General features: G+C 63.6%; 56 protein-coding genes and 1 riboswitch (2 of these 57 cut by a window edge). Of the genes, 27 read left to right on the top strand and 29 right to left on the bottom strand.

What is annotated here, in order from left to right:
- Together ACFPQ5_RS19445 and ACFPQ5_RS19450 are read left to right on the top strand one after the other, a co-directional pair.
- A protein-coding gene (locus ACFPQ5_RS19445) for a S9 family peptidase (protein ID WP_379759597.1) crosses the window boundary here: on the top strand, positions 1-1,892 show its 3' portion. The gene continues 166 nt to the left of window position 1, outside the view; 1,892 of the gene's 2,058 nt are visible here — the last part of the coding sequence; the start codon falls outside the window, past its left edge; it ends in the stop codon at positions 1,890-1,892.
- Positions 1,893-2,036: 144 nt separating this feature from the next.
- Complete coding sequence (locus tag ACFPQ5_RS19450) at positions 2,037-2,747, top strand: flagellar brake protein (RefSeq protein WP_379759600.1); 711 nt, start codon at positions 2,037-2,039, stop codon at positions 2,745-2,747.
- 54 nt (positions 2,748-2,801) lie between these two features.
- Here ACFPQ5_RS19450 and ACFPQ5_RS19455 read toward each other — a convergent pair whose 3' ends face one another.
- From ACFPQ5_RS19455 to recA, 9 genes are all read right to left on the bottom strand, one after another.
- Positions 2,802-3,257 (bottom strand): pilin, encoded by a 456-nt coding sequence (locus tag ACFPQ5_RS19455; RefSeq protein WP_379759603.1) that lies wholly within the window; start codon positions 3,255-3,257, stop codon positions 2,802-2,804.
- Positions 3,258-3,381: 124 nt separating this feature from the next.
- Positions 3,382-3,816 carry a pilin gene (locus tag ACFPQ5_RS19460; protein ID WP_379759606.1) on the bottom strand — a complete coding sequence of 145 codons (435 nt, stop codon included), beginning with the start codon at positions 3,814-3,816 and terminating at the stop codon, positions 3,382-3,384.
- A gap of 291 nt (positions 3,817-4,107) precedes the next feature.
- Positions 4,108-4,563 (bottom strand): pilin, encoded by a 456-nt coding sequence (locus ACFPQ5_RS19465; RefSeq protein WP_379759609.1) that lies wholly within the window; start codon positions 4,561-4,563, stop codon positions 4,108-4,110.
- Positions 4,564-4,851: 288 nt separating this feature from the next.
- Positions 4,852-5,733, bottom strand: a complete 882-nt coding sequence (gene sucD / locus ACFPQ5_RS19470) for a succinate--CoA ligase subunit alpha (protein WP_136220964.1) — start codon at positions 5,731-5,733, stop codon at positions 4,852-4,854.
- Positions 5,734-5,748: 15 nt separating this feature from the next.
- A complete protein-coding gene (sucC, locus tag ACFPQ5_RS19475; RefSeq protein WP_379759612.1) occupies positions 5,749-6,918 on the bottom strand; it encodes an ADP-forming succinate--CoA ligase subunit beta in 1,170 nt (389 codons plus the stop codon).
- Between the two features lie 62 nt (positions 6,919-6,980).
- Positions 6,981-7,544, bottom strand: a complete 564-nt coding sequence (locus ACFPQ5_RS19480; protein WP_379760165.1) for a DUF2889 domain-containing protein — start codon at positions 7,542-7,544, stop codon at positions 6,981-6,983.
- Between the two features lie 244 nt (positions 7,545-7,788).
- Positions 7,789-8,148 carry a hypothetical protein gene (locus ACFPQ5_RS19485; RefSeq protein WP_379759615.1) on the bottom strand — a complete coding sequence of 120 codons (360 nt, stop codon included), beginning with the start codon at positions 8,146-8,148 and terminating at the stop codon, positions 7,789-7,791.
- 165 nt (positions 8,149-8,313) lie between these two features.
- Positions 8,314-8,772, bottom strand: coding sequence for a recombination regulator RecX (gene recX / locus ACFPQ5_RS19490; RefSeq protein ID WP_379760167.1), 459 nt, complete (start codon positions 8,770-8,772; stop codon positions 8,314-8,316).
- 58 nt (positions 8,773-8,830) lie between these two features.
- Positions 8,831-9,925, bottom strand: a complete 1,095-nt coding sequence (gene recA, locus ACFPQ5_RS19495) for a recombinase RecA (RefSeq protein ID WP_379759618.1) — start codon at positions 9,923-9,925, stop codon at positions 8,831-8,833.
- A gap of 189 nt (positions 9,926-10,114) precedes the next feature.
- On the opposite strand from recA, the gene ACFPQ5_RS19500 reads away from it, so the two are divergent.
- From ACFPQ5_RS19500 to ACFPQ5_RS19520, 5 genes are all read left to right on the top strand, one after another.
- The gene (locus tag ACFPQ5_RS19500; protein WP_379759621.1) at positions 10,115-10,837 is read left to right on the top strand and encodes a response regulator transcription factor; all 723 of its coding nucleotides are present in this window, start codon (positions 10,115-10,117) and stop codon (positions 10,835-10,837) included.
- Positions 10,834-12,369, top strand: a complete 1,536-nt coding sequence (locus ACFPQ5_RS19505; protein ID WP_379759624.1) for a sensor histidine kinase — start codon at positions 10,834-10,836, stop codon at positions 12,367-12,369. The genes ACFPQ5_RS19500 and ACFPQ5_RS19505 overlap by 4 nt, the downstream gene beginning before the upstream one ends.
- Positions 12,359-12,673: a DUF4212 domain-containing protein gene (locus tag ACFPQ5_RS19510; protein ID WP_379759627.1), complete on the top strand. Its 315-nt coding sequence runs from the start codon at positions 12,359-12,361 to the stop codon at positions 12,671-12,673. Before ACFPQ5_RS19505 ends, ACFPQ5_RS19510 begins: the two co-directional genes overlap by 11 nt.
- Positions 12,670-14,718, top strand: a complete 2,049-nt coding sequence (locus ACFPQ5_RS19515) for a sodium:solute symporter family protein (protein ID WP_379759630.1) — start codon at positions 12,670-12,672, stop codon at positions 14,716-14,718. The genes ACFPQ5_RS19510 and ACFPQ5_RS19515 overlap by 4 nt, the downstream gene beginning before the upstream one ends.
- A 220-nt stretch (positions 14,719-14,938) precedes the next feature.
- Positions 14,939-16,162 (top strand): 6-phosphofructokinase, encoded by a 1,224-nt coding sequence (locus ACFPQ5_RS19520; RefSeq protein ID WP_379759633.1) that lies wholly within the window; start codon positions 14,939-14,941, stop codon positions 16,160-16,162.
- 9 nt (positions 16,163-16,171) lie between these two features.
- Here the strand turns inward: ACFPQ5_RS19520 and ACFPQ5_RS19525 are convergent, their stop codons facing one another.
- Positions 16,172-16,606, bottom strand: a complete 435-nt coding sequence (locus tag ACFPQ5_RS19525) for a YegJ family protein (protein WP_379759636.1) — start codon at positions 16,604-16,606, stop codon at positions 16,172-16,174.
- 190 nt (positions 16,607-16,796) lie between these two features.
- A complete protein-coding gene (gene purM / locus ACFPQ5_RS19530; protein ID WP_379759639.1) occupies positions 16,797-17,840 on the bottom strand; it encodes a phosphoribosylformylglycinamidine cyclo-ligase in 1,044 nt (347 codons plus the stop codon).
- A gap of 284 nt (positions 17,841-18,124) precedes the next feature.
- Here purM and hda point away from each other — a divergent pair, with 284 nt between their 5' ends.
- From hda to thpR, 7 genes are all read left to right on the top strand, one after another.
- The gene (hda, locus tag ACFPQ5_RS19535) at positions 18,125-18,817 is read left to right on the top strand and encodes a DnaA regulatory inactivator Hda (protein WP_379759642.1); all 693 of its coding nucleotides are present in this window, start codon (positions 18,125-18,127) and stop codon (positions 18,815-18,817) included.
- Positions 18,814-19,485: an HAD family hydrolase gene (locus ACFPQ5_RS19540; RefSeq protein ID WP_379759645.1), complete on the top strand. Its 672-nt coding sequence runs from the start codon at positions 18,814-18,816 to the stop codon at positions 19,483-19,485. Before hda ends, ACFPQ5_RS19540 begins: the two co-directional genes overlap by 4 nt.
- Positions 19,478-20,866, top strand: coding sequence for a polynucleotide adenylyltransferase PcnB (pcnB, locus tag ACFPQ5_RS19545; RefSeq protein WP_379759648.1), 1,389 nt, complete (start codon positions 19,478-19,480; stop codon positions 20,864-20,866). Before ACFPQ5_RS19540 ends, pcnB begins: the two co-directional genes overlap by 8 nt.
- Complete coding sequence (folK, locus tag ACFPQ5_RS19550) at positions 20,863-21,336, top strand: 2-amino-4-hydroxy-6-hydroxymethyldihydropteridine diphosphokinase (protein ID WP_379759651.1); 474 nt, start codon at positions 20,863-20,865, stop codon at positions 21,334-21,336. Before pcnB ends, folK begins: the two co-directional genes overlap by 4 nt.
- A gap of 1 nt (position 21,337) precedes the next feature.
- The gene (locus ACFPQ5_RS19555; RefSeq protein ID WP_136220979.1) at positions 21,338-21,685 is read left to right on the top strand and encodes a DMT family protein; all 348 of its coding nucleotides are present in this window, start codon (positions 21,338-21,340) and stop codon (positions 21,683-21,685) included.
- Between the two features lie 78 nt (positions 21,686-21,763).
- On the top strand, positions 21,764-22,621 hold the full coding sequence (gene panB, locus ACFPQ5_RS19560) for a 3-methyl-2-oxobutanoate hydroxymethyltransferase (RefSeq protein ID WP_379759655.1): 858 nt from the start codon (positions 21,764-21,766) through the stop codon (positions 22,619-22,621).
- 10 nt (positions 22,622-22,631) lie between these two features.
- Positions 22,632-23,144, top strand: coding sequence for an RNA 2',3'-cyclic phosphodiesterase (gene thpR, locus ACFPQ5_RS19565; RefSeq protein WP_379759660.1), 513 nt, complete (start codon positions 22,632-22,634; stop codon positions 23,142-23,144).
- Positions 23,145-23,265: 121 nt separating this feature from the next.
- Here the strand turns inward: thpR and ACFPQ5_RS19570 are convergent, their stop codons facing one another.
- Positions 23,266-24,615, bottom strand: coding sequence for a glutamine synthetase family protein (locus ACFPQ5_RS19570; RefSeq protein ID WP_379759663.1), 1,350 nt, complete (start codon positions 24,613-24,615; stop codon positions 23,266-23,268).
- A gap of 67 nt (positions 24,616-24,682) precedes the next feature.
- Positions 24,683-26,170, bottom strand: coding sequence for an aldehyde dehydrogenase (locus ACFPQ5_RS19575; protein WP_379759666.1), 1,488 nt, complete (start codon positions 26,168-26,170; stop codon positions 24,683-24,685).
- 132 nt (positions 26,171-26,302) lie between these two features.
- Here ACFPQ5_RS19575 and ACFPQ5_RS19580 point away from each other — a divergent pair, with 132 nt between their 5' ends.
- Complete coding sequence (locus ACFPQ5_RS19580; protein ID WP_379759669.1) at positions 26,303-27,763, top strand: high affinity choline transporter 1; 1,461 nt, start codon at positions 26,303-26,305, stop codon at positions 27,761-27,763.
- Between the two features lie 86 nt (positions 27,764-27,849).
- Here the strand turns inward: ACFPQ5_RS19580 and ACFPQ5_RS19585 are convergent, their stop codons facing one another.
- From ACFPQ5_RS19585 to ACFPQ5_RS19595, 3 genes are all read right to left on the bottom strand, one after another.
- Positions 27,850-29,292 (bottom strand): aspartate aminotransferase family protein, encoded by a 1,443-nt coding sequence (locus ACFPQ5_RS19585; RefSeq protein ID WP_379759672.1) that lies wholly within the window; start codon positions 29,290-29,292, stop codon positions 27,850-27,852.
- Between the two features lie 37 nt (positions 29,293-29,329).
- Complete coding sequence (locus ACFPQ5_RS19590; RefSeq protein WP_379760169.1) at positions 29,330-30,700, bottom strand: glutamine synthetase family protein; 1,371 nt, start codon at positions 30,698-30,700, stop codon at positions 29,330-29,332.
- 122 nt (positions 30,701-30,822) lie between these two features.
- Positions 30,823-31,581: a gamma-glutamyl-gamma-aminobutyrate hydrolase family protein gene (locus ACFPQ5_RS19595; RefSeq protein ID WP_379759675.1), complete on the bottom strand. Its 759-nt coding sequence runs from the start codon at positions 31,579-31,581 to the stop codon at positions 30,823-30,825.
- Between the two features lie 351 nt (positions 31,582-31,932).
- Between ACFPQ5_RS19595 and ACFPQ5_RS19600 the strand changes: the two genes are divergently transcribed.
- On the top strand, positions 31,933-32,466 hold the full coding sequence (locus ACFPQ5_RS19600) for a PEP-CTERM sorting domain-containing protein (protein WP_379759678.1): 534 nt from the start codon (positions 31,933-31,935) through the stop codon (positions 32,464-32,466).
- A gap of 4 nt (positions 32,467-32,470) precedes the next feature.
- On the opposite strand, the gene ACFPQ5_RS19605 is transcribed toward ACFPQ5_RS19600, so the two are convergent.
- On the bottom strand, positions 32,471-33,844 hold the full coding sequence (locus tag ACFPQ5_RS19605; protein ID WP_379759681.1) for a heavy metal sensor histidine kinase: 1,374 nt from the start codon (positions 33,842-33,844) through the stop codon (positions 32,471-32,473).
- The gene (locus ACFPQ5_RS19610; RefSeq protein WP_379759684.1) at positions 33,841-34,533 is read right to left on the bottom strand and encodes a heavy metal response regulator transcription factor; all 693 of its coding nucleotides are present in this window, start codon (positions 34,531-34,533) and stop codon (positions 33,841-33,843) included. Before ACFPQ5_RS19610 ends, ACFPQ5_RS19605 begins: the two co-directional genes overlap by 4 nt.
- A gap of 118 nt (positions 34,534-34,651) precedes the next feature.
- Here ACFPQ5_RS19610 and ACFPQ5_RS19615 point away from each other — a divergent pair, with 118 nt between their 5' ends.
- The 5 genes from ACFPQ5_RS19615 to ACFPQ5_RS19635 all read left to right on the top strand — a co-directional run bounded on the left by ACFPQ5_RS19615 (position 34,652) and on the right by ACFPQ5_RS19635 (position 39,322).
- The gene (locus tag ACFPQ5_RS19615) at positions 34,652-35,146 is read left to right on the top strand and encodes a GlcG/HbpS family heme-binding protein (RefSeq protein WP_379759687.1); all 495 of its coding nucleotides are present in this window, start codon (positions 34,652-34,654) and stop codon (positions 35,144-35,146) included.
- Positions 35,147-35,169: 23 nt separating this feature from the next.
- Positions 35,170-35,580 carry a hydroxyisourate hydrolase gene (uraH, locus tag ACFPQ5_RS19620; protein ID WP_379759690.1) on the top strand — a complete coding sequence of 137 codons (411 nt, stop codon included), beginning with the start codon at positions 35,170-35,172 and terminating at the stop codon, positions 35,578-35,580.
- A 79-nt stretch (positions 35,581-35,659) separates the two neighbouring features.
- A complete protein-coding gene (gene gabD, locus ACFPQ5_RS19625) occupies positions 35,660-37,114 on the top strand; it encodes an NADP-dependent succinate-semialdehyde dehydrogenase (protein WP_379759693.1) in 1,455 nt (484 codons plus the stop codon).
- Positions 37,111-37,443, top strand: a complete 333-nt coding sequence (locus ACFPQ5_RS19630) for a DUF4844 domain-containing protein (protein ID WP_379759696.1) — start codon at positions 37,111-37,113, stop codon at positions 37,441-37,443. The genes gabD and ACFPQ5_RS19630 overlap by 4 nt, the downstream gene beginning before the upstream one ends.
- 145 nt (positions 37,444-37,588) lie before the next feature.
- The gene (locus tag ACFPQ5_RS19635) at positions 37,589-39,322 is read left to right on the top strand and encodes a carboxylesterase/lipase family protein (protein WP_379759699.1); all 1,734 of its coding nucleotides are present in this window, start codon (positions 37,589-37,591) and stop codon (positions 39,320-39,322) included.
- A gap of 156 nt (positions 39,323-39,478) precedes the next feature.
- On the opposite strand, the gene ACFPQ5_RS19640 is transcribed toward ACFPQ5_RS19635, so the two are convergent.
- The 7 genes from ACFPQ5_RS19640 to ACFPQ5_RS19670 all read right to left on the bottom strand — a co-directional run bounded on the left by ACFPQ5_RS19640 (position 39,479) and on the right by ACFPQ5_RS19670 (position 46,693).
- On the bottom strand, positions 39,479-39,853 hold the full coding sequence (locus tag ACFPQ5_RS19640; protein ID WP_379759702.1) for a nucleotide pyrophosphohydrolase: 375 nt from the start codon (positions 39,851-39,853) through the stop codon (positions 39,479-39,481).
- The gene (gene can / locus ACFPQ5_RS19645) at positions 39,850-40,527 is read right to left on the bottom strand and encodes a carbonate dehydratase (protein ID WP_379759705.1); all 678 of its coding nucleotides are present in this window, start codon (positions 40,525-40,527) and stop codon (positions 39,850-39,852) included. Before can ends, ACFPQ5_RS19640 begins: the two co-directional genes overlap by 4 nt.
- A 158-nt stretch (positions 40,528-40,685) precedes the next feature.
- Entirely contained in the window at positions 40,686-41,813 is a 1,128-nt protein-coding gene (dnaJ, locus tag ACFPQ5_RS19650; RefSeq protein ID WP_379759708.1) for a molecular chaperone DnaJ, read from the bottom strand.
- 104 nt (positions 41,814-41,917) lie between these two features.
- On the bottom strand, positions 41,918-43,858 hold the full coding sequence (gene dnaK / locus ACFPQ5_RS19655; RefSeq protein WP_379759711.1) for a molecular chaperone DnaK: 1,941 nt from the start codon (positions 43,856-43,858) through the stop codon (positions 41,918-41,920).
- 98 nt (positions 43,859-43,956) lie between these two features.
- A complete protein-coding gene (grpE, locus tag ACFPQ5_RS19660; RefSeq protein WP_379759714.1) occupies positions 43,957-44,493 on the bottom strand; it encodes a nucleotide exchange factor GrpE in 537 nt (178 codons plus the stop codon).
- 524 nt (positions 44,494-45,017) lie between these two features.
- Positions 45,018-46,121 carry a ferrochelatase gene (gene hemH / locus ACFPQ5_RS19665; RefSeq protein WP_379759717.1) on the bottom strand — a complete coding sequence of 368 codons (1,104 nt, stop codon included), beginning with the start codon at positions 46,119-46,121 and terminating at the stop codon, positions 45,018-45,020.
- A gap of 143 nt (positions 46,122-46,264) precedes the next feature.
- A complete protein-coding gene (locus tag ACFPQ5_RS19670; protein ID WP_379759720.1) occupies positions 46,265-46,693 on the bottom strand; it encodes an organic hydroperoxide resistance protein in 429 nt (142 codons plus the stop codon).
- Positions 46,694-46,822: 129 nt separating this feature from the next.
- Between ACFPQ5_RS19670 and ACFPQ5_RS19675 the strand changes: the two genes are divergently transcribed.
- Positions 46,823-47,437: an HD domain-containing protein gene (locus ACFPQ5_RS19675; protein WP_379760171.1), complete on the top strand. Its 615-nt coding sequence runs from the start codon at positions 46,823-46,825 to the stop codon at positions 47,435-47,437.
- Positions 47,438-47,752: 315 nt separating this feature from the next.
- Here ACFPQ5_RS19675 and ACFPQ5_RS19680 read toward each other — a convergent pair whose 3' ends face one another.
- The 4 genes from ACFPQ5_RS19680 to ACFPQ5_RS19695 form a co-directional block, all read right to left on the bottom strand.
- The gene (locus ACFPQ5_RS19680) at positions 47,753-48,262 is read right to left on the bottom strand and encodes a hypothetical protein (protein WP_379759723.1); all 510 of its coding nucleotides are present in this window, start codon (positions 48,260-48,262) and stop codon (positions 47,753-47,755) included.
- A 117-nt stretch (positions 48,263-48,379) separates the two neighbouring features.
- Positions 48,380-50,044 (bottom strand): DNA repair protein RecN, encoded by a 1,665-nt coding sequence (recN, locus tag ACFPQ5_RS19685; protein WP_379759726.1) that lies wholly within the window; start codon positions 50,042-50,044, stop codon positions 48,380-48,382.
- 27 nt (positions 50,045-50,071) lie between these two features.
- Positions 50,072-50,974, bottom strand: a complete 903-nt coding sequence (locus ACFPQ5_RS19690; protein WP_379759729.1) for an NAD kinase — start codon at positions 50,972-50,974, stop codon at positions 50,072-50,074.
- Between the two features lie 129 nt (positions 50,975-51,103).
- Complete coding sequence (locus ACFPQ5_RS19695) at positions 51,104-52,081, bottom strand: DUF3667 domain-containing protein (RefSeq protein WP_379759732.1); 978 nt, start codon at positions 52,079-52,081, stop codon at positions 51,104-51,106.
- 130 nt (positions 52,082-52,211) lie between these two features.
- Here ACFPQ5_RS19695 and ACFPQ5_RS19700 point away from each other — a divergent pair, with 130 nt between their 5' ends.
- The 5 genes from ACFPQ5_RS19700 to ACFPQ5_RS19720 form a co-directional block, all read left to right on the top strand.
- The gene (locus ACFPQ5_RS19700) at positions 52,212-52,538 is read left to right on the top strand and encodes a serine hydrolase family protein (RefSeq protein WP_379759735.1); all 327 of its coding nucleotides are present in this window, start codon (positions 52,212-52,214) and stop codon (positions 52,536-52,538) included.
- Entirely contained in the window at positions 52,535-52,966 is a 432-nt protein-coding gene (locus tag ACFPQ5_RS19705; protein ID WP_136221878.1) for an OsmC family protein, read from the top strand. The genes ACFPQ5_RS19700 and ACFPQ5_RS19705 overlap by 4 nt, the downstream gene beginning before the upstream one ends.
- Positions 52,967-53,132: 166 nt before the next feature.
- The gene (gene gloA / locus ACFPQ5_RS19710) at positions 53,133-53,546 is read left to right on the top strand and encodes a lactoylglutathione lyase (RefSeq protein WP_379759739.1); all 414 of its coding nucleotides are present in this window, start codon (positions 53,133-53,135) and stop codon (positions 53,544-53,546) included.
- 65 nt (positions 53,547-53,611) lie between these two features.
- A riboswitch (FMN riboswitch) is annotated at positions 53,612-53,762 on the top strand.
- Between the two features lie 119 nt (positions 53,763-53,881).
- Complete coding sequence (ribB, locus tag ACFPQ5_RS19715) at positions 53,882-54,526, top strand: 3,4-dihydroxy-2-butanone-4-phosphate synthase (RefSeq protein ID WP_379759742.1); 645 nt, start codon at positions 53,882-53,884, stop codon at positions 54,524-54,526.
- Positions 54,527-54,708: 182 nt separating this feature from the next.
- Positions 54,709-55,523, top strand: the 5' portion of a protein-coding gene (locus ACFPQ5_RS19720; RefSeq protein WP_379759745.1) for a hypothetical protein. 448 nt of this gene lie beyond the right edge of the window; the window shows 815 of its 1,263 coding nt (coding positions 1-815); it begins with the start codon at positions 54,709-54,711; its stop codon lies off the right edge, out of view.

Genomic DNA, 55,523 nt, shown 5'->3' on the forward strand with positions numbered 1-55,523 from the left:
CCGATCTCGGCAAGAACCGCGGCCACACGAGCCTGTGGATCGCCGACCTGCGCGCCGGCAGCGCGCCGAAAGCGCTGGTCGATCACGACAGCAGCAGCCTTGATCCGGAATGGTCGCCCTCGGGTGACGCCGTGTATTTCCTGTCCACCCGCTCGGGCAGTTCCCAGGTCTGGCGCCAGGGCGCCAACGGCGGCGAACCGGTGCAAGTGACGAACCTGCCGCTCGACGTCGACAATTTCCGCGTTTCTCCGACGGGCGAGCGCATCGCCTTCAGCCTGGCCGTGTTCCGCGATTGCGCGGACCTGGCCTGCACCAGGGACCGCATGGACGCGCAGGCGAAGAATAAGGCGAGCGGCCGCGTGTACGACCGTCTGTTCGTGCGCCACTGGGACACCTGGGCCGACGGCCGCAATGCCGTGCTGTTCTCGGCGCCGCTGGACGCCAACGGCCGCGTGAGCGCCGCCCCGGTCAGCCTGTCGGGCTCGCTCGACGGCGACGTGCCCTCGAAACCCTTCGGCGACCGCGAGGAATACCGCTTCAGCCCGGACGGCAAGACGGTCGTGTTCTCGGCGCGCATTGCCGGCAAAACGGAGGCCTGGTCGACCAACTTCGACCTGTACAGCGTGCCGGCCGCAGGCAATGCCGCGCCACGCAACCTGACGAGCGACAATCCCGCCTGGGACACCAAGGGCGTGTTCTCGCCCGACGGCCGCACCCTCGCCTACCTGGCGATGGCGCGTCCCGGCTTCGAAGCCGACCGTTTCCAGATCATGCTGATGGATGTCGCCAGCGGCAAGAAACGCAAGCTCGCCGACAGCTGGGACCGCTCCGCCGGCGCCCTGCAGTGGAGTGCGGACGGCAAGACGCTGGTGGTCGATGCCGAAGATGTCGGCCAGCACCGCCTGTTCGCGATCGACGTCGCCAGCGGCAAGGTGGCCCCGCTGACGGGCAAGGGCTCGATCGGCGGCTTCGACATGCGCCGCGACACCATCGCCTATACCCAGGCGACGCTGTCCTCGCCGGCCCAGCTGTATGCGTCCACATTGCGCGGCGCCACGCCGAAACAGCTGACCAACAACAACGCCGACAAGCTGGCGGACGTGCGCTTCGGCGAATACGAGCAGTTTTCGTTTGCCGGCGCAAATGGCGACACCGTCCACGGCTACGTGATGAAGCCGTGGAACGCCCAGCCCGGCGTGAAATACCCGATCGCCTTCCTGGTGCATGGCGGCCCGCAGGGCAGCTTCGGCAACGCCTGGAGCTATCGCTGGAATCCGCAGGTGTATGCCGGCGCCGGTTATGCGGCCGTCTTCATCGACTTTCATGGTTCGACCGGCTATGGCCAGAAGTTCACCGACGCGATCAGCGGGGATTGGGGCGGCGCGCCGCTGGTCGACCTGCAAAGGGGCCTGGATGCGGCCGTGAAGAAATTTACCTGGCTGGACCGCGGCCGTAGCTGCGCACTGGGCGCCTCCTATGGCGGTTACATGATGAACTGGATCGAGGGTAACTGGTCCGACGGCTTCAAGTGCATCGTCAACCACGACGGCGTGTTCGACACGCGCGGCATGGCTTATTCGACCGAAGAGCAATGGTTCACCGACTGGGAAAACGGCGGCGCCTATTTCGCCGTGCCCGAGCAGCACGAGCGCTTCAATCCGGTCCACCACGTGAACAAGTGGAAGACGCCGATGCTCGTGATCCAGGGCGACCTCGACTTCCGCATCCCGACCGCCCAGGGCCTGTCCACCTTCACGGCCCTGCAGCGCAAGGGCATCGAAAGCAAGCTGCTCGTGTTCCCGGACGAAAACCACTGGGTGCTGAAGCCGGCCAATTCGCTGCTCTGGCACCACACGGTGATCGGCTGGCTCGACCAGCACCTGAAGCAATGATTTTGGCAATTTGACCCGAAATCGACCCGCCGCATGGCGGGTTTTTTTACGACAAACGTCAAATTAATTGCTTTTGGTTATCTAATGGAATGGTATGATTCTGCCCTTGCCAGACCAAAGGCTTTTACTTCAAGTACCTACTGCATGCACGTCGGACAGGCGAACGAGCTCAAACCCCAGGATGTCGACTTCGAGACCATGAATCTCCAGGTCGGCACGCGCCTGCAGCTCATCACCCATCGCCGCGTCAAGCCGGTCCAGCACTTCTCGAGCCTGATCGGCTACGTCAAGGATGAGTACATCATCCTCAAGATCCCGATGGAAAGCGGCGCGCCGATCGCACTGGCCGAGGGCGAGCGCCTGACGATCCGCGTGTTCTCGGGCATCAAGGTCTGTTCCTTCGCCTGCACCGTCGAGCGCGTGTTCGCGCGGCCCCTGTACTATGTCCACGTTTCCTTTCCGACCTCGGTGCAGGGCACCAGCCTGCGCACGGCAATGCGGGTCAAGGTCGACCTGCCCGCGCAGATCCACGGCAGCGGCACCCACAACAAACCGCTGGCCTGCACGATCCTGAATTTGTCGGTGAGCGGCGCCCTGGTGGTGTCTCCGAACCGCCTGCCGGCTGACGAAGAGCAGATCACGCTGCAGTTCTCGCTGAAGGCGCCGCCGGACGACCAGGAAGTGCGGGTGTCGACGCGCGCGGCGATCCGCAACGTCAACGTCGCCAAGGCGGCCGACGACAGCGACCTGTACACTTACGGCCTGCAATTCATCGACCTCGATCCGGGGCACTACACCCTGCTGCAGAACATGACCTATGAGGCGCTGCTGGCCGACCGGCAGAAGATCGTCTGAGGCGCGTCGCCTGCAATGCAAGACCCCGCTGCGGCGGGGTTTTTTATTGGTGGATCAGCCGGCCTTGCCCTTGCAGACCGCTTCGGGGCCGATCTGCTTTTGCGGAACGGTCGGCGCGCTGCAGCTCCAGACGCCGCTATCCTTGTCGCGCGTGAGGGTGATGGTCTGGTCCTTGACGCTGGCGGGACCGGCCACGATCTGGCAAGTCAGGCTGGCGGCCTCGGTGTTGGCGGCCGCGCCGAACTTGCAGTTGGCGGTGGGCTTGTCGGCGGCGGCCAGGCCGATGTCTTGCGGCCCTGCGACGGTCTCGCCATCGTTGAGGCGGGTATCGACACCGACCTTGCCGGCGGCGACTTCGGCCAGGGCCACGCCGAACTTCGATTTCGCCATGTAGTCCTGGTAGGCGGGAATCGCGATCGTCACCAGGATTCCGATGATGGCGACGACGATCATCAGTTCGACCAGGGTAAAGCCTGCTTCTTTCTTCCTCACAAGGTTCGTGCGTGTCACGGTAATTCTCCGGTGGTTGAAGAGTCCGCAACGATAACCGTGAGCGCCAGAGCACGATTGAGGAGACGCAGCCAAAAACAAAAACCCCGCCGAAGCGGGGTTCTTGAGTCAGGCAAGGCCGGTATTACGAAGCTTTGCAGACGCCTTCCGGGCCAATCAGTTTCTGGGCGACATTTGCGCCGCAGGTCCAGGCGCCGCTGGTGGCGTCACGGGTCAGGGTGATGGTCTTCTCTTTCACGCTGGCAGGACCGGCGACGATCTTGCAGGTCAGGGTGGTGGCGCTGGCGCCGAAGGTGCAGTTCGCGGTCGGCTTGTCAGCAGCGGCCAGGCCTGCGTCTTCCGGCGCGGCAATGGTTTCGCCGTCGTTCAGCTTGGCATCGAAACCGACTTTACCGGCCGACACTTCAGCCAGGGCAGCGCCGAACTTCGACTTGGCGGTGTAGTCCTGGTAAGCAGGGATGGCGACAGCAGCCAGGATGCCGATGATCGCGACGACGATCATCAGTTCGATCAGGGTGAAACCCGCTTGGGCCTTCTTAACAATTTTCATCGATTTCATGGTGTTACTCCGGTCAGGTAGAGAGGGGGTGTCTGTTGCGTTGCTTGGTGCCACGCTTTCTCTATTGCAAGCCGCGTGCCAGCCTGATTTCGCCCCTGTTCAATAATTACCCAACAATAAAAGTGACAAAAGCCGTCGCTGGACAGCTTTTGGGGTGACAAGTTTTGTCGGCTGCTGCCAATTTATGCCAGATGGGTGAACATTTTTGCATGGTCGAGCACGAGCGTTTTGCGTAGCCGACAAAACAAAAACCCCGCCGTAGCGGGGTCTTGGTGGATGCAAGTTCAGCTATTAGCCGGCGGTCTTGCCGGTGCAGATGCCGGTCGCGCCGATGAGCTTTTGCGGCACGGTAGTGGCAGCGCAGGTCCAGGCGCCGGTGGTTGCGTCGCGGCTCAGGGTGATGACCTGGTCTTTCACGCTTGCCGGACCGGCGACGATCTTGCAGCTCAGGCCGGTAGCAGGAGCGGCAGCAACGTCGAATTCGCAGTTGGCGGTCTTGTCGGCTTTCTTGTTCAGGCCAGCCTGTTCAGGTGCGGTGACGGTGTCGCCGTCGTTCAGACGCGAATCGTAGCCCACTTTACCAGCCGACACTTCAGCCAGTGCGGCGCCAAACTTCGACTTGGCGGTGTAGTCCTGGTAGGCGGGGATCGCGACAGCAGCCAGGATGCCGATGATGGCGACAACGATCATCAGTTCGATCAGGGTGAAGCCGGCTTGGGTCTTCTTAACAATTTTCATCGATTTCATGGAGTTCTCCGGGTAGGTATTGGGTTGTCTGTTTTGGTAGTGCTTCGTGCCACGTTCTCTATATTGCAAGCGCCGTGCCAGCCCATTTCCGCATGGAATCGATAATTCGATGACAATAAAAGCGACAAAAGATGTCATTACAGCTAGTTGGTATGACAAATTTTGTCACTCAGTGTGCAATTTCTGTCTGACAACAATTCAGCTGACGAAAATTGTTGTGCCGGTCTATGCACCAATAAAAAAGGGAAGCCCGCAGGCTTCCCTCTTCAGAACAAGAACTGTCCGGTATTACAGCATGGCCTTCAGCAGGCGTGCCATTTCCGATGGGTTCTTGGTGGCTTTGATGCCGCACTCTTCCATGATGTCCAGCTTGGCTTGCGCGGTGTCGGCGCCGCCCGAGATCAGCGCGCCGGCGTGGCCCATGCGCTTGCCCGGAGGAGCGGTGACACCGGCGATGAAGCCCACGACCGGCTTCTTCATGTTGTCCTTGACCCAACGTGCTGCGTTGGCTTCGTCAGGACCGCCGATTTCGCCGATCATGATGACCGCGTCGGTATCAGGATCGTCGTTGAACATCTTCATCACGTCGATGTGCTTCAGACCGTTGATCGGGTCGCCGCCGATGCCGACTGCCGACGATTGGCCCAGACCCAGTGCGGTCAGCTGGCCGACTGCTTCATAGGTCAGGGTGCCCGAGCGCGAGACGACGCCGATGCGGCCCTTGCGGTGGATGTGACCCGGCATGATGCCGATCTTGATTTCGTCCGGGGTGATCAGGCCTGGGCAGTTCGGGCCCAGCAGCAGGGTCTTCGAGCCGGCCTTGGCCATGCGGTCCTTCAGGGCCATCATGTCACGGACAGGGATGCCTTCGGTGATGCAGATTGCCAGGTCCAGGTCGGCTTCGACGGCTTCCCAGATCGCGGCGGCGGCGCCTGCCGGCGGCACGTAGATGACCGACACGGTCGCGCCGGTAGCGGCTTTCGCTTCGGTGACGTTGGCGTAGATTGGAATGCCTTCGAAGTCTTCGCCGGCTTTCTTCGGGTTCACGCCTGCGACGAAGGCAGCCTTGCCGTTCGCGTAGTCGCGGCACATACGGGTATGGAACTGACCGGTCTTGCCGGTGATACCCTGGGTGATGACTTTAGTATCTTTGTTGATCAGGATCGACATTTTTTATTCCTTGAATTAGGCGTTACCAGCTGCAGCGGCGACGACGGCCTTGGCTGCATCTTCCATCGTATCGGCGGCGATGATCGGCAGACCGGAGTCGGCCAGCATCTTCTTGCCCAGGTCTTCGTTGGTGCCCTTCATGCGCACGACCAGCGGCACTTGCAGCGACACGGCCTTCGATGCGGTGATCACGCCTTCGGCGATGACGTCGCAACGCATGATGCCGCCGAAGATGTTGACCAGGATGGCTTTCAGGCCTGGGTTCTTCAGCATGATCTTGAATGCTTCGGTGACTTTCTCAGCCGTCGCACCGCCGCCCACGTCCAGGAAGTTGGCCGGCTCGCCGCCGAACAGCTTGATGGTGTCCATGGTGGCCATGGCCAGGCCGGCGCCGTTCACCAGGCAGCCGATGTTGCCGTCGAGCGAGATGTAGGCCAGGTCGAACTTCGATGCTTCGACTTCGGCTGGATCTTCTTCGTCCAGGTCGCGGTAAGCCATGATTTCCGGCTGGCGGAACAGGGCGTTGGCGTCGAAGTTGAACTTGGCGTCGAGGGCGATGACCTTACCGTTGCCGGTCAGGATCAGCGGGTTGATTTCGGCCAGCGACGAATCGGTTTCCCAGTAAGCCTGGTACAGGCCTTTCAGGTTCTGGCGGGCTTCGGCCAGCGATTCGGCAGGGATGCCGATCTTGGTCGCGATGTCGTCCGCTTCAGCATCGGTCAGGCCGACCGACGGGTCGATCGCGATCGAGTGGATTTTTTCAGGGTTCGAGTGAGCGACTTCCTCGATGTCCATGCCGCCTTCCGATGAGGCCATCAGCACGACCTTCTGGGTCACGCGGTCGGTGACCATCGAGACGTACAGTTCCTTCTTGATGTCGGCGCCTTCTTCGATCAGCAGGCGGCGCACCTTCTGGCCTTCCGGGCCGGTCTGGTGGGTCACGAGCTGCATGCCCATGATCTGGTTCGCGTATTCGCGCACTTGCTCGATCGACTTGGCAACCTTCACGCCGCCGCCTTTGCCACGGCCGCCAGCATGGATCTGGGCCTTGACCACCCAGACCGGGCCGCCCAGCTCTTCAGCTGCCTTGACGGCCTCGTCGACCGACATGCACGGAATGCCGCGCGGAACCGTCACTCCGAACTTTCGGAGGATTTCTTTGCCCTGATACTCATGGATTTTCATGCTGGCTTCCCTTCTTCTGTTACTGATTTAGATAGGTTAATTGAAGTACTTCGACATCGGTCTCAACCCTGTACGGCCTTGATTACCCAGCGCGGGTAATACTTTGCCACAGCGGGGCCGTCGGCGCGCAGCGCGTGGCAGCGGTCGATTTCATACGGACGCACAGCTTCGCCCGGTGGCGTGGCGCTGCGTGTCTCGAATGCGTCATCGGCGAAGGCCTGGATTGCCGCGGTGGGCAAAACCTGCGCCAGTTCGGTCAGGTGGGTGCAGCCGAGCACGCCCGAGAGGCGGTCTTTCAGGTGCAACCGAAAATGTTTGGCGAGCGACAGGCCGATCAGCTTTTTATAGGCGGGGCCGATGGTGTCGCAGTAACCGGGATAGGGCACCGAATCGGACGCGGCTTCGGCGTCGACGATCTCGAGGTCACGGTTGATGGTGATGCGCAGGCTGAGGTCATGCACGGCGGTGCCGGCCGGACGGGTACCGGAAGCCAGTTCGATGTCGCGTGCCTTGATGTCGCGAATGCGCGCGTCAAGATCCCACAGGCCATCGTCGCGCGCGTACGCTTCGACCGTAATGGCGCGTGTATGCCGCAGGGAACGCGGGGCGGGAGAGGACAAAGGCATAAAAACCGTGCCGACGGAGCGGCAATTAAATGTATGCAGCCGGTGTGCAAAGTGCACGTCACCGCAGCTTCTGCGGCGACAACCGCTCATGCGGCGCTGCTTAAACCGTGAAAGTTTAGCACAGGCCGGGGCCAGTTGCACTGCAACATGAGGGCAGAAAGCGTGCGCGGGGACGCGTCGGCGGGAAAGGTGGCAAGCTTGCCAATATTGATCTTGGGTAGCCGCGCTGCATGAAAGCCGACGGTCAGGCCTCGCCGTCCTTGGTAAAGCAGAGCGATCCCGCGGCGTCGATGCAGATGCCGCCGGCGCTGTCGAATTTCACGGGCCACAGGGCGCGCGCCGGCTCGGGCTGCTCGCCGCGCCAGGCCAGGCCGTGGAACGTAGCGTCGGCTTTGTCGCTGCGCGCCTCGTCCCAGCGGCCGCGGATTTCCTCGGTCATGCTGTCCGGGCCATCGATCTGGAGCACGTAGTCGCCGCTGGCCCGCACCTCGAGCACCATCGTTTTTTCCGCCGTACCGAGCCGGTAGATGCCGATCGGCTCAGCCGGCTGACGGCCGCAGGCGGCAAGAACGAACAGGGAGACGAGGAGACAAGTCGTTTTCATGATGACAACTTTCTGGACAAACAAAAACCAGCGTGCAGCGTCATCCGGGGTTGAGGAATATGCGGGCGCATATCGCCGGATGGCGCTCCACGCTGGCGCCTGGGAATAGATGATTAGCTAAGAGAGCCGCGGACAGTCGCGACAGCGGTGACGATCTAGAGCACCTTAAAACTCGTCGTCCTCGGGTGCACCCTTCAGGGCCACACGCACGGCACTGCTGGAAAAGCCGCGTGCCATCAAAAAACGCATCTGCTTGCTGCGCTCGGCCGCGTCTTGCGCGACGGTGCCGAATTTACGTTGCCAGACCTCGAGCGCACGCGCGGTCTCGCTCTCGGCGAGATTGGACTTCAGTTCAGCCAGCGCTTCGCCATTGACGCCGTGGCTTTGCAGCTCGGCCATGACACGGCTGTTACCGTAGCGCCCAGCCTTTCGATGAATCAGCGATTCGGCAAAGCGTTCCTGCGACAGCCAGTTGTTCTTCTCGAGAAAATCGAGGAGGGCGTCGATGTCGTCGCCCTCCTCCGCATGACGCGCCAGCTTGCGCTTGAGCTCGAGCCGGCTGTGCTCCCTCATGGAGAGGAAGCGCAGGGCACGTGCTTTCAGGCTCAGGACTGGTTGGCGCATCGCGGTGCAGCACATCGGATGGGATCGAGCATCGGACTGACACCCGATCCCGCCCCGATTACTCCGAAACAGCCTTCAGCTTCGGCGCCTTCTCTTCGCCTGCGCCGGCAGCTGCATCGGCTGCCACTGGCGGCAGTTCGCGCACGCCAAGGGCGGCACGGACCTTGTTCTCGATTTCGCGCGCCAGAGCCGGGCGGTCTTTCAGGAACAGGCGGGCGTTGTCCTTGCCCTGGCCGATACGTTCGCCGTTATAGCTGTACCAGGAACCGGACTTCTCCACGATCTTGTTGTCGGCGCCCAGATCGAGGATTTCGCCTTCGCGCGAGGTGCCTTCTCCGTACAGGATGTCGAAGTGGGCTTCGCGGAACGGAGGCGCGATCTTGTTCTTGACGACCTTGACCTTGGTTTCGTTACCGATCACCTCGTCGCCCGACTTGATCGAACCGGTACGGCGGATGTCCATGCGCACGGAGGCGTAGAACTTCAGCGCGTTACCGCCGGTCGTGGTTTCCGGGCTGCCGAACATGACGCCGATCTTCATACGGATCTGGTTGATGAAGATGACCAGGGTGTTCGTACGGTTGATCGAGGCGGTCAGCTTGCGCAGTGCCTGCGACATCAGACGTGCCTGCAGACCTGGCAGCGAATCGCCCATGTCGCCTTCGATTTCGGCGCGCGGGGTCAGTGCCGCCACCGAGTCGATGACCACCAGGTCGACCGAACCCGAACGCACCAGGGCGTCGGTGATTTCGAGCGCCTGTTCGCCGGTGTCCGGCTGCGAGATCAGCAGCTCGTCGAGCTTGATGCCCAGCTTTTGCGCATAGGTGACGTCGAGCGCGTGCTCGGCATCGATGAAGGCGCAGGTGCCGCCCAGCTTTTGCATCTGTGCGATGGTCTGCAGGGTCAGCGTGGTTTTACCCGACGATTCCGGACCGTAGATTTCCACGATACGGCCGCGCGGCAAGCCGCCAACGCCGAGGGCGATGTCCAGGCCCAGCGAACCGGTCGAGACGGTCTGCACTTCTTCGACCGGCATGTTGGCGTCCATGCGCATGACCGAACCCTTGCCAAACTGCTTCTCAATCTGCGCGAGGGCGGCGGCCAGTGCCTTGCCTTTTTCGGAGGCGTTGATTGCTACTTTTTTGTCGTCCATAATTTTCTCTCAGTCTTGGAGGTACCAAGGTGTGGGTACCCTCACGCTTTTCAAGGTCACTACTGTATAAAAATCCAGTGGTTTTGGCAAGCGAGATTTTGCTCGAACGTTGCAGAAGACTCGCATTGTTGCGCCAAATCAAACACAATGCGAGTAGAGGGAATATCTAATCGTTAAGAGGGTGATCTTATGCGAATTTTGCTTGCCGAAGATGATAGCGTACTCGCCGACGGACTGACGCGTTCGCTGCGCCAGTCCGGCTATGCGATCGACGACGTGCGTAACGGCCAGGACGCCGACACCGCCCTCTCGACCCAGGAATTCGACCTCCTGATCCTCGACCTCGGGCTACCTAAAATGTCGGGCCTGGAAGTGCTGCGCCGCCTGCGCGCGCGCTCTTCCCTGCTGCCGGTGCTGATCCTGACCGCGGCCGACTCGGTCGAGCAGCGCGTCGAAGGACTCGACCTGGGCGCCGACGACTACATGGCCAAGCCCTTCGCCCTGTCGGAACTCGAGGCGCGGGTGCGCGCGCTGACCCGGCGCGGCGCCGGCGGCGGCCCGACCGTGATCCGCCACGGCCCGCTGGTCTACGACCAGGTCGGGCGCAGCGCCTACATCAACGAGCAGATGCTCGATCTGTCGGCGCGCGAACTGGGCCTGCTGGAAATCCTGCTGGCCCGTACCGGACGCCTGGTCTCGAAGGAGCAGCTGGTCGACCACCTGTGCGAATGGGGCGAGGAGGTCTCGAACAACGCCATCGAAGTCTACGTGCACCGCCTGCGCAAGAAGATCGAGGTCGGCGGCGTGCGCATCGCCACCGTGCGCGGCCTCGGCTATTGCCTCGAAAAATATTCCGACGCCCGCGCAGTGACCGGCGGCGCCGGGGCCGACGCGAGCACCGAATCGAAGTGAACGAACGCGATGCGGGCTTGACGGACGTGGCAGCCGCGCTGCCCGAGCCGCTCTACGTCCCGCCGAATCCGGAACCGGAAGAAAACATCCAGCACTCGCTGTTCGGCGAGATCCTCGACTGGATGCTGGCGCCCCTGCTGCTGCTGTGGCCGATGAGTATCGCGATCACTTACCTGGTCGCGAAATCGATCGCCAATCAACCCTTCGATCATGCGCTGGAAGACCGGGTCACGGTGCTGGCCCAGCAGGTGCGCGAGGAGAACGGAGTCATTAACACCCGCCTGCCGAACAGCGCGCGCGACATCCTGCGCGCGGACGACATCGACAGCGTGTATTTCCAGGTGGTGGACGCGGCCGGCCGCCATGTCGACGGCGACCGCGAGCTGCCGCGCCCGCGCGACGATGAGGCCGACAAGGATGGCGCCGTGTACTTTCGCAATGCCGCGCTGCACGGCAATCCGCTGCGCATCGCTTACCTGTACATCAACCTCGATCCGCTGGCGCCGCCCGACAGCAACTCGCCCGCCTTCCCCCGTAAAGCCCTGGTGCAGGTGGCCGAGACCCTGGACAAGCGCGCCCTGCTCGCCAACGAAATCATCAAGGGCGTGATCCTGCCCCAGTTCATCATCCTGCCGATCATCCTGGCCCTGGTCTGGTTCGCCCTCTCGCGTGGGCTGTCTCCCCTTGCGGAACTGCAGGAACGCATCCGCGCCCGCTCTTCCGACGACCTCTCTCCCATCGATTCCCGTCAGGTGCCCGAAGAAATTTCTCCGCTGGTCGGCTCGCTCAACGAGATGCTGGGCCGCCTCTCCCAGACCATCGACATGCAGAAGCGTTTCATCGCCGACGCCGCGCACCAGATGAAGACGCCGCTGGCGGGCATGCGCATGCAGTCGGAACTGGCCCTGCGCCAGCTCGATCCCGACGAGATCCACCGCTCGCTCGAACAATTGGCGAAGAGCTCGGAATCGGCCACGCGCCTGGTGAACCAGCTATTAGCCCTGGCGCGCGCCGAAAACCAGCCGCATGCCGGCCTCGCCTTCGAGGAGCTCGACCTCGCCAGCCTGGCGCGCGGCGTCGTGCAGGACTGGGTGCAGGCCTCGTTCGCCCACAACATCGACCTCGGCTACGAGGCCCAGGACGAGGACGTGATCATCGCCGGCAACGCCCTGATGCTGCGCGAGCTGCTGTCGAACCTGATCGACAACGCCCTGCGCTACACCCCGGCCGGCGGCAGCGTCACCGTACGCGTGCGGCGCGACGGAGACGTTGCCCTGCTCGAAGTCGAGGATACCGGGCCGGGCATCGCCCCGCACGAGCGCGCCCACGTGTTCGAGCGCTTCTACCGCATCCTCGGCTCGAGCGCGAGCGGCAGCGGCCTGGGCCTGGCCATCGTGCGCGAGATCGCCGGCCAGCACGGCGCCGAGGTCGACATCTTCAATAATCCGCGCAGCCATTCGGCCAAATTCCCCGGCAGCCTGTTCCGGCTGACCTTCCCGCCACCTGTCGACGACACCCTCGATGCCACCTGAAACCGCGCCACCGATTGAGCCCGACCTGGAGCGCCAGCGCCGCCTGCTGGCCGCCCGCGCCGTCCACTGGCGCCGCACGCGCCGCCTGACCTTCGTGCTGATGGCCTTGTGGCTGGCGACCGGTTTCTGCACCGTGTTTTTCGCGCGCGAACTGTCCAGGGTGACGATCTTCGGCTGGCCCCTGTCCTTCTACATGGCGGCGCAGGGCGCCTCGCTCGTCTGCCTGGCGATCATCGGCGTCTACGCCTGGCGCATGCGCCGCTACGACCGCGACCTGGCGCGCACCATGGGGCCGACCGAATGAGCCGCCAGAAGCGCTACTTCCGCCGCCTCTCCGGCTACTACGCCTGGTTCTGCGTCTGCTTCGCCGGTTTCCTGCTGGCCCTGACGGTGCTGGAAAACGAAGGCATGCCGCGCCTGTGGATCGGCCACCTGTTCATGTTCGCCACGATCGTGCTGTACGCGACGATCGGCGTCGTCAGCCGCACCTCGAACGTCACCGAATACTATGTCGCCGGACGCCGCGTGCCGGCCCTGTTCAACGGCATGGCCACCGCCGCCGACTGGATCTCGGCGGCCAGCTTCATCAGCCTGGCGGGCGGCCTGTATTTGTCCGGCTTCGACGCCCTCGCCTACATCATGGGCTGGACCGGCGGCTATTGCCTGGTCGCGCTATTGATCGCCCCTTACCTGCGCAAGTTTGCCCAGTACACGATCCCCGACTACCTGGCAGTGCGCTACGGCGGCGGCGCGGGCGGACGCGGCGGGCCGGTGCGGGCGCTGGCCGTGGGCGCCACCATCATCGTCTCCTTTGTCTACGTGGTGGCGCAGATCTACGCCGTCGGCCTGATCGCCTCGCGTTTCACGGGGGTCGATTTCTCGGTCGGCATCTTCCTGGGACTGGCCAGCATCCTGGTCTGCTCGTTTTTGGGCGGCATGCGCGGCATCACCTGGACGCAGGTGGCGCAGTACATCATCATCCTGGTCGCCTTCCTGATCCCGACCATGTGGCTGTCGGCCAAGCATGCCGACAATCCCTTGCCGCAGGTGGCTTATGGATCGGTGCTGCCGAAGCTGGCCCAGCGCGAAGCGCAGCTGGCGCTCGATCCGCGCGAGCACGAGGTGCGCGCCCGCTTCCAGAAGGAGGCCGACGCCTACAAGGAACGCCTGGCCGCCCTGCCCGCCTCCTGGGAGCAAGGCAAGGTCGAGGCGCAGCGCCGGCTCGACACGGCGCGCCTGCGCAACCTGTCGCTGGCCGACGTGCGCAGCGCCGAGCGGGCGCTGGCCGCCTACCCGAAGACGGCGGAGGATGCCGACGCCCTGTGGCGCGAACAGAGAGCGCGCCTGCTCGCCCGCGCCCAGCCGCCGCAACCGCATGCCGCGCCCTTCGCCGGCGCGACCGAGGCGGAATCGAATGCGCGCCGCAATAATTTCCTGGCCCTCGTGTTCTGCCTGATGTTCGGTACCGCGGCCTTACCCCACATCCTGATGCGCTCCTACACCACGCCCTCGGTGCACGAGACCCGGGTCTCGGTGTTCTGGACCCTGTTCTTCATCCTGCTGATCTACCTGAGCATCCCGGCGCTGGCCGTGCTGGCCAAATACGACATCTATACGAGCCTGGTCGGCAGCGATTTTTCTTCCCTGCCGACCTGGATTTCCTACTGGGCGAATATCGACAAGGTGAATCCGCTGATCCAGGTGGTCGACATCAACGGCGACGGCCTGGTGCAGCTGGCGGAAATCGCGATCGACGGCGACGTGCTGGTGCTGGCCACACCCGAAATCGGCGGCCTGCCCTACGTGATCTCGGGGCTGGTGGCGGCCGGCGGCCTGGCGGCGGCCCTGTCCACCGCCGACGGCCTGCTGCTGGCGATCTCGAACGCGCTCTCGCACGACATCTATTACAAGATCGTCGATCCCGGCGCCTCGACCCAGAAGCGGGTGACGATCTCGAAACTCCTGCTGCTGGCCGTCGCCTTCATCGCCGCCTATGCCGCCTCGCAAAAGCCGGCCGACATTCTGTCGCTGGTCGGCGCCGCGTTCTCGCTGGCGGCATCCGCCCTGTTCCCGCCGCTGGTGCTGGGCGTGTTCTGGAAGCGCGCGAACCACGCCGGGGCGATCGCCGGCATGGTGGGGGGCTTCCTGGTCTGCCTGTACTACATGATCCGCGTGCATCCGATGCTGGGCGGGCGCATGGATGCGGCCTGGTTCGACATCGCGCCGATGTCGGCCGGGATCTTCGGGGTGCCGGCGGGGATGCTGGCGGTGGTGCTTGCCAGTTTGCTGACGGCGCCGCCGGCGCGGGGGAGCGATGCCTTGGTCGACTATATTCGGGCGCCGGAGTAGCGAGAAAGCGACTTTATCCGGACCGTATGGCCGCGCTCGCGGACCGGTGATATTCTGGATTGTCGTAGGGTGGAGTCCCGACTCCACGCGGTGATACGTAGCTGCAAGGTCATCGCGCACGAAAGCGGAGCCGATACGTATCACGCGTGGAGTCGGGACTCCGATGAAGCCGTAGTCGAGGCCATTGGCCTCGACTACCCCTAATAATCACGGAGGTTCCATGTCATCCGGCAAAATCCTCGTCGCACAAGGCGGCGGCCCGACCGCCGTCATCAACCAGTCGATGGTCGGCGTGACCCTGGAGGCGCGGCGCTTTCGCAACGTCAACCGCATCTACGGCGCATTGCACGGGGTACGCGGCATCGTCAACGAAGACTTCCTCGACCTGACCCAGGAAACCAGCCACAACCTGGAGCTGGTGGCGGCCACGCCTTCCTCCGCGCTGGGCTCGACCCGCGACAAGCCGGACATGGCCTATTGCCAGCGCATCTTCGAGGTCCTGCGCGCGCACGAGATCGAACATTTCTTTTACATCGGCGGCAACGATTCGGCCGACACGGTGCGCATCGTCAGCGAGGAAGCGCGCGCGGCCGGCTACCCGCTGCGCAGCATCCACATCCCGAAAACCATCGACAACGACCTGGTCGGCAACGACCACACGCCCGGCTTTCCCTCGGCCGCGCGTTTCGTGGCCCAGGCCTTTGCCGGTGCCAATCTCGACAATGCCGCCTTGCCCGGCGTCTACGTCGGCGTCGTCATGGGCCGCCACGCGGGTTTTTTGACGGCGGCCTCGGCACTGGGCAAAAAGTTCCCGGACGATGGCCCGCACCTGATCTACCTGCCCGAACGCGTGTTCGAGCTGGAGCGCTTCCTGGCCGACGTAAAGGCGACTTACCAACGCTACGGACGCTGCGTGATCGCCGTCTCCGAAGGCGTGCACGACGCCGCCGGCGAGCCGATCGTGACCTTGCTGGCCAAGGAAATCGAAAAGGATGCGCACGGCAACGTGCAGCTGTCCGGTACCGGCGCGCTGGCCGACCTGCTGTGCGAGGAGATCAAATCGAAACTCGGCATCAAGCGCGTGCGCGGCGACACCTTCGGCTACCTGCAGCGCTCCTTCATCGGCTGCGTGTCCGACGTCGACCAGCGCGAGGCGCGCGAGGTCGGCGAAAAGGCGGTGCAGTTCGCCATGTGGGGCGACCGCGACGGCTCGGTCGTGATCCGCCGTACCGGCTTTTATTCGGTCGACTACGAGCTGCTGCCGCTGGACCAGGTCGCGGGCAAGACGCGCACCATGGAAGACGCCTTCATCAGCGACAGCGGCACCGACGTGACGGATGCCTTCCGCCTCTACCTGCGCCCGCTGCTGGGCTCGGGCATGCCGGATGCTTTCCGGCTGCGCGGGGCGCGCGTGCCGAAAGTGCTGCATCCGGACCGGAGCTGAGCGCAGTTCTCAGCAGTCGAACCCGAACTCGCGCCGGTAGCGGTCTGCCTCGGCCTGCGGCACCTTCTTCATCATGACGCAAACCGTGAAACTGCCCACCTGCCTTCCGTTGCGTACGTAGCCCCAGTCGGAAATGCGTGCACGCTTGAACTGGACAACTTGTCCCAGTTTCACGTTCTTGACGATCTGGGGCGTGTTGGCGATCACGCCCATGAAGCCGCCGCGCACGATCTTGAAGGGGCTGACCCAGAAATGCTCGGCTCCGTTGGCGTCAGTGATCTCCACCTTCAGCTTGTAGCCTTCGGTGCCTGCAGGCGGATTGGCCGCCAGCTCCAGGAAGCCGGGAAGCGTTTGCTGCGCCTGTTTGATCGCCGCCTGCATTGCCTTGTCGCTTGACGCGATATGAACGATACGGTCTTGCACCGGTGCTTCGGCGCGTGTCATCGAGCAGCTTCCGGCAAGCACTGCCAGTGCAAGGCACTTTGAAATGTTCATCCGTCTCCGAAATGGTTGGTATATGGCAACGTGGATCTTAGCCGAATGCATATAGACAAGATAGCAATTTCCCCGACCTTGCTCGCAAAAAAAAGCGCCCCAGTGGGGGCGCCTTGCAGGTTCGATCGCCGAGCTGCCGTTACAGCACCACGGTCTGCGCCTGCCCTTCTTCACGCGTGCGGATCTCGCCGATGCGGTACACGGTCTCGCCGGCCGCCTGCAGTTGGGCCATGGCCGCGTCCGCGTTCTCTTTCGAGACAATGACCGTCATGCCGATACCGCAGTTGAACACGCGGTGCATTTCGGCATCGGCCACGCCGCCGTGCTGCTGCAGCCACTGGAACAGCGGCGGCATCGTCCACGACTTGCCGTCGAGCACGGCCGTGAGATTGTCCTGCAGCACGCGCGGGATGTTTTCGACCAGGCCGCCGCCGGTGATGTGGACCAGGCCCTTCACTTCCATCGAGGCCATCAGCGCCAGCAGCGGTTTGACGTAGAGGCGGGTCGGCGCCATCAGCACGTCGGACAATTTACGGCCGTGGAAATCCGCTTCCAGGTCGGGTTTCGCCACCTGGATGATCTTGCGCACCAGCGAGTAGCCGTTCGAGTGGATGCCCGAGGAAGCCAGGCCCAGCACGACGTCGCCCGGGGTAATCTTGCTGCCGTCGATGATCTGCGACTTTTCGACCGCGCCAACGGCGAAGCCGGCCAGGTCGTATTCGCCGTCCGGGTACATGCCCGGCATTTCGGCGGTCTCGCCGCCGAGCAGGGCGCAGCCGGACTGTTCGCAGCCCTGGGCGATGCCCTTGACGACCGCGGTCGCCGTCGCCACGTCCAGCTTGCCGCAGGCAAAATAGTCGAGGAAGAACAGCGGCTCGGCGCCCTGCACCAGGATGTCGTTGACGCTCATGGCGACCAGGTCGATGCCGACCGTGTCGTGGCGGTTCAGTTCGAAAGCCAGTTTCAGCTTGGTGCCGACGCCGTCGGTACCCGAGACCAGCACCGGTTCCTTGTACTTCTTGCTGATCTCGAACAGTCCGCCGAAACCACCGATCCCGCCGAGCACGCCTTCCCGCATGGTGCGCTTGGCAAACGGCTTGATCGCTTCGACCAGGGCGTCGCCGGCGTCGATATCGACACCGGCGTCGCGGTAGGAGAGAGAAACATTAGATGGTTGGCTCATGGTATTTGGCAGCGGAGGCGGTAAAATAGAAGGCGAAGACCTGATTCCAGTCAATCCGCTATTTTAACAAAACGGCCCGGCCTACCCCTGCCAAACCGAGATAACAACAAAAACATGCCATCTTTCCCGCCCCCCGGAGCCCACCCAGCCTGCCCTCGCGCCGGCGCTCCCGGAGGCACTGGCGCAGGCGCCTGCCGCCCCGCGCACCCCGGTCTTGCCCTTGTCTGCGCGACAGCTTTTATAATGCCGCATGCGTATGACACTTCCAGGATGAAACGAACGCCATGAAACAGCTGGTGCTCGATCTAGGCGCCGAGCCGGCGCACAGCCTCGATACCTTCCAGGTCGGGGAAAATGCCGAGCTGGCGCACCTGATGCACCAGTTCGCGCAGCGTGCATCGCGCGAGCATTTCGCCTACCTGTGGGGAGATACCGGCGCCGGCAAGACCCACCTGCTGCAAGCCCTGGCCGCCACCCCGAACTCGCGCTACATCGCCGCCGATGCGCCGGGCAGCGACTTCGTGTATTCGCCGGAGGTGTCGCTGTACCTGCTCGACGACTGCGACCGCCTGTCGGCCGCGGCCCAGATCGATGCGTTTGCCCTGTTCAACCAGATCCGCGAGCACGGCGCCTACATGGTTTCGACCGGCCCGGTGCCGCCGGCCGTGCTGCCGGTGCGCGAAGACCTGCGCACGCGCATGGGATGGGGCCTCATTTACCTGATCCACGGCCTGTCGGACGACCAGAAGATCGCCGCGCTGACCCAGGCGGCCGAGGCGCGCGGCCTGACGCTGTCGGCCAGCGTGTTACCCTATTTGCTGTCCCATTTCAAACGCGACATGCGCTCGCTCGCCACGATGCTGGACGCGCTCGACCAGTATTCGCTCGAAACCCAGCGTCCGGTCACGCTGCCCCTGCTGCGCGACCTGCTGCTGTCCCAGCCGGCCGATGCCGCGCAGTCGGAAACCAAAGAATGAACCTTGCCCTGTTTGACCTCGACCATACCCTGCTCCCGATCGATTCGGACTTCGAATGGGGCCAGTTCCTGGTGCGTGTCGGTGCCGTCGATGGCGTTGCTTACCAGCGCCGCAACGAAGAATTTTTCGCCCAGTACCAGCAAGGCGTGCTCGACCCGGTCGAATACCTCGAATTCGCGCTCGGCACCCTGGCCGGCTTCGCACCGGAAGCGCTCGACGAACTGTATGCGCGCTACCTCGAGGAAGTGATCGAACCGGCGATCCGCCCGCCAGCGCGCGCGCTGGTGCAGCGCCACCTGGACGCCGGCGACCTGGTGGCGATCATCACCGCCACCAACCACTACATCACCGCGCCGATCGCCCGCATCTTCGGCGTCGAGCACCATATCGCGGCGATGCCGGAATACGATGCCGACGGCCGCCTGACCGGCAAACTGGCCGGCACCCCGACCTCGGGCCCGGGCAAGGTCGTGCACATGCACGCCTGGCTGGAGGAGCTGGGGCGCCCGTTCGGCAGCTTCGAGCGCTCCTACTTCTACAGCGATTCGCACAACGACATTCCCCTGCTGTCCGTGGTGTCGCATCCGGTCGCCACCAACCCGAGCGCCGCGCTCGCCAGCCATGCACACGCCCAGGGCTGGCCTTTACTCCATCTGTTCAATGATTAAAAAATTCATTCGTAAAATCCTTGGCGTGAAAGACGAGCGCGATCCGACCCAGGCCCACATCCTCGGGCCGGAAGAGCACGGCATCGACCCCAAACTGGTGTCGCCGAACGCGATCCGCCTGACGCAGACCCTGCAGGAAAACGGCTTCAAGGCCTTTGTCGTCGGCGGCGCCGTGCGCGACCTGCTGCTGGGCGTGAAGCCGAAAGACTTCGACATCGCCACCGACGCCACGCCCGAGCAGGTCAAAAAACTGTTCCGCCGCGCCTTCATCATCGGGCGCCGCTTCCAGATCGTGCACGTGATGTTCGGCCAGGAGCTGCTGGAAGTGACGACCTTCCGCGGCGCCGGCAGCGCCAACGCGCCGAAGGACGAGCACGGCCGCGTCCTGCGCGACAATAACTTTGGACCGCAGCACGAGGATGCCGCGCGGCGCGACTTCACCATCAACGCGATGTACTACGATCCGGCCACGCAAACCGTGCTGGACTACCACGGCGGCATCGCCGACATCCGCGAAAAGACCCTGCGCATCATCGGCATGCCGGAAGCACGCTACCGCGAAGACCCGGTGCGCATGCTGCGCGTGGTGCGCTTCGCCGCCAAGCTCGGTTTTACGATCGAGCCGACCACGCGCGCGCCGATTCCCGTGATGGCGCCCTTGATCGACAACGTGCCGGCCGCGCGCGTGTTCGACGAGATGCTGAAGTTGCTGCTATCGGGCCATGCGCTGGCCTGCCTGAAGGAACTGCGTTCGGCAGGCCTGCACCACGGCCTGCTGCCCCTGCTCGACGTCGTGCTGGAGCAGCCGATCGGGATGAAGTTCGTGACCCTGGCCCTCGAATCGACCGACGCGCGCGTAAAAGCCGGCAAGGGGGTGTCGCCGGGCTTCCTGTTCGCTTCGCTGCTGTGGCACCAGGTGCTGGAAAAGTGGACGGCCTACCGGGCCGCAGGCGAGTCGCCGATCCCGGCCCTGCACCTGGCCGCCGACGACGTGCTGGAAACGCAGACGGACAACCTGGCCCTGCAGCGCCGCATCGCTACCGACATGCGTGACATCTGGGCCATGCAGCCGCGCTTCGAGCGCCGCGCTGGTCGCGCCCCGTATAAATTGCTGGAAAATCCGCGCTTCCGCGCCGGCTACGACTTCCTGCTGCTGCGCTGCGAATCCGGCGAGCTGGACAAGGAAATCGGCGAGTGGTGGACCGCCTTCTACGATGCCGAGGCGGGCGAGCGCGAGCGCCTGGTGACCCAGGCGAACCGTCCGGCTCCGAGCGGCGAGAAGAAAAAACGCGCGCCGCGCCGTTCGCGCAACCGCAGCGGCGGCGGCGAAGGCGCCAGCGCTGCCCCAGCCAGTTCCGCCGCGGGCGCGGGCGAGGAATGATCGCCCTGATCGGCATCGGCGCCAACCTGGGCGACGCGCGCGGCAATGTCGCCGACGCCTTGGTGCGATTGAAACGCCAGCCCGGCTGCCGCCTGGTCGCCGCCTCCAGCCTGTGGCGTACGGCGCCGATCGACTCCTCGGGCGACGACTACATCAATGCCGTGGCCCTGCTCGACACCGATCTGGACGCCCACGTGCTGCTGGCGACGCTGCACGCCATCGAGACGGCGCACGGTCGCGAACGGCCCTACCGCAATGCGCCGCGCACGCTGGACCTCGACCTGCTGCTGTATGGCGACGAGGTCATCCACACGCCGGCCCTGACGGTACCCCACCCGCGCATGCACGAGCGCGCGTTCGTGCTGGCGCCGCTGCTGGAAATCGCGCCCGACACCGTGATTCCGGGCCGCGGCCGTGCCGCCGACTTTTTACCGAACGTGGCCGACCAGGCCATCGAAGGCCTCCACTAGCATGCAGATCCCCGTTTTCTTCCAGACCGCGGGCCTGCTCGTGCTGTCGAACATCTTCATGACCTTCGCCTGGTACGGGCACCTGAAAAGCCTGAACAACCGGGCCTGGTACATTGCCGCCCTGATCAGCTGGGGCATCGCCCTGTTCGAATACCTGCTGCAGGTACCGGCCAACCGCATCGGCGCCACGCAATACAGCCTGGCGCAACTGAAGATCATGCAGGAAGCGATCACGCTGACCGTGTTCGTGCCCTTCGCCATGTTCTACATGAACCAGCCGTTCAAGCTGGATTACGTCTGGGCGGCGCTATGCCTGGTCGGGGCCGTGTACTTCATCTTCCGCAGCTAAAAATTGCATCCTTCGGCAGGTTTTTTGCCGCGGGATTACACTACGCCGTCGAATTTATTTGTTTTCAAAAGGATCAGCATGAGCGCTTATTTGCAGGGCAAGGAAATGACGGGCGGCGACACCCCTGCGCCGGCCAAACCGGTGGCGAAAGCCGTCACGATTCCGGCACTGCAGGCAATGCGTGCAGCCGGCAACAAGATCGCCATGCTGACCTGCTACGACGCCAGCTTCGCTTCGCTCATGGACCGCTGCGGCGTCGACATCCTGCTGGTCGGCGACTCGCTCGGCATGGTCTGCGCCGGCCACAACTCGACACTGCCGGTGACCCTGGCCGACATGGTCTACCACACCGCCTCGGTCGCGCGCGGCAACAAGAACGCCCTGCTGGTGGCCGACCTGCCCTTCGGCAGCTACGCCACCAAGGAAATGGCTTTCGAGAGCTCGGCGGCACTGATGCGCGCCGGCGCCCAGATGGTCAAGATCGAGGGCGGCGCCTGGTTGGCCGAGACCGTCTCCTTCCTCGCCGAGCGCGGCATCCCGGTCTGCGCCCACATCGGTTTGACCCCGCAGTTCGTGCACGCGCTGGGCGGCTTCAAGGTGCAGGGCAAGACGGATGAAGGCGCCGAGCGCCTCAAAAACGACGCGCTGGCCCTGCAGGCCGCCGGCGCCGCCATCGTGCTGCTGGAAGCCGTCCCGGCCGCGCTGGGCAAGCAAACCACCGAACTGCTGCAGGTGCCGACCATTGGCATCGGCGCCGGCCCCGACTGCTCGGGCCAGGTACTGGTCATGCACGACATGCTGGGCGTGTTCCCAGGCCATAAGGCGAAGTTCGTGAAGAATTTTATGGAAGGCCAGGCCAGCATCGAGGGTGCCGTGCGCGCCTACGTGTCCGGGGTGAAGGACGGCAGCTTCCCGGCACAGGAGCATTGTTTCTAAAATAGAGACAATGGACGTTCCAAGCACCCGATTGTTTCTAGCGCTGTGGCCGGATCCGGCGATCCGCCACGCCTTGCGCGAGCGGCGCGATGCCTGGGACTGGCCGCGCGGCGCCACGCCGGTGCACACGGATAAACTGCACCTGACCTTGCATTTCCTGGGCGAAGTGCCGAGCGCGCGCGTAGCGGAACTGCAGCGCGGTTTTGTAGTGCCGTTTACGCCGTTCACGCTGTCGATCGGCGTACCGAAACTGTGGCCGCATGGCGTGGCCGTGCTGGAACCGCACGAGCAGCCGCCCGAGCTGCTCGAGCTGCACGCGAACTTGTCTTCGGCCCTGGTCGCGCTCGGCTTGCAGCCCGAAGCGCGCAGCTACAAGCCGCACGTGACGCTGGCGCGGCGTGCGAATCATGCCGTCGTACCGTCCGAGGCCGAGCCGCTGATCTGGAAGATCGATGGCTATGCGCTGGTCGAATCGAAGCCGGGGAATGGTGGCGGTTATACGGTGCTGCAAAACTACCCGTAGGGTGGGCACTCCGTGCCCACGCGGTGCAGCGCCTGCGGACTCGCGGCCACGTTTCAACTGCTCGACCGTGCGTAACGCGTGGACTCGGGAGTCCACCCTACGGTGCGCAACTGCTAGTGGCTTACACTAGCAGCATCAGGTGTTCTCGTTCCCACGAACTGATCACCCGGCTGAAGGTCGCAAATTCCAGTTCTTTCACCTCGCAAAACGCCTGCACGAACAGCTCCCCCAGCATGTTCGACAGCGGCGGGCACTGGCGCATCCTTAAAATCGCGTCTTCCAGGTTGCGCGGCAGGTCGTCGTGGATGTGCTCGGCACTATCGAAGGTCGGCTCGGCCGGCGCGATCCCCTCGATCATGCCGAGGTAGCCGCAGCTGAGCGTGGCCGCCATGGCCAGATAGGGATTCACGTCCACGCCCGGCACGCGGTTCTCGACGCGCCGGTTTTCCGGCGACGAGTTCGGCACGCGGATGCCGCAGGTGCGGTTGTCGTAGCCCCAGCGCACATTGGTCGGCGCCGACTGGAAGCGAGAAAGGCGGCGGTAGGAATTCACGTGCGGCGCGAACATCAATAAGGCCGAGGGCACGTATTTTTCCAGTCCGCCGATGAAATGGAAGAATAGCTGGCTCGGTTCGCCATCGGGCTGCGTAAAAATGTTCCGGCCGCTGGCGGCATCGACCACGCTTTGGTGCACGTGCATGGCGCTGCCCGGTTCGGTTTCCATGGGCTTGGCCATGAAGGTGGCGAAGATGCCGTGGCGTAGCGCCGTCTCGCGCACGGCGCGCTTGAACAGGAAAACGCGGTCGGCCAGCTCCAGCGCGTCGCCGTGAGCGAAATTGATTTCCATTTGCCCGGCACCGGCTTCGTGGATCAGGGTTTCCACGCCCAGGTCGTGGGTTTTACAAAAACTCGAGAGCTCGAGAAAGAAGGGATCGAAATCGTTGACGGCGTCGATCGAATAGGACTGGCGGCCGAGTTCCGTCATGCCGCTGCGGCCCATCGGCGGCATCAGCGGCACGTTCGGGTCGACGTTCCTCGCGACCAGATAAAACTCCATTTCGGGCGCCACCACCGGCTTCCAGCCGCGCGCCGCATACAAATCGAGCACGCGGCGCAAGACGGCGCGCGGCGCCAGCTCGACCGGGGTGCCGTCGAAATTCATGCAGTCGTGGATCACCAGCGCCACCGACTCCGACGCCCAGGGCACGACGCGCATCGTCGCCGCATCGGGCACGCAGACCATGTCCGGGTCGGTCGCGCCGACGTAGGGCAGATTGTTTGGCTGCTCGCCGTTGACGGTATTGAGCAGGACACTCTTCGGCAAGCGCATGTGCTCGCCGTCGAGGAACAGATCCTTCGGCAGGATCTTGCCGCGCGCGATCCCCGTCATGTCGGTGATGACGCACTCGACTTCGTGGATATTGTGCTCGCGCAGGAATTCGCGCATGGCGTCAAGCGGTGCAGCACTCATCTGGACTCCCCGGCGGTTCCGGACCGGCCAATGTAGCACGGCGGCCGGCGCCGGGGCGCCAGCGCTCTTAGCTAACCTGGATCCAGGTGGTCTTCAGTTCCGTGTACTTGTCGAAGGCGTGCAGCGACTTGTCGCGCCCGTTGCCCGACTGTTTATACCCGCCGAAGGGCACGGTGATGTCGTCGTTGTCGTACTGGTTGACGTGGACCGTGCCGGCGCGCAGCTCCCTCGAGGTGCGGATCGCCTTGCCGATATCGCTCGTCCAGACCGCCGCCGCCAGGCCATAGGGCGTGGCATTGGCCTGGCGCACCGCTTCGTCGAGCTCGGTGAACGACAGCACGGAAAGTACCGGACCGAAGATTTCCTCGCGCGCAATGCGCATCGATGCGTCGACGCCGTCGAACAGGGTCGGTTCGATGTACAGCCCGCCACTTTCCACCCGCGCCGCCTTGCCGCCGGCCAGCAGGCGTGCCCCATCCGCCTTGCCCGATTCGATATAGCCGAGCACGGTTTTCATCTGGATCGGGTCGACGATCGCACCCATGACAGTAGCCTCATCGAGCGGGTCGCCGGGCGCGAAGTCCGGGATCATTGTCAGGGCTTTGTCGAGGAAGGCATCCTTGATCGACGCCTCCACGAACAGGCGCGAAGGCGCGTTGCAGCTTTCTCCCTGGTTGAAATAGATCGAGCCGATGGCGGCGCTTACTGCCGCGTCGAGGTCGGGGCAATCGGCGCAGACGATGTTCGCCGACTTGCCGCCCAGTTCCGTCCAGGCGCGCTTCAGGTTCGACTGACCCGCCATCTGCACGATGTCCTTGCCGGTGCGGGTGGAACCGGTAAAGGCGATGCAGTCGACGTCCATGTGCAGCCCGAGCGCGCGGCCCGCTTCCTGGCCGAACCCGGGCAGGACATTGAACACGCCCGGCGGCACGCCCGCCTCCAGCGCCAGCTCGGCCAGCCGCAGCGAACTCAGGGGCGCCTTTTCCGAGGGTTTCAGCACCAGGCTGTTGCCGGTGGCCAGCGCCGGGCCGATCTTCCAGGCCGCCATCAGCATCGGGTAATTCCAGGGGATGATGGCCGCCACCACGCCGACCGGCTCGCGCGTGATCAGGGCCAGGCTGTCCTCGGCGGTGGGCGCGACCTGGTCGTAGACCTTGTCGATCGCCTCGCCGTACCAGCGGATGCAGTTCTGGGCCAGCTGGACGTCGACGCTGCGGCTGTAGCGGATCGGTTTGCCCATGTCGAGGGTTTCCAGCAGCGCCAGCTCGTCGCGGTGTTCGAGCATCAGGTCGGCGAAGCGGACCAGGATCTTCTTGCGCTCGCCCGGCGCCTTGCCGGCCCAGCGCCGGTCTTCGAAGGCGGCGCGGGCACTGGTGACGGCCGCGTCGACGTCAAGCCCGTCGCAGCGCGCCACTTCGGCCAGCTTGCGGCCGTCGACCGGAGAGAGACAATCGAAACGCGCGCCGGAACGGGCGTCCACGCGTTCGCCATCGATGAAAGCGCGGGCGTCGATCCGCAGGGCGGCGGCGCGTTCGTGCCAGGATGTTGTTGGCATGCCAGTGTTCCTTCCTATGACAGTAAAAACACGAGGAAAACGATGCAGACCTCATCCAACGACGAAGTTCTGCCGCTATAATCGCCGATTTTCCGCCCGAACATTTTTCACTCCGCCGGAGCTGTCATCAACATGAACTACACCTTGATTACCTGTGTCGTGATCTATTTGCTGGGCACGCTCGCGCTGGGAGTGTGGGCGGGTACGCGCATCAAGAATACCAGCGACTTCGCCGTGGCCGGCCGTAGCCTGCCCTTGATCATGGTGATTACGACGACTTTCGCCACCTGGTTCGGCGCCGAGACCGTGATGGGCGTGCCGGCGAAATTCGTGCAGGGCGGCCTGAACGCCGTCATCGAGGACCCGTTCGGCGCCGGCACCTGCCTGATCCTGGTCGGCCTGTTCTTTGCCACCAAACTCTATAAGCTGAACCTGCTGACCATCGGCGACTATTACCGCCAGCGCTACGGCAAGGGCATCGAGGTGTTCTGCTCGGTCGCCATCATCCTCAGCTACCTGGGCTGGGTGGCGGCGCAGATCACGGCGCTGGGCTTGGTGTTCTCGGTGCTGACCAATGGCGCGATGGCCCCGGCCGTGGGCATGGTGATCGGTACCCTGGCGGTGCTGATCTACGTCGTGGTCGGCGGCTTCCTGGCCGTCGCGCTGACCGACTTCATCCAGATGATCGTGCTGGTGATCGGCATGTCGATCATCGCCTTCTTCGCGGCCGACCTCGCCGGCGGCGCCGACCGCGTGCTCGGCATGGCGCAGCAGGCCGATCTGTGGCGCCTGTGGCCGGAGCCGACTTTTACCGACATCATCTTCTTCTTCGGCGCGGCCATCACGATGATGTTTGGCAGTATCCCGCAGCAGGACGTGTTCCAGCGCGTCATGTCGGCCAAGGACGCCCCGACCGCGCGCACCGGCGCGGTGATCGGCGGCGCCAGCTACATCCTGTTCGGTTTCGTGCCGATGTTCATCGTCGCCGCCGCGGTCGTGGTGATGGGCGACAATGCGATGGACATCGCCAAGAACGACTACCAGCGCCTGCTGCCGACTTTCGTGATGACGAAAATGCCGCTCATCATGCAGATCCTGTTCTTCGGCGCCCTGCTCTCGGCCATCAAGAGCACTTCGTCGGCCACGCTGCTGGCGCCATCGACCAGCTTTACGGAAAACATCCTCAAGAACCTGCGCCCGGGCATGAACGACAAGCAGCAGCTGTTCGCGATGCGCATGACCATCGTGATCTTCGCCGCACTGGTGCTGGCTTATGCGATCGCAATGGAGGGTACGTCGATCTATGAGCTGGTGTCCTCGGCCTACCAGGTGACCCTGGTCGCCGCCTTCGTGCCGCTGGTCATGGGCCTGTACTGGAAGCGCGCGACGACCCAGGGCGCGATCTTCTCGATCGCTGCGGGCCTGTTCGTGTGGATCCTGTTCTTCCCGCAGATTTCTTCGCTGGGCGAAGCTTTCCCGGGCCAGCTGGCCGGCTTGCTGGCGGCGTTTGCGGGCATGTTCGTCGGTTCGCTGGCGCCGCAGGTGCTCAAGAACCGCACCGAAGCGCCGAAGCATATCCAGGTGAACGCGTAAACGTAGGGTGGGCGCCCCGTGCCCACCAAAACGATGCGCTAACGCGGCGCATGCTCTTGGTGGGCACGGGGCGCCCACCCTACGTGTCACATCCAGCCGCGTGACCGCACGTCGGCCAGCGTCAGGTCCAGGCAGTCCCAAATCCGCAGCGCCATCTCGTCGATCTCCGCCTTGGTCATCACCAGCGGCGGCGCGACGATCATCCGGTCGCCGACCGCGCGCATGATCACCCCGTTGTCGAACATGTAGCCGCGGCACACCATGCCAACGTGCAGCGCAGGATCGAAGCGCACGCAGTCGTGCACGCTCGCCCCCTTCTCGCGCACCAGGTTCAGCCCCGCCACCATGCCGCAACTCTCGGCATGACCGACCAGCGGATGCGTCGCCAGCTCGGCGAACGCGGCCTTCAGATGCGGCCCCGTCTCCAGCGCCACCTTTTCCACGAGGCGTTCCTCGCGCAGGATGCGCAGGTTTTCCAGCGCCGCCGCGCAGGCGACCGGGTGGCCGGAATAGGTAAAGCCGTGATTGAAATCGCCGCCCTGCTCGACCAGCGCCTGCGCCACGCGCTTGCCCACCAATACGCCGCCGAGCGGCACGTAGCCGGAGGTGACGCCCTTGGCAAAACTGATCAGGTCGGGCCGCATGCCCATCAGTTCCGAGCCGAACCAGGTGCCGAGCCGCCCGAAGCCGCAGATGACCTCGTCGGCGACTAAGAGGATGCCGTACTTGTCGCAGATGCGCTGCACTTCCGGCCAGTAGGTCGGCGGCGGGATGATGACGCCGCCGGCGCCCTGCACCGGCTCGCCGATGAAGGCCGCGACCTTGTCCGGTCCGGCGGCCAGGATCTCGTCTTCCAGCCAGCCGGCCGCCACCAGGCCGAAGGCGTTCTCGCTCAGGCCCTGGCCGTGTTCGGCGTAGTGCGGCTGGCCGATGTGGCGGATGCCCGGAATCGGCAGCCCGCCCTGGGCATGCATGCCGGCCATGCCGCCCAGCGAAGCTCCGGCCATGGTGCTGCCGTGGTAGGCGTTGTGGCGGCTGATGATGACTTGCCGGTCGGGCTGGCCGAGGATGTCCCAGTAGCGCCGCACCATGCGGACAATGGTGTCGTTCGCTTCCGAGCCGGAGCCGGTGAAGAACACGTGGCTGAACTGCGGCGGCGCCAGGGCCACCAGTTCGGCCGCCAGGTGCACGGCCGGGACGTTGGTGGTGTTGAAAAAACTGTTATAGAAGGGCAGCGTTTCCATCTGGCGGTAGACCGCCTGCGAGATCGACGTACGGCCGTAACCCGCGTTCACGCACCATAGGCCCGACATGCCGTCGATCAGCTGGTGCCCTTCGGAATCCCACAAATAGACGCCCTGCCCGCGCACGATGACGCGCGCGCCGCGACTTCGCAGCGCCGCGTGATCGGTGAACGGGTGCAGGAAATGCGCCGCGTCGAGGTCCTGGATGGCGCGCGTGTCGAATGTTTCGACCGCGCGCGAAGCGTGCAGACTGGCGGCAAGCACCGCCGTTTCGTCGGTTGCCATGATGGCACCTCTTTTAGTTTAAAAAACCCTGGTTTGGTCAGACGTGCAATAGCAGGTGTTCGCGCTCCCATGGACTGATCACGGTCATGAACTCCTGGTGCTCGAGTTCCTTGATCGCGGAATAGACATCGATGAAACGGTCGCCCAGCACTTCGCGCAGGCGCGTTTCGTTACGCACCAGGTTCAGGGCTTCCGGCAAGCCTTGCGGCAGTTCGACCGGCATTTTGTAGGCGCTGCCCTCGACGATCGGGGTCGGCTCGAGCGCGTCGACCATGCCGAGGTAGCCGCAGGCCAGGGTCACAGCCAGGGCCAGGTAGGGGTTGGCGTCGGCGCCGATGATGCGGTTTTCGATGCGGCGGTCCTGGGCGCCGGAGACCGGTACACGGAAACCGACGGTGCGGTTGTCGATGCCCCACTGCAGGTTGATCGGCGCGGCCGTGTGGCGCACGATGCGGCGGTAGGAGTTCACGTAGGGCGCGACGATCGCCATCGCCGACGGCATATAGCGCTGCAGGCCGCCGATGTACTGGTGGAACAGCTTCGATTCATTGCCGTCCTCGCCGCTGAAGATGTTGCGCCCGGTTTTCACGTCGACCACGCTCTGGTGCACGTGCATCGCCGAGCCCGGCTCGCCCGCCATCGGCTTGGCCATGAAGGTGGCGTACATATCGTGCTTCAGGGCCGCTTCGCGCAGGGTGCGTTTAAAGTAGAACACCTTGTCGGCCAGGCCCAGCGGGTCGCCGTGCTGGAAATTGATTTCCATCTGGCCGGCGCCGATTTCGTGGATCAGGGTGTCGACGTCGAGGTTCATCAGGTCGCAGTAATCGTAGATGTCCTCGAACAGGGGATCGAATTCGTTGACGGCGTCGATGCTGTAGACCTGGCGGCTGGTTTCGGCGCGGCCGCTGCGGCCGATCGGCGCGGCCAGCGGCAGGTCCGGGTCGATGTTTTTCGCGGTCAGATAAAACTCGAGCTCGGGCGCGACCAGCGGCTTCCAGCCCTTCTCCGCATATAGTTTCAGCACGCGGCGCAGCACCGAGCGCGGCGCGAAGTCGACCAGCTCGCCGTCGGCGAAGTAGCAGTCGTGGATCACCTGCGCGGTCGGATCGACGGCCCACGGCACCATCGTGATGGTGGTCGGGTCGGCCTTTAAAATCATGTCGCGGTCGGTGCTGGAAATGGCCTTGTCGTAGGCCTCGTCGCCGACCGGCGAATTGCCGGTGACGGTCATGCCGAGCACGGCTTCCGGCAGGCGCATGCCGCGCTCTTCGGTGAACTTAACCCGGGGCAGGATCTTGCCGCGGGCAACGCCGGTCAGGTCGGGGACCAGGCATTCGATTTCGGTGACGCGCTTGGCATTGAGCCACTCGTCCATGTCGGTGTAAGAAAAGTTCTCGCGGATTGCCATCATTGCCTCTCTGTTGTTCGAAGTCGCAAGGACGCGACGCGCGTCCCGCACGTGGGGAGAGAACGAGGCAAGCTAGGGAACGGCGCGCGCCACCCAGCGCATTTCCCACTGCGCGGCGGCACTCATGATCGTCCCTGCTTTTTGGCGCGGTAGTCGCGGCAGGCCTGGCCGAAGGCGCCGAACATCTTCATGGAATACGGATTGTGCGTGATGCGCCATTCCGGGTGCCATTGCACCGCCAGCGTGAAGCCGGGCGCGGCGCCGACCGAGAAGGCTTCCACCAGGCCGTCTTCGGCGGTCGCTTCGACCACCAGGCCCGGCGCCAGTTCGTTGACGCCCTGCCCGTGCAGCGAATTGACGGGGATTTCGTCAGCGCCGACGATACCGTGCAGCATGCCGCCCTGGACCAGCGTGATCTTGTGGGCGTCGCCGTATTGCTCGTCCATGCCGAGTTCGGGGTTTTCGCGGTGGTCGAATTTGCCTTCGACCAGTTGCACCGCCTGGTGCAGCGAGCCACCCAGGGCCACGTTCATCTCCTGGAAACCGCGGCAGATCGCAATGATCGGGATGCCCCGTCCGACCGCCGCCCGGATCAGCGGCAAGGTCGTTTCGTCGCGCGCCGGGTCTTGCGGCAGCGAAGGGTCGAGCACCTCTTCGGAGTAATAGCTGGGGTGAACGTTCGACGCCGAACCGGTCAGCATGATGCCATCGCACAGCTGCAGCATCGTCTCCAGATCCAGCGACTTGCCGAGGGACGGCAGGATCATGGGCGCGCAGTCGGCGCCAAGGACGATGGCGTCGACATACTTGTGCTGGGCCGCGTGATACGGATGTTCGCCGAAATCACGCGTGCATGCTGGAACGATGACGATGGGGCGCATGGTGTCTACCTTGTCGTGAGCGCACTGAGACCATCATACGAGCAATCTGGTCCGAGCGCGAGAGGCCATTAATCCAGATCAAACACGGTGCTTTTACTGCGCAAACAGCGTGCGGATCTGCTAACAAATTCGCGGTTTCATGGCAAAAGGGTAACGTTAACTGAAGAAGGGTGCCAACACGAACGGGCGCCACGGTTCTGTTGCGAGCGTTGCGTTACTGTCGGGAAGTTTTACAGAACAGATGCCTGCCGCATGCCTGCGTAGGCACAAGTGCTTGAAAGTAGAGGAAATTTACTTTTTGGCATGCTAATTGCTATAAGTAAAATATTCTTATACTTTATAAAACATCTCATGAATGTCCTGAAAAAACTCGCTGCCGCCGCTTTCCTGAGCCTCGGCCTCAGCTCTGCCGCCCACGCGACTTTTATCCCCGGCACCTACGTCACCACCTTCACGCCGTACACCCATACCTTTACTTACGCGCAGCCGGGCAACACGAAGATCGACTGGGTCCGCCTGTCGCTGTTCGTTTCCGATCCGATCGACTACCTGCCCTGGACCACGACGCAGGAAGTGCTGACCGTGAAAGCCGACGGCTTGCTGGTTGACACGATCAGCAACATCAGCGCCGGCGGCAAGGCGTACACCTATGAGCTGGCGCCGGACCTGCTCAGCGACGGCAAGCTCGCGGTGTCCTTCAGCCTGGGCTGCAACCGCGGATGGTTCGGCAGCTGCGCCCTCCAGGACGCCTGGCTGAATTCGGTCGACATCACGGTCGAGACCTCGCCGCTCGCCGTGCCTGCCGAAGTTCCGGAGCCGGCAACGCTGCTGACGCTGGGCGCCGGCCTGCTGGGCCTGATGGCAAGCCGGCGCCGTCGCAGCTGACTGGCTAGTTAGCCGGAAACAGAAGTACGAAGCTTGTCGTGGCGGCCGTGCTGCGCACTTCGGCACGGCCGCCATGCAAGGCCATGATGGCGCCGACGATCGACAAGCCGAGTCCGGTCGATCCTCCCGCCGCGCCGCGCGCTGCATCGGCCCGGTAGAAGCGCTCGAACAGGTGCGGCAAGTCGCGCGGATCGATCGGCGCTCCCGTATTCGTCACCTTCAATTCGGTCCAGCCCGGCTGTGTGCCGGTTTCCAGCCGCACGATGCTGCCCGGCTCGGCGTGGCGGATCGCGTTCGACAGCAGGTTGGCCAGCGCCCGGCGCAGCAGCTGGGCATCGGCTTGCACGACGCCGCTGCCGGCGCAGGCCAGCCTGAGCTCGCGCTCTTCGGCCATGCCCTCAAAAAATTCCGCCATGCGGGCGAACTCGTCCTCGATCGCAAGCAGCTGGCGCACCGGCACCACGTCTTCCTGCTGCGCGCGCGCCAGGAACAGCATGCTGTCGACCATGCGCGACAGGCGTTCGAGTTCTTCCACGTTCGAGGCCAGCAACTCCTCGTACTCGCCGGGGCTGCGCCGCTGCGCCAGCGCGACCTGGGTCTGGCCCAGCAGGTTGTTGACCGGCGTGCGGAATTCGTGCGCCAGGTCGGCGGAAAAACCGGACAGGCGCGTATAGCCGTCGTGCAGGCGCGCCAGCATCGCATTCAGGGCAGTAATCAGGGGCTGCAGTTCGCTGGGCGCGCTGACACTGTCGAGCTGGCTGTCGAGCCGTCCGGGGCGCACCAGGGCGGCGTGAGCCGCGATCGCACGTAGCGGCCGCAAACCGCGCACCAGCATCAGGGAAGCCAGCAGGCCCGCCAGCAGGGCCGCCGCCGCGCAGGCCAGCACGATCTGGTGGCGGTAGCGCGCAAACATGGCCGTACGGTCGGCATACACCCGCGCCACGACGATACGCACTGGCTGCCCGCCCAGCCGGGCACTGCCGGAGACGACCTGGGCAGGCGCGCCGGCGCGGCTGGTCCAGGTCAGGACCGGCGTCTGCTCCGCCCTCTCGGCGAGCGAAGGCACCGGATAGCGCTCGTCCAACGGATTGATGTCGAGCAGCAGGCGGCCGTCGGCATCGAGGATGCGTACCAGCGCATTTTCCTGTCCGCTCATCGTGTCGCGGAAATATTGTGGGCGCTCGTGCAGCAGGACCTGCGCATCCTGTGTGCCGAGCAATTGTTGAACCTGGCGCAGCTTGCCGCGCAGCGCGATCTCGTCGCGGCGCAGGATTTCTCCGGTAAAGGCGTGATACAGGTAGAGGCCCAGTCCCGCCGCGCTGGCAGCCACGATCAGCACGAACGCCAGACTGACACGCAGGGTCAGTGAACCCTTCACGCGGACGGCTCCGCCTGCGCTTCGCAGACATAGCCCATGCCGCGCCGCGTATGGATCAGCTTGAGGTCGAAGGGATCGTCGATCTTGCGGCGCAGGCGCCGGATCGCGGCGTCGATGACGTTGGTGTCGCTGTCGAAGTTCATGTCCCACACCGCCGATGCGATCAGGGAGCGCGACAGCACTTGCCCCTGGCGCCGCGCCAGCAGGTGCAGCAAATTGAATTCCTGGGCCGTCAGCGCGATCGCCTTGCCCTGGCGTTTGACGCTGCGGGCGATCACGTCGATCTCCATGTCGCCCACGCGCAGCAAGTCGTCCTCGCGCACCGGGGCGCGCCGCAACAAGGTACGGATGCGGGCCACCAATTCGACGAAGGCGAAGGGTTTGACCAGGTAATCGTCAGCGCCCAATTCGAGCCCTTTTACGCGGTCCTGCACCTCGTCGCGCGCGGTCAGGAACAGCACCGGCAGCCTGGCCGTCGCCACATTCGCGCGCAAGGCGGCCAGCACTTCCCAGCCGTTCATACGCGGCAACATGACGTCGAGCACGACCAGGTCCACCTCTTCCTCGCCGGCGATGTGCAGGCCGTCGCGGCCGTTGCGCGCGAGGCTGGCCTTAAAACCGGACTCGCGCAGGCCGCGCTGCAGGTAGTCGCCGGCCTTCGGTTCGTCTTCGATGATGAGGATGTGCATGAGAACGCATTCTAAGCTGCGCGCACGCGCCCGAACATGACGGAATTGTCATCTTCGCGTCACGCGCGTGTCGGGCAGGCGCCTCTACAGTAGCCCTGTTACCGAACGAAGGAATTCCATGGTCAAGCCCACCCTGGCGCTGTGCGCCGCCCTGCTCGCCCAGCCGGCCTTTGCCGCCCTGCCCCAGGTCACCGACCTGTCGCTCGATGCCGCCAACCGCCTCGCTGGCGCCGCAATCGCCGCCTGCGCTGCGCAAGGCCGCGCCATCGTCGTCTCCGTCGTCGACCGCGGCGGCAACCTGGTCGTCGTCCAGCGCGCCGACGGCGTCGGCCCGCATAACACCGAAGCCAGCCGCCGCAAGGCGTACACGGCTTTATCGACCCGCAGCGCAACGCTCGACCTGGCGCGCAATGCTGCCGCAGAGCCCGACACGCGCAACCTGGCCTCCCTGCCCGAACTCCTGCTGCTCGGCGGCGGCGTGCCGCTGCGTGTGGAAGACCAGGTCGTCGGCGCCATCGGCGTGGCTGGTGGCGGTGGCGCGCGCAACGACCATGCCTGCGCATTGGCAGCAGTCTCCACGCTTGCCGCATTCGAACGGCCATCCATCAACTGAATTTTTTATCGAAGGAATCCACAATGAAAAACATCACCCGCATCCTCCTCGGCGCCACCCTGGCGAGCGCCTCCCTGCTAGCCGCCGCGGCGGACAACCCGCTCAGCGTCCACATCCTCGACCTGCAGAGCGGCAAGCCGACCGCCGGGGTCGCCGTGAGCCTCGAGCAGCGCGACGGCCAGGCCTGGCGCGCCCTCGGCAATGCCGTCACCGATGCCCAGGGCCGCGTGCGCGCGCTCTACCCGGCCGGCAAGCCGATCAGCAAGGGCGTCTACCGGATCGTCTTCAACACCGGCGAACACTATGCGCGCCTGCGCCAGCCGACCTTCTTCGAGCAGATCCCGGTCGAATTCAAGATCGACGATACGGCCCAGCACTACCACATCCCCTTGCTGCTGAGCCCTTACGGCTACTCGACCTACCGCGGCAACTGAGCCGTCCCGCCCGGGGCAAACGCGGCGAAAAAGGTCTACCATGTGGTATCGAACGTGTCTGAATACTAACGAGGATCCCATGCTGACTCTGAAAGACCCGACCCTGCTGCGCCAGCAAGCCTATATCGACGGCGCGTGGTGCGATGCCATTGAGACCGCCACCGTCGACGTGATCAATCCGGCGACCGGCGAGAAGCTGGGCACGGTGCCGCACATGGGTGCGCAGGAAACCCGGCGCGCGATCGAGGCGGCCGCCGCGGCCTGGCCGGCCTGGCGCAAGAAGACGGCGCGCGAGCGTGCCCTCATCCTGCGCAAGTGGAACGACCTGATGCTGGAAAACGCCGACGACCTGGCGCTCCTGATGACGGCCGAACAGGGCAAGCCATTGGCCGAGGCCAAGGGCGAAGTGGCCTACGCCGCCTCCTTCTTCGAGTGGTTCGGCGAGGAAGCGAAACGGGTCGCCGGCGAGACGATCCAATCGCCCTGGCCGGACCGCCGCATCGTCGTCACCAAGGAGCCGATCGGCGTCTGCGCAGCGATCACGCCGTGGAATTTTCCGGCTGCGATGATCACCCGTAAGGTCGCACCGGCGCTGGCCGCCGGCTGTCCGATCGTCCTGAAGCCTGCGGAATTGACGCCGTACTCCGCGCTGGCCCTCGCCGTGCTGGCCGAGCGTGCCGGCGTTCCCAAGGGCGTGTTCAGCGTCGTGATCGGCGATGCGAAAGCGATCGGCGGCGAAATGACGAGCAACCCGACGGTCCGCAAGCTCAGCTTCACCGGATCGACCGCCGTCGGCCGTCTGCTGATGGAGCAATGCGCGCCGACGATCAAGAAAGTCTCGCTGGAACTGGGCGGCAACGCCTCCTTCATCGTCTTCGACGACGCCGACATCGACGCCGCCGTCGAGGGTGCGATTGCCTCCAAATACCGCAATGCCGGCCAGACCTGCGTCTGCGCCAACCGGATCTACGTGCAGGACGGCGTCTACGAGGAATTCGCACAGAAGCTGGTCGCGGCCGTAGGCAAGCTGAAGGTCGGCAACGGCGTCGAGGCGGGCGTCAACCAGGGGCCGCTGATCGAAGAGAAGGCCGTGGTAAAAGTCGAGCAGCACATCGCCGACGCGTTGAGCAAGGGCGCGCGCCTGCTGCTGGGCGGCAAGCGCCACGAACTCGGCCACAGCTACTTCCAGCCAACCGTGCTGGCCGACGTCAGCGCGGATATGGCGGTCGCGCGCGAAGAAACCTTTGGACCGCTGGCGCCGCTCTTCCGCTTCAAGACCGAAGACGAGGTAATTGCCATGGCCAACGATACCGAGTTCGGCCTGGCCTCCTATTTCTATTCGCGCGACATCGGCCGCGTCTGGCGCGTGGCCGAGCAGATCGAGACCGGGATGGTGGGCGTGAACACCGGCCTGATTTCGACCGAGGTTGCGCCTTTTGGGGGCGTCAAGCAGTCGGGCCTGGGGCGCGAGGGGTCGATCTACGGCATGGACGACTACCTGGTCGTGAAATACATCTGCATGGGAGGCGTGTGACGCGTGATCCGCTGGCGGCGGTCGTCGACGCTCCGCTGTTCATCGTGCCGCGGGTGCTCGACAGGTTACGGGCCTATCGCGGGCAGCCGCGTCTTGCGAGCCTTGCCGGCGCGGGCGCACAGCTGGATGCGCTGCTCGACCGGCTGCTCGACGGCGTGGCGGCGCACCCGACCAAGTTCTGGGTCCTGCAGCAGTTTCAGCGCGCGCTGCAGGCGGTCGAGGACGAGGACCGTGAAGCGCGCAAGCAGTTCCGCAGCGCGCTCGAGCAGCTGATGGACATCCTCGGCATCGGCAGTTCCGACGGCGTCCTCGGCCCCGACCATCGCTGATTCCCGCTTTCTTATTCACGCTGCATGGCGCAGCCCTTTAGGCGCCCTCTCTCGCTCCGCGCTGTTCAATAAGCCGCTATGATCAATTGATCGCGATCAATTGACCAGTCGCGCCACGAACAGCCAACGAACCAGGAGACACGCAGTGAACAAGAAAGCGCCGCTTCGCCCCCGTTCCCTTACACCCCTGCTCGCGTCGAGCGTCGCCGTGCTGCTTGCCGCATGCGGCGGCAGCGACAAGGACACGGCGCCGCCCTCGCGCGTCGCGATGGATGTCGTGCGCACCGCCGGCGGCGAAGTCCGCGCCGTCGACCGCCTCGGCATGCGCAGCTATTTCGCGATTCCCTTCGCGGCGCCTCCCGTCGGCGAGCGGCGCTGGCAAGCGCCGGCGCCGGCCCAGCCGTGGACGACGACGCTGGCCGCGACGAAATCGGCGGCGCCCTGCCTGCAAACCAGCGCCAGCCCCTTCCGCCTGTCCGGCGACAGCGAAGACTGCCTCTACCTCGACGTGCACGCGCCGACCGGACTCGGTCCCTTCCCGGTCATGGTCAACCTGCATGGCGGCGCCTTCAATACTGGCGGCGCCTCGGTGTATGCCGATCCCTCGCCCCTCGTCACCAAGGGCGTGATCGTGGTGAACGTGGCCTATCGCCTGGGCGCCATGGGCTTCCTTGCGCACCCGACGCTGGCGCAGGACGGCGCCGCCGGCAACTACGGCATCATGGACCAGCAGGCTGCCTTGAAATGGGTACAGGACAATATCGTCCAGTTCGCGGGCGACAAGAACAACGTCACCGTGTTCGGCGAGTCGGCCGGCGGTTTCAGCGTCATGACGCACCTGGCTTCTCCCGGTTCAAAGGGCCTGTTTAACAAGGCGATGATCCAGAGCGGCAACTACGGCAACGACCGTCAATTGAGCGCAGCGCAAATGGGGGCAGTCAGCCAGTCCATCGTCGACACGGCGATCAATGCCGCGACGGCTGCCGGCGTCACCGGCATCAATTGCGCTCCGGGCGCCGTCACGGCCGCCTGCCTGCGCAGCCTGCCCGAGCCCGTAATCCGCACTTATCTCGCGAATGCGATCAGCACGGCGCTTCCGATCATGGTGCCCTCGGTGGACGGCAAGGTGCTGCCGAAGTCGGTCAAGGCGACCTTCGCCGCCGGCGAGAACATCAAGGTGCCGACTGTGAACGGCACCAACGAGGACGAGTACGCGCTGTACATCGCCATCAACGAAGCCGGGCGCCGTGCCGCGGCATCGAACTTCGATCCGGCCAACACCAGCTTCTCGCTGCCCGCTGCCGGCTATGCGCCGACGATTGCCGGCCTGACCGCGGGCACCGGCATCGACGTCAACGTGGTCATCGCGAACTTCTATCCGCTGTCGAATTACGGCAGCAATCCGGCCACCCAGCCGAGCCTGGCGGCCTCCGCGCTGGCGACCGATCTCGGCTTCTCCTGCCCGGCCCTGCGCACCTCGCAGCGCATCGCCGCGCAGGGTTCGCCGGTGTACATGTACGAGTTCCGCGACCAGACAGCCTTGCCGACGGTCGGTGTGGCCAATGGCAAGTACTACCTGAGCTTCCCTCAGGGCGCGGCGCACTCGTATGACCTGCAGTACCTGTACAACCTGGGCGACCTCGGCAACGAGGAACGGCGCGCGCTGCAGGCGGCGATGACGCGCTACTGGAGCAATTTTGCGAAGACGGGGAATCCGAACAGCGGGGGCAGCGTGCCGGCAGAGTGGCCGGCGTTTACCACGACGGACAATCGGGTTTTGGGGCTGGATGTGGCGTCGGGCGGAGGAGTAAAAGCTTTGACTACTTTCGATGCGGCTCACCAGTGCAGTAGCGCGTGGAGCAGGATTGTGGCGTTTTGATGGGTGTGTAGTTGTAGGGTGGGCACTCTGTGCCCACGCGGTACGAGTACGTTAATAATCGCGGCCAACGCAAATGACAGGTGCGTAACGCGTGGGCACGGGGTGCCCACCCTACGGTACACCAGCGTCATGGGCATTGTTCGGCGAAGCGATAAATCAAACGTCCTTGTACTCGTAATATTTGCGCGCGTCGCCGCGCACTTTGTCGGCGGGATACTTGGCGCGGTTGAGGACCATCTTTTCCTCGACCGCCGCCATCAGGTCGACGTCGAGCTTGTCAGCCAGGCGCACGAGATAAACCAGGACATCAGCCATCTCGTGGCGCACTTGCACCAGCTTGTCGTCACCGAGCTCGTCGATGCGCCCATGCTGCAGCCACTGGAAATGTTCCAGCAGCTCGGCTGCCTCGACCGATAAGGCCGAGGACAGATTCTTCGGTGTATGGAACTGATCCCAGTCGCGCTCGTCCACAAAAGTGCGCACCAGCTCGCGCAGCCGGGCCAGGTCGCCCTGCCCTGCTTCGGAGCTCACAGTTCCTCGCCGCGGTCGCGGTAGCCGTCCAGCACCACCTCGAGCTTCGGGGCGATCTCTTCGAAACTGCTGACGGTGATGCCGAGGTCGCGCAGCAGGCCGTCGTGCACGCCGTAGACCCAGCTGTGGATGGTCAACGGCTGGCCGCGCTCCCAGGCGTCGCGCACGATCGTCGTGTGGGCGACATTGATGACCTGCTCGGCCACGTTCAGTTCGACCAGGCGGTTGGTGGCCGACACGCCGGCCACGTTGCCGAGGTATTTGCCGTGCTTTTCGCGCACGTCGCGCACGTGGCCGAGCCAGTTGTCGGCCAGGCCGACGCGGGTATTGGTGAGCGCCGCATGCACGCCGCCGCAGCCGTAGTGGCCGCAGATGATGATGTGCTTGACCTTCAGGACGTCGACCGCGAACTGCAGCACGGAGAGGCAGTTCAGGTCCGAGTGCACGACCACGTTGGCGATGTTCCGGTGCACGAACAGTTCGCCCGGCGCCATGCCGAGCAGTTCGTTGGCCGGCACGCGGCTGTCCGAGCAGCCGATCCACAGGTATTCCGGCGCCTGCTGCGAGGCCAGGTCCTTGAAAAAGCCCGGGTCTTCTTCGACCATCGATGCGGCCCATTTACGGTTGCGCTCGAAGAGATCGACAGCCGTCAGGCCGGTCGGTGTTTTCGCCATTCAAATTCTCCTGCTGAAGGAAAGCGCGTCGGGCGCCATTCCGTGAAGTTTGGTGAGAATCCAGTATTGTAAACGCAACACTGCGTTTTGACTGGCTAGGTACAGACATGAAAAAACCGCCGGAGGCTGGCGCCGCCCGGCGGTTTCGATAGGAGGACTTACTCGAAGAAATCCTTGACCTTGTCCATCCAGCCCTTGCTTTGCGGGCTGTGCTTGGCGCCACCTTCGTTGGTGAGACGATCGAACTCGCGCAGCAGATCCTTCTGCTTTTCCGTCAGTTTCACCGGGGTCTCGACGATCATGTGGCAGAACAGGTCGCCCGCATAACCGGAACGCACGCCCTTGATGCCTTTACCTTTGAGACGGAAAGTCTTGCCGGTCTGCGTACCTTCCGGCACCGTGAACGAGACCTTGCCGGTCAAGGTCGGCACTTCGATCTCGCCACCCAGGGCCGCTTTCGAGAACGAGATCGGCATTTCGCAGTGTAAATCGTCGCCTTCGCGCTGGAACACGCTGTGCGGCTTGATGTGGATCTCGACGTACAAATCTCCCGACGGACCGCCGTTCGTGCCCGGCTCGCCGTTGCCGGTCGAGCGGATGCGCATGCCGTTGTCGATACCGGCCGGAATCTTGACTTCCAGCGTCTTGTTGCGCTTGATGCGGCCGGCGCCCGAGCACGATGGGCACGGTTCCGGAATCATCTTGCCGCTGCCGTGGCACTTCGGGCAGGTCTGCTGGATGCTGAAGAAACCCTGCTGCATGCGCACCTGGCCGTGGCCGGCGCAGGTGGTGCAGGTGACGGGCTGCGTGCCCGGCTTGGCGCCGCTGCCGTGGCAGGTGTCGCACTTGTCCCAGCTCGGCACGCGGATGGTCGTGTCGAAGCCGTTGGCCGCCTGTTCCAGCGTGATCTCGAGGTTGTAGCGCAGGTCGGCGCCGCGGTAGACCTGGGGGCCACCGCCGCCGCGCCCGCCACGGCCGCCGCCGAAGATGTCGCCGAAGATATCACCGAAGGCATCGCCGAAACCGCCGGCACCGAAGCCGCCTCCGCCGCCCATGTTCGGGTCGACGCCGGCGTGACCGTAACGGTCATAGGCCTCGCGCTTCTCCGGATTGGTCAGCATCTCGTAGGCCTCTTTGACCTCCTTGAACTTCTCCTCCGCTTCCTTGTTGTCAGGGTTGCGATCCGGATGGTACTTCATCGCCAGCTTGCGATAGGACTTCTTGATCTCTTCTTCCGAAGCACCTTTTGCGACCCCAAGGATCTCGTAAAAATCACGCTTTGCCATTTGGCACCTTGCTGTTATTTACTTAACACATCTGTATGAGCAAAAAAACCGAGCCGCGAACCTTTTTGGGATTCATCGGCTCGGCCGTTACACGCGCTATTAAATTACTTCGCGTCTTTGACTTCTTTAAAATCGGCATCGACGACGTCGTCAGCCTGGGCCGACGAATCCGCACCGCCAGCCTGCTGGCCTTCGGCACCCGCGCCACCTGCCTGCTGTGCCTGCATGTCGGCGTACATCTTCTCGCCCAGCTTTTGCGCAGCGGTCGACAGGGCGGCCGTCTTGTTGTCGATGTCGGCCTTGTCGCCCGACTTGATCGCGCCTTCCAGGTCGTTGATGGCGGCTTCGATCTTTTCCTTCTCGCCCGCTTCCAGCTTGTCGCCGTATTCGGTCAGCGACTTGCGGGTCGAGTGGACCAGCGCGTCGGCCTGGTTGCGCGACTCGGCCAGTTCCTTGACCTTCTTGTCTTCTTCGGCGTTCAGCTCGGCGTCCTTCACCATCTTCTGGATTTCGTCCTCGGTCAGGCCCGAGTTCGCCTTGATGGTGATCTTGTTTTCCTTGCCGGTGGCCTTGTCCTTCGCGCCGACGTGCAGGATGCCGTTGGCGTCGATGTCGAAGGTCACTTCGATCTGCGGGGTGCCGCGTGGTGCCGGCGGGATGCCCTCGAGATTGAATTCGCCCAGACCCTTGTTGCCGGCCGCGATTTCACGCTCGCCCTGGTACACCTTGATGGTCACTGCCGGCTGGTTGTCGTCGGCGGTCGAGAACACCTGCGAGAACTTGGTCGGAATCGTGGTGTTCTTGTGAATCATCTTGGTCATCACGCCGCCCAGGGTTTCGATACCCAGCGACAGCGGGGTCACGTCCAGCAGCAGCAAGTCCTTGCGCTCGCCCGACAGGACCGAACCCTGGATCGCGGCGCCGACGGCGACGGCTTCGTCCGGGTTCACGTCCTTGCGTGGATCCTTGCCGAAGAACTCCTTCACTTTTTCCTGCACCTTCGGCATGCGGGTCATGCCGCCGACCAGGATGATGTCGTCGATGTCCGAAACCTTGACGCCCGCATCCTTGATAGCGGTGCGGCATGGCTCGATGGTCTTGGCGATCAGTTCTTCGACCAGCGACTCCAGCTTGGCGCGGGTGATCTTCAGGTTCAGGTGGACCGGCGCGCCGTTCGCCATGGCGATGTAGGGCTCGTTGATCTCGGTCTGCTGCGACGACGACAGTTCGATCTTCGCGCGCTCGGCCGATGCCTTGATGCGCTGCAGGGCGATCGCGTCTTTCGACAGGTCGAGGCCGTTGATCTTGCGGAATTCGTCGATGATGTAGTCGATGATGCGCTGGTCGAAGTCTTCGCCGCCAAGGAAGGTGTCGCCGTTGGTCGACAGCACTTCGAACTGCTTCTCGCCGTCCACATCCGCGATCTCGATGATCGAGACGTCGAAGGTGCCGCCGCCGAGGTCATACACAGCGATCTTGCGGTCGCCCTTGTCGGTCTTGTCCAGGCCGAAAGCCAGTGCGGCCGCGGTCGGCTCGTTGATGATGCGCTTGACGTCCAGGCCCGCGATACGGCCGGCATCCTTGGTTGCCTGGCGCTGCGAGTCGTTGAAGTAGGCCGGCACCGTGATGACGGCTTCGGTCACTTCTTCGCCGAGGTAGTCTTCGGCGGTCTTCTTCATCTTGCGCAGGACTTCAGCCGAGATCTGCGGCGGAGCCAGCTTCTTGTCGCGCACGCCGACCCACGCATCGCCGTTGTCGGCTTTGGTGATCGCGTACGGCATCAGCGAGATGTCTTTCTGGACTTCCTTTTCGTCGAACTTGCGGCCGATCAGGCGCTTGACGGCGAACAGGGTGTTTTTTGGATTGGTGACGGCCTGGCGTTTCGCCGGGGCGCCAACGAGGATCTCGCCATCTTCCTGGTAAGCGATGATCGACGGGGTGGTACGCGCGCCTTCCGCGTTTTCGATGACCTTAGGCTGGCCATTTTCCATGATCGCGACGCACGAGTTGGTGGTGCCCAGGTCAATACCGATGATTCTGCCCATGATTGTTATCCTTTAATGCGTAAGTTTTAGATGTTTTAAATATTGGGAAAAACTACGTGCTTTCAAGGGTCATTGCCGTCAAGCACACTGAATTTTTCTTATTTTGGTGCCGCTGCGGTCACGATGGCCGGGCGCAGCAGGCGGTCGGCAATCATGTAACCCTTTTGCAGCACGCTGACCACGGTATTGGCTTCCTGGTCGGCCGGCACGACGGCCACGGCCTGGTGCTTGTTCGGATCGAGCTTGTCGCCCTGTTGCGGCATCACTTCGACCAGGCGGTTCTTTTCGAACGCGGCGGTGAGCTGCTTGAGGGTCATCTCGACGCCTTCCTTGATCGATTCGACCGTCGGCGCTTCGACCTTCAGCGCCATCTCGAGACTGTCGCGCACCGGCACCATGGCCTCGGCAAAGCTCTCGATCGCGAATTTGTGGGCTTTACTGACGTCTTCCTGGGCGCGGCGGCGGATGTTCTCGGCGTCGGCCTTGGCACGCATGAAAGCGTCGTGCATTTCAGCCAGCTTGGCTTCGGTCGCGCTCAGCTGTTCTTCGAGGCCTGGCTCTGCGGCGGCTTGAGCAGCGGGAGCGGCGTCGCCCTCCGGCTGGGGAATCACCTCTGGATTTTCTTGATCTTGCATCGAAAACACTCCTGAAATCAAATACTTGGCTGAATAATTGGACGAGTACTGCTTGTCGTACAGCGCCGCATATGGGGCGATCTCCTACAAATTCAAGGGGTATTGCAAGGCCGTCAGCAGAAATCCTGATAACAATTGTTACAAGATTTACCGATGAGGTAAGCCTTCCCCGGGCCGGACGCTCTACCATTCTTGCAACGCATCAGAGCATGCGAAGAACAAGAACCAGGGCCAAGGGAGCCATCATGAAATTGCGATTGATCAGCAGCGCCGTCGTGGTCTACACCGCGCTTGCAGTGGCGTGCATCTGCTACGCCGGGGTGTAGAGCACGCCGTCAAAACATGCCATTTTAACAGGTCGGCTACGCCGACCGGCAGGCTGGGCCTCGGTGCCCCCGCGGTCCCTCGTAGGCTGGGCGTGTTTCCCGGTAGGCTGGGCGGGTTTCCCGGTAGGCTGGGCGGGTTTCCCGCCCAGTGGTGATAGTTAAAACTTGATTTGACGCGCCCGTACCGATAATCGGGTATCAGGCCCCCAGCCGCAGCGCATGCTCGCGCCCCAACTCCGCATCACGCCGCTCCGCCTCCCGCTGCGACGGACTCATCATGGTCGGCCACCCGATCAGATGCTGCTCGGCAATCTCCGCCATGCCCACGATCCAGGTCGGCGACTCGTTCAGGCACGGAATGTAATGAAATTCCTTGCCGCCCGCCGCCTCGAAATCGTGCTTCACTTCCATCGAGATCTCTTCCAGCGTCTCCAGGCAGTCGCTGGTGAAGCCCGGGCAGATCACGTCCACGCGCCCCACGCCCTGGCGCGCCAGTTCGGCGACGGTGGGCGCCGTGTACGGCTGCAGCCACTCGGCCTTGCCAAAGCGTGACTGGAAAGTGACGACGTACTCGTCCGGCGTCAGGCGCAGGCGGCTCGCCAGCAGGCGCGCCGTCTTCTGGCATTCGCAATAGTATGGGTCGCCCAGCAGCAGCGTGCGCTTCGGCACGCCATGAAAACTCATCACCAGCTTCTGGCCGCGGCCGTGGGTGTCCCAGTGCGCCAGCACCGTGTCGTGCAGCGCGTCGATGTAGCCGTCGTGGTCGTGGTAGTGCTTGACCAGGCGCAGCTCGGGCACGTTGCGGATGTCCTTGTAGTGAGCGAAAACGGCATCCCAGATCGAGCCGGTGGTCGTGCCCGAATACTGCGGATAGGCGGGAAGCACGGCGATGCGGTCGCAATTCTCCGCCTTCAGTTCGTCCAGCACTTCCGCCAGCGAGGGCGAGCCGTAGCGCATGGCCATGCGCACCTGCACGCCTTCGTGGCCACGCTCTTCCAGCGCCTCGGCCAGCAGGTTCGCCTGTTTTTGCGTATGCACTTTCAGGGGCGAACCTTCGCGCGTCCAGATCGTCTGGTATTTCTTGGCCGAGGCACCAGACCGGAACGGCAGGATGATCAGGTTCAGGATGAACCACCACACCAGGCGCGGGATTTCCACCACGCGCGGATCGGACAGGAATTGCTTGAGGTAGCGCTTGACCGCCGATCGCGTCGGCGCATCAGGCGTGCCGAGGTTGACGAGGACAATCGCGCTGCGCGCAATCGCGCCGTGGGTGTGGGCAGGTTCTTTTCTGAAGGGCATGAGCGAATAGGAGGCTAAGGGGCCTCCATTATATGTGGGGCGCTTAGGCGCTTCGAATCGATATTTTCGATCGGTGCGATAGCCCAGCCGTTCGGCAATGTCGGCGTCGCGCCTGCACCACGCGACGCCGGCACTTAGTCAGCTCAGGTCGTGACCTTCAAACGCACGTCGATGTTGTTGCGCGTCGCATTCGAATACGGGCAGACGATGTGGGCCTTGTCGACCAGTTCCTGCAGCTGCTGCTGGTCCATGCCCGGACCGTGGATGGTCAGGTCGGCTTCGATGCCGAAGCCGGTCGGAATCTGGCCGATGCCGACTTCGCCGGTGACGGTCAGCTCTTCCGGCAGTTTCACTTTCGCCTGGCCGGCGACGAATTTCAGCGCGCCCAGGAAGCAGGCCGAATAGCCGGCCGCAAACAGTTGCTCGGGGTTGGTGCCGGTCGCGCCGTTGCCGCCGAGTTCTTTCGGCGTCGTCAATTTGACGTCCAGCACGCCGTTGTCGCTGCGCGATGTTCCCTCGCGTCCGCCCTGCGAAGTGGCCTTGGCGCGGTACAGGACTTTGTCGATGCTCATGCGAACCTCCTTTGTTTTGGTTGGAAGACGATTCTGGCAGATGCGTAAATGGTGGAGCGCCCGGTAGAGTGATCCCGGACACCAGTTCCGCTCGGCAGGAAACACGACGGATCTGTTATCGTGAACGCCATGATCGATTTCAAGCAACGCTGGATACGCGACTGGACCAGCCTCGGGCTGACTGGAGACCTCGACTTGCTCGATCGGCTGCTGACCAGCTACGCGGAACCGCAGCGCCACTATCATACGCTCCAGCATCTGGCGGAATGCCTGGACCTCTTCGGCCAGGTCGCGCACCTGGCCCGGCATCCCGGCGAAGCGGCACTCGCACTCTGGTTCCACGACGCTGTTTACATTCCACTGGCACATGACAACGAAGCACGCAGCGCGGCCTGGGCGGGCGAAGCACTGTACGCCGCCGGCGCCGATCAAGAAGTGATTGCACGCACGCAGGCGCTGATCATGGCGACGGCGCACCATCAGGGAGAGGGAGGCGACGCTCGCCTGGTGATCGATGTCGACCTGGCGATCTTGGGCGCGGAGCCGACGCGGTTTGCGGAGTACGAAGAGCAAGTGCGCGCCGAATACGCCACCGTGCCTTTTGAGCTGTACCGGCAAAAGCGCGGCGAGCTGCTGGCGCGTTTCCTGGAACGGCCTGCGATTTACGGAACGGCCGAATTGCATGCACGGCTGGAGAAGCGGGCGCGGATGAATCTCGGTCGTGCGATCGGGCTACCTGCCTGAACAGTCACTGAATAGGTAGCGCAAGGAGTGCCGATGAAAACTGAAGTGCTCGCAGGGCAAGCATGAACTTCGTCGTTTTCAGCCACGGTGCCGACTGGGTGCTGACTTATGTAGCTGGCTGCGTGGGCTATACGAGGTCAGCATCCGCCTCACTCCGGAAGAGGTGGTCCAGATTCGGGCCATGCCGGAGTTCGCCAAGTCTCTGGCAGAGCGGTTCCGCATGGTTTCCGAACATTACCGTGCGAGAGGGCATCCCGTAGTTCGTCCTTCCTCAAACAAGTCGATCTGAGTTCGGATATATGCGGTATCGCCTTCTTACTTAAAGCTTGGGACATGCAGAAGCGCGATGTTCTCATGCGAAAAAATCACACTGGACTTCGCGCTTCTATCCGCATGACACCAGGACGCATCCTCATAGCGTACGTAGTATTCGAATGATCGGGCTGCGCTGGCAAACACTGCCAACAATTCGAGAAAACCCTGCACTGTAAATCGTCCTGCATCCAGGTCGGCCGGGAAGAAAGTCAGTTCACAAAATACGCGGTCAGGTTCCTCCCAGAAGAAATAGGCCTGCAGGTGACGAGGACTTAATTCGCCTTGCCATACGGTCGAGAGCGCACCTTTGTGCTTGGTGAACAATGCCACGGCGTCCCTTGCTTGCACTACTACTCCCTCAGCATCTGACGCTTGGACTAACTTCCAACGAGCAGCAATGGCTTCAAAAAGTGAGGCTGCGCCCACCGTCGAGATATCTTTGGAAAAATTGATGTCTCTACACGAGCCATCAATATCCAGCAGGCTGCGCTCGATGGCATCTCTGTTCATTGCGCGCTTGCTGATCACTGTTTACGGATAGGTTTGACATTGGCGGGACGCTATTGATGAGCCAACGATTCTGGATACGACGAGCCGCGTGGGCACGGAGTGCCCACCCTACAAAGATCAGGACGCCAGCAATTCCCGCGCATGCTTGCGCGTCGTCTCCGTAATCTCGATCCCGCCCAGCATGCGCGCCACTTCTTCCACGCGTGCCCGGTTGTTAAGGACCTCGATACGCGAGACGGTACGGCCTTCGCCGGTCGTCCCTTTGGCCACCTGAAAGTGCTGGTTAGCCTGGCTCGCCACCTGCGGCAAGTGGGTCACGCACAGCACTTGCCGTTCCTGGCCGAGGCGTTTCAACAGGCGCCCCACCACTTCGGCGACGCCGCCGCCGATGCCGCTGTCGACCTCGTCGAAGATCAGGGTCGGCGTGGTGGTGGCGTTCGAGGTGATGACGGAAATCGCCAGCGAGATCCGCGCCAATTCTCCGCCGGATGCGACCTTGGCCAGCGGACGCGGGACGACGCCGGCGTGGCCGGCGACCAGGAATTCGACGACTTCGAGGCCGTGCGCACCCGGCTCGCCCGGATTCAAGGCGACCTCGAAACGGCCGCCGCCCATGCTCAGTTCCTGCATCGCGTTCGTCACCTGCTCGCTCAGCGTACGGGCGGCATGCATGCGCCGCGTAGACAAACGCTCGGCGACTTTGCGGTAGGCCGCTTCGGCCTTGGATTCCTGGCGTTTGAGACCTTCCATGTCGCTGGCGTCGGCCAGCTGGCGCAGCTTGGCGGCGAGGGTTGCGTGTTCTTCGTGCAGTTCTTCCGGCGTGACGTGGTATTTGCGCGAAGCGCTATGCAGCGCGTCCATGCGCGCGTCGACTTCGCGCAGGCGGGCCGGGTCGAGCTCGACCTTGTCGATGTAGCTGTTCAGCGCGTACACCGCTTCCTGCAGCTGGATGCGGGCTGGTTCCATGCAGTCGAGGACGGTTTGCAGTTCGGCGTCGACGTCGACCAGCTTGCCGAGCTTGGTGTTCAGCGAAGACAGCTGCGACAGGATCGGGTGATCCGATTCGGAAATCGCGGCCAGCGCTTCCTGTGCGCCTTCGATCAGGCTGGCGGCGTGCGACAGGCGGCTGTGTTCGTTGGTGATTTCAAGCCACTCGCCCGCTTTCGGTGCGAGTTTATCGAGCTCGCTTACTTGCCATTCGAGGCGCTCGCGCTCGATCAGCACGTTTTTCGCATTCGTCTCGTATTCCTCGCGCTGGCGCGAGAGCGCACGCCAGGCGCGCCAGGCGACGGCGACTTCCTGTGCTTCAGCAGCGGCTGCCGCGTCGCGCACGGCGATTTGATTATCGAGCAGCGCGCGCTGGGCGTCCGATTTCAGCAGCGACTGGTGCGCGTGCTGGCCGTGGATGTCGACCAGCATTTCGCCCAGTTCGCGCAGCTGGCCGGCGGTGGCGGCGATGCCGTTGATATAGGCTTTCGAACGGCCGGCGTTGTCGATCACGCGGCGCAGCAGGGCCCCGCCCTCTTCCACGGCAAATTCGTTCTGTTCGAGCCAGGTGGTCGCGCTTTCCGTCAGCGCGAAGTCGGCGCTGATGTCGGCCTTCGCCGCGCCTTCGCGCACCATGCTCGCTTCGCCGCGCCCGCCTAGGGCCAGCTGCAGCGCATCGATCAGGATCGATTTGCCGGCACCGGTCTCGCCGGTGAAAACCGAGAAGCCACGGGCGAATTCGAGTTCGATGGCGTCGACGATGACGAAGTCGCGGATGGTCAGTGTGCGCAGCATGAAAAAAGGGGTCTCCCGGATTTGGAATTATTTAAGCTTGCCGTCATTCGACGGGTATTCGTGCCAGTGCAGCTTTTCGCGCAGCGTGTGGTAGTAGCTCCAGCCTTCCGGATGCAGGAAGGTGATGGTGTTCGGCGAACGCGAGATGTGGATTTCGTCGCCATGCTGCAGGCTGGCGAAAGTTTGCATATCGAAGTTCACCGAGATGTCGCGCCCGCTGACGATCTCGACCACGATCTCGCTGGTGTCGGGGATGGCGATCGGGCGGTTCGACAGCGCGTGCGGCGCGATCGGCACCAGCACGATGCCTTGCAAACTCGGATGCAGCAGCGGGCCGCCGGCCGACAGCGCGTAGGCCGTGGAGCCGGTCGGCGTCGAGACGATCAAACCGTCCGAGCGCTGGTTGTACATGAAGTGGCCGTCGACGGTGACGCGCAATTCCGCCATGCCGGCGCCGCTGCCGCGCGCGACGACGACGTCGTTCACCGCCACGCCGCAATAGATCATTTCGCCGGCACGCATCACGCGCCCTTCGAGCAGGGTGCGCTTTTCGGCACGCGCTTTACCCTGCAAAATTTCTTCGAGGGCCGGCAGCATGCGCTCGACGGGAATATCGGTAATGAAACCGAGGCGGCCGAGGTTGATGCCGATGAGGGAGACGTCGTACTTGGCGAGTTGGCGCGCGATGCCGAGCATGGTGCCGTCGCCGCCCATGACGATGACCAGCGGCACTTGCTCGCCGATTTCGGTGACGGTCATGGATTCGACGTCCGGCATGCCGAGGTGCGCGGCCGTATCGGCTTCGAAGACGACGCGGTGCCCGGCCTGCTGCAGGAAGGCGACGATGCTCGCCACCGGTTCTTCGATGCCGGCCGTGTTTTGCCGCACCACCAGCGCGATGATCGATTGCGATTCGGGTGTAACGGGCATAAGGTCTCTCGGCGATGGGTGGGCGAACACGGGGGAGATTAACCGATAATCCCAGCCGCTGCCACCCGGCCGCGCATCAAATACTGTACAGATGCACAGTATAGATGCGAGGGCTGTGATACCGCAAGATCAGGCGATCACGGCCAGTGCCGCGGCAGCGGCAATCGCCATAGCGATACAGAAAAGGTGCATGGTCATCAGCACGATCCAGCGCAGCGCGGTGATCAGGCGCCCGCCCCCGTACACCTTGCGCATGGCCGTCGGCAGGTAGAACACCAGCCATATCCACAGCCCGAGCCCGACGAGGGGAATAAAGTCCGGGATCAGCAGCCACAAGCTCAGCGCCAGGAAGGCAAAGGCATTCGTGTGCAGCGCGAACAGCAGGTGCTCGCCGTAACGCCGGCCCGAGCCGAGGTACAGCAGCTTGAGCAGTGCGGCAAAGACCGGCATCAGCGCGAAGATCGCATACGGGGAGTAACTCGACAGGGCGCGCAGCAGCGCGGCCTTGCGCTCCTTCTCCGGCAATTGGAAGAAGTGCGCGACCTTTTTGCCCAGTGCCGGATGGACCGATGCCGCGAGTTTCTCGGCCTTGGCGTCATCGCCTTCATCGAGTGTAATCAGGTCCCCGTTTTCATTCTTCGGGCGCGCGCGCCGCCGCTCTTCCCTTTCCTGCTCCCTCGCACGCGCTGCCGCCGCCACGGTGGCGTCGTTTCTGCCCGCCTTCTGCGCGGCCGATGCTTCCACCTGTTGTGGAGGAGTGGTATCCGGTTCGGTGTTGCCCAGATGGACCCCGCCAAATTTAAAGACCGCAAAGAAGATAATGCTGAAGCTGAGGTACAAGCGCAGCGGCTCGACATAGCGCACGCGCTTGCCTTCGATGTAATCGCGCGTCAATCGTCCTGGCCGGAACAGCAGCAGCGCCACCGACTTCCACAGTTTTCCTTCCAGCGCCACGTAATGGGCGATGAATTCGTGGATGAACTCGCGCGCGCTCGGCACGTGCAGGTGCGCCGGCTGGCTGCAGCCCTGACAGAACTTGCCGGCAATGAGCGTGCCGCAGTTCGGGCACTGGATGTCGGTGTGGGGCAGCAGAAGATCGTTTTTCACGGCGGCGTCCGGCAAGGATGTCGAAACCGCCATGTTATCGATTTAATTGCAAAAAAGCATCATCCAATTGCGCGACTGGCATATAGGCGACACGTTAGGATTCATACAAGAGTCAGCCGAGGAGAACACCATGGTTATCGAAACCAAAGATCGCTTCGTCAACACCGATGCGAAGATCGAAAACGACGGCGTCAAGCGCCAGCCCCACGAACGCGACGAGTCGCCCGACGGCCAGGACCAGGAACCGCGCGGCATCATGAAGCAGGCCGCCGAAGACCTGGAGCAGGGACTGGTCGACACCGACCTGCGCAACACGCCGGGCATCAGCGAAGCCGTCGAACCGAAGGCCGGCGCCACCGGCCAGGCCAACCCGCAACCCGACCGCCACGACTCGATGCGCGACCACGATGCGGCGCGCCTCGCGTCGGGCAACAACAACCAAGGAAAGAAACCATGACCATCAAACGTAATGGCAGCGCCGTATGGAGCGGCGGTTTGAAAGACGGCAAGGGCGCCGTATCGACCGGCAGCGGTGCGTTGAAAGAGCAGCCGTATGGCTTCAACACCCGCTTCGAAGATAGCCCTGGAACCAACCCGGAAGAACTCATCGGCGCGGCCCACGCCGGCTGCTTCACCATGGCCCTGTCCGGCCAGCTGGGCAAGGCCGGCATGACCGCGCAGGAACTGCGCACCACGGCGACCGTCTCGATGGAAAAGCAGGGAGAAGGTTTTAGCATTACCGCTGTCCATCTCGACCTGGTCGCGAAGATCCCCGGCGCCAGCCAGGAAGCCTTCGACCAGGCCGCCAACACCGCCAAGGAAAACTGCCCGGTGTCGAAGCTGTTGAATGCCGAGATCACCCTGACTTCGCGCCTGGAAAACTGAGGTCCGGTCAGGATGTAAGGGTCATGGAGGCCAATGGCCTTCATGACGGTTTCTCCGGGCGGGTCTTCCCGCCCACGCGTTCACCGCACGTGTGCGAGCCACAGTCAGCAGGATTTCCCTCCACCGCATAAAATTCCAGCTTTCCGATTCATCAAGAAAGAAAACCATGCGCCTCCTGCACACCATGCTCCGCGTCGGCAACCTCGACCGCTCGATCGACTTCTACACCAAGGTGCTCGGCATGAAACTGCTGCGCACCAGCGACAATCCCGAATACAAATATAAACTCGCCTTCCTCGGCTACGGCAGCAACCCCGAGCACGCCGAACTCGAGCTGACCTACAACTACGGCACCGAGAGCTACGACATGGGCACGGCCTATGGCCACATCGCGATCTCGGCCGAAGACATCTACGCCACCTGCGAGGCCGTGCGCGCCGCCGGCGGCAACATCACGCGCGAGCCGGGCCCGGTCAAGGGCGGCACCACCGTGATCGCCTTCGTCACCGATCCGGACGGCTACAAGATCGAGTTCATCCAGCGCCGCGACGACCAGGCTGCAGGCGGCCTGAACAACTAAGCCCTGCCCGGCAGCATCCCCACGATGCTGCTACAATTTCCTCGCCTGATTCCCAGGCAACACAAATACGTCTTCGGGGCGGGGTGGAATTCCCCACCGGCGGTAGGACCGGCAACGGTCGAGCCCGCGAGCGCCTGTTTTCTCCCGAAAGCAGGGTCAGCAGATCTGGTCAGATGCCAGAGCCGACGGTCATAGTCCGGATGAAAGAAGATGTGCGTTATTGCGTAGGATATGGATCCGTCCGTCAGCCCGCCTGACGGCCGGCTGACGTACTCCTGCGTGCCTTCGCTTGCCCTGATGCGTTTTTCGCCAACTTACCGCGAGGAGCGTCTCACATGTTAGTCAACACCTACACTCTCTACAGTCCCGACCTGGACGGCCGCATCGAAGCCGCACTGGCCGCAACCCGGGCGGGGATTCCCGTCATCCTGCTCGACGACTTCGACCGCGAGAACGAAGCCGACCTGATCGTCGCCGCCGAAAAATTGACGGTCGAAACGATGGCGTTGATGATCCGCGAATGTAGCGGCATCGTCTGCCTGTGCCTGTCGGCCGACAAGGTGCGCAGCCTGGAACTGCCGCCGATGACGGTCGAAAACGGCAGCCGCTACGGCACGCCGTTCACGGTCTCGATCGAGGCGCGCGAGGGCATCAGCACCGGCGTCTCGGCCCAGGACCGGGTCACGACCGTGCGCGCCGCCACCGCGCCGGATGCCAGGCCGGAGCACCTGGTCAGTCCCGGCCACATGTTTCCGCTGCGCGCCACGCCGGGCGGTGTGCTGGCCCGCGCCGGCCATACCGAGGGTTCCGTCGACCTCGCCATCATGGCAGGCCTGCAACCGGCCGCCGTGCTGTGCGAACTGATGAACCCGGACGGCACCATGATGCGCGGCGAAGCGATCGAGCGCTTCGCCGAGGAGCGTGGCTTCCCGATCCTGACGATTGCCGAACTGATCGAGTGGCGCAAGCGGCAGGCCTGAGCCCCTGATCGCATCACAAGACGGCGCTGCGGCGCCGTTTTTCTTTGGAGAAGCTTCTCCAGCTTGTCATTGCATGTCGTCAACGATGAGTTTGACCGGCGCCAAGCAAACTCTTCAATGATGAAACGCGGCCGCGCAGCCGGTCCTAGACTGAACTACCAACTCGTCAATGGAGGCGCGCCATGTTCGGTTCCCGTTCAGGAAAGTCATCCCATCTATCCAGCCTGATCCCATCGGCGGCGGCTTTTGCGCTGGCGACCCTGCTGAGCGCCTGCGGCGGCGGTGGCGGTGGTGGGCACCCTCCCGCCCCGCCGCAACCGGGCAACCCGGTACCGCCGCCGCCTCCGGCGCCGCCCGTCGATCTCGGTCCGCTCTACGATTTCACCGAGCTCGGCCTGCCCGGCATTAGCTTTGGATCGGTCGAGCGCCAGGGCATCGCGAACGGTGGACTGGTAGCCGGTACCTCGGTCGACGCTGCGGGCGTCAGCCACGCCTTTTTCTATGACGGCACGGCCAACATCGACCTCGGCAGTTTTGGAGGCAATGCTTCCAGCGCCCAGGCGATCAACCGCTGCGGTCAGGTGACCGGGTGGGCAGCGACCGGGTCCGATGGCATACGGCATGCCTTCCTGTATAACGGCAGCCTGCACGACCTCAGCGCACCGGGCGACGCCCCCTCCTGGGGCAGTGCGATCACCACCTGCGGCAAGGTGGCGGGCTGGGCGGTCACTCCCGCCGGCGAGTTGCACGCCTTCTATTACGACGGCAAGACGATGCGCGACCTCGGCACCTTCGGCGGGGAAGCCTCGGCGGCGACCGACATGAACGCGGTCGGCCAAGTGGTCGGTGTCGCCAGCATCCCGGGCAATACCGCGCTGCACGCCTTCCTGTATGACGCCCGTACCGGCGCGCCGATCCAGGACATCGGTGTGCCCGGCCTGGGTTCGGCGGCGATCGACATCAACGAGGTCGGCCAGGTCGCCGTCAGCACGAACAA

The organism is Massilia suwonensis (assembly GCF_042655665.1).
GTDB classification, from domain to species: Bacteria; Pseudomonadota; Gammaproteobacteria; order Burkholderiales; family Burkholderiaceae_D; genus Telluria; species Telluria suwonensis.

Coding starts and splice junctions, on each gene's coding strand:
- ACFPQ5_RS19460 (WP_379759606.1), bottom strand. CDS start 3,816: ATGAAATCGATGAAAATTGTTAAGAAGGCCCAAGCGGGTTTCACCCTG.
- ACFPQ5_RS19555 (WP_136220979.1), top strand. CDS start 21,338: ATGCAGATCCCCGTTTTCTTCCAGACCGCGGGCCTGCTCGTGCTGTCG.
- hda (WP_379759642.1), top strand. CDS start 18,125: ATGAAACAGCTGGTGCTCGATCTAGGCGCCGAGCCGGCGCACAGCCTC.
- ACFPQ5_RS19705 (WP_136221878.1), top strand. CDS start 52,535: ATGACCATCAAACGTAATGGCAGCGCCGTATGGAGCGGCGGTTTGAAA.
- ACFPQ5_RS19480 (WP_379760165.1), bottom strand. CDS start 7,544: ATGCCTTTGTCCTCTCCCGCCCCGCGTTCCCTGCGGCATACACGCGCC.
- ACFPQ5_RS19525 (WP_379759636.1), bottom strand. CDS start 16,606: ATGACACGCGCCGAAGCACCGGTGCAAGACCGTATCGTTCATATCGCG.
- hemH (WP_379759717.1), bottom strand. CDS start 46,121: ATGCCCTTCAGAAAAGAACCTGCCCACACCCACGGCGCGATTGCGCGC.
- gloA (WP_379759739.1), top strand. CDS start 53,133: ATGCGCCTCCTGCACACCATGCTCCGCGTCGGCAACCTCGACCGCTCG.
- pcnB (WP_379759648.1), top strand. CDS start 19,478: ATGATTAAAAAATTCATTCGTAAAATCCTTGGCGTGAAAGACGAGCGC.
- ACFPQ5_RS19700 (WP_379759735.1), top strand. CDS start 52,212: ATGGTTATCGAAACCAAAGATCGCTTCGTCAACACCGATGCGAAGATC.
- ACFPQ5_RS19670 (WP_379759720.1), bottom strand. CDS start 46,693: ATGAGCATCGACAAAGTCCTGTACCGCGCCAAGGCCACTTCGCAGGGC.
- dnaK (WP_379759711.1), bottom strand. CDS start 43,858: ATGGGCAGAATCATCGGTATTGACCTGGGCACCACCAACTCGTGCGTC.
- ACFPQ5_RS19580 (WP_379759669.1), top strand. CDS start 26,303: ATGAACTACACCTTGATTACCTGTGTCGTGATCTATTTGCTGGGCACG.
- ACFPQ5_RS19450 (WP_379759600.1), top strand. CDS start 2,037: ATGCACGTCGGACAGGCGAACGAGCTCAAACCCCAGGATGTCGACTTC.
- ACFPQ5_RS19540 (WP_379759645.1), top strand. CDS start 18,814: ATGAACCTTGCCCTGTTTGACCTCGACCATACCCTGCTCCCGATCGAT.
- ACFPQ5_RS19610 (WP_379759684.1), bottom strand. CDS start 34,533: ATGCACATCCTCATCATCGAAGACGAACCGAAGGCCGGCGACTACCTG.
- ACFPQ5_RS19485 (WP_379759615.1), bottom strand. CDS start 8,148: ATGAAAACGACTTGTCTCCTCGTCTCCCTGTTCGTTCTTGCCGCCTGC.
- ribB (WP_379759742.1), top strand. CDS start 53,882: ATGTTAGTCAACACCTACACTCTCTACAGTCCCGACCTGGACGGCCGC.
- recX (WP_379760167.1), bottom strand. CDS start 8,772: ATGCGCCAACCAGTCCTGAGCCTGAAAGCACGTGCCCTGCGCTTCCTC.
- panB (WP_379759655.1), top strand. CDS start 21,764: ATGAGCGCTTATTTGCAGGGCAAGGAAATGACGGGCGGCGACACCCCT.
- can (WP_379759705.1), bottom strand. CDS start 40,527: ATGGCGAAAACACCGACCGGCCTGACGGCTGTCGATCTCTTCGAGCGC.
- uraH (WP_379759690.1), top strand. CDS start 35,170: ATGAAAAACATCACCCGCATCCTCCTCGGCGCCACCCTGGCGAGCGCC.
- ACFPQ5_RS19465 (WP_379759609.1), bottom strand. CDS start 4,563: ATGAAATCGATGAAAATTGTTAAGAAGACCCAAGCCGGCTTCACCCTG.
- ACFPQ5_RS19500 (WP_379759621.1), top strand. CDS start 10,115: ATGCGAATTTTGCTTGCCGAAGATGATAGCGTACTCGCCGACGGACTG.
- sucC (WP_379759612.1), bottom strand. CDS start 6,918: ATGAAAATCCATGAGTATCAGGGCAAAGAAATCCTCCGAAAGTTCGGA.
- ACFPQ5_RS19615 (WP_379759687.1), top strand. CDS start 34,652: ATGGTCAAGCCCACCCTGGCGCTGTGCGCCGCCCTGCTCGCCCAGCCG.
- ACFPQ5_RS19600 (WP_379759678.1), top strand. CDS start 31,933: ATGAATGTCCTGAAAAAACTCGCTGCCGCCGCTTTCCTGAGCCTCGGC.
- recA (WP_379759618.1), bottom strand. CDS start 9,925: ATGGACGACAAAAAAGTAGCAATCAACGCCTCCGAAAAAGGCAAGGCA.
- ACFPQ5_RS19680 (WP_379759723.1), bottom strand. CDS start 48,262: ATGAACAGAGATGCCATCGAGCGCAGCCTGCTGGATATTGATGGCTCG.
- ACFPQ5_RS19510 (WP_379759627.1), top strand. CDS start 12,359: ATGCCACCTGAAACCGCGCCACCGATTGAGCCCGACCTGGAGCGCCAG.
- dnaJ (WP_379759708.1), bottom strand. CDS start 41,813: ATGGCAAAGCGTGATTTTTACGAGATCCTTGGGGTCGCAAAAGGTGCT.
- ACFPQ5_RS19520 (WP_379759633.1), top strand. CDS start 14,939: ATGTCATCCGGCAAAATCCTCGTCGCACAAGGCGGCGGCCCGACCGCC.
- ACFPQ5_RS19515 (WP_379759630.1), top strand. CDS start 12,670: ATGAGCCGCCAGAAGCGCTACTTCCGCCGCCTCTCCGGCTACTACGCC.
- purM (WP_379759639.1), bottom strand. CDS start 17,840: ATGAGCCAACCATCTAATGTTTCTCTCTCCTACCGCGACGCCGGTGTC.
- ACFPQ5_RS19575 (WP_379759666.1), bottom strand. CDS start 26,170: ATGCCAACAACATCCTGGCACGAACGCGCCGCCGCCCTGCGGATCGAC.
- ACFPQ5_RS19585 (WP_379759672.1), bottom strand. CDS start 29,292: ATGGCAACCGACGAAACGGCGGTGCTTGCCGCCAGTCTGCACGCTTCG.
- sucD (WP_136220964.1), bottom strand. CDS start 5,733: ATGTCGATCCTGATCAACAAAGATACTAAAGTCATCACCCAGGGTATC.
- folK (WP_379759651.1), top strand. CDS start 20,863: ATGATCGCCCTGATCGGCATCGGCGCCAACCTGGGCGACGCGCGCGGC.
- ACFPQ5_RS19690 (WP_379759729.1), bottom strand. CDS start 50,974: ATGCCCGTTACACCCGAATCGCAATCGATCATCGCGCTGGTGGTGCGG.
- ACFPQ5_RS19595 (WP_379759675.1), bottom strand. CDS start 31,581: ATGCGCCCCATCGTCATCGTTCCAGCATGCACGCGTGATTTCGGCGAA.
- ACFPQ5_RS19590 (WP_379760169.1), bottom strand. CDS start 30,700: ATGGCAATCCGCGAGAACTTTTCTTACACCGACATGGACGAGTGGCTC.
- thpR (WP_379759660.1), top strand. CDS start 22,632: ATGGACGTTCCAAGCACCCGATTGTTTCTAGCGCTGTGGCCGGATCCG.
- ACFPQ5_RS19675 (WP_379760171.1), top strand. CDS start 46,823: ATGATCGATTTCAAGCAACGCTGGATACGCGACTGGACCAGCCTCGGG.
- grpE (WP_379759714.1), bottom strand. CDS start 44,493: ATGCAAGATCAAGAAAATCCAGAGGTGATTCCCCAGCCGGAGGGCGAC.
- recN (WP_379759726.1), bottom strand. CDS start 50,044: ATGCTGCGCACACTGACCATCCGCGACTTCGTCATCGTCGACGCCATC.
- ACFPQ5_RS19570 (WP_379759663.1), bottom strand. CDS start 24,615: ATGAGTGCTGCACCGCTTGACGCCATGCGCGAATTCCTGCGCGAGCAC.
- gabD (WP_379759693.1), top strand. CDS start 35,660: ATGCTGACTCTGAAAGACCCGACCCTGCTGCGCCAGCAAGCCTATATC.